The 56957-nt window shown below is 56.1% G+C and carries 53 protein-coding genes and 1 riboswitch (1 of these 54 running past the window's edge); of the genes, 26 read left to right on the top strand and 27 right to left on the bottom strand.

Annotated elements, in window-relative coordinates:
• The 3 genes in view from rfaC to rfaD are tightly spaced (at most 17 nt apart) and all read right to left on the bottom strand, a layout consistent with a single transcriptional unit that may run on beyond the window.
• Nucleotides 1-102, bottom strand: the beginning of a protein-coding gene (rfaC, locus tag SB719_RS15650) for a lipopolysaccharide heptosyltransferase RfaC (RefSeq protein ID WP_314686111.1). The gene continues 867 nt to the left of window position 1, outside the view; only the first 102 of its 969 coding nucleotides appear in the window; it begins with the start codon at nucleotides 100-102; its stop codon lies beyond the left edge, outside the window.
• Nucleotides 90-1148, bottom strand: coding sequence for an ADP-heptose--LPS heptosyltransferase RfaF (rfaF, locus tag SB719_RS15645; protein ID WP_304234576.1), 1059 nt, complete (start codon nucleotides 1146-1148; stop codon nucleotides 90-92). Before rfaF ends, rfaC begins: the two co-directional genes overlap by 13 nt.
• Nucleotides 1149-1165: 17 nt before the next feature.
• Nucleotides 1166-2098 (bottom strand): ADP-glyceromanno-heptose 6-epimerase, encoded by a 933-nt coding sequence (rfaD, locus tag SB719_RS15640; RefSeq protein WP_304234578.1) that lies wholly within the window; start codon nucleotides 2096-2098, stop codon nucleotides 1166-1168.
• 230 nt (nucleotides 2099-2328) lie between these two features.
• Between rfaD and SB719_RS15635 the strand changes: the two genes are divergently transcribed.
• Together SB719_RS15635 and tdh are read left to right on the top strand one after the other, a co-directional pair.
• Nucleotides 2329-3540, top strand: a complete 1212-nt coding sequence (locus tag SB719_RS15635) for a glycine C-acetyltransferase (RefSeq protein WP_412159395.1) — start codon at nucleotides 2329-2331, stop codon at nucleotides 3538-3540.
• The gene (gene tdh / locus SB719_RS15630; RefSeq protein ID WP_065648429.1) at nucleotides 3537-4565 is read left to right on the top strand and encodes an L-threonine 3-dehydrogenase; all 1029 of its coding nucleotides are present in this window, start codon (nucleotides 3537-3539) and stop codon (nucleotides 4563-4565) included. Before SB719_RS15635 ends, tdh begins: the two co-directional genes overlap by 4 nt.
• 30 nt (nucleotides 4566-4595) lie before the next feature.
• Here tdh and SB719_RS15625 read toward each other — a convergent pair whose 3' ends face one another.
• The 4 genes from SB719_RS15625 to envC all read right to left on the bottom strand — a co-directional run bounded on the left by SB719_RS15625 (nucleotide 4596) and on the right by envC (nucleotide 9036).
• Nucleotides 4596-5507: a glycosyltransferase family A protein gene (locus SB719_RS15625; RefSeq protein ID WP_304234583.1), complete on the bottom strand. Its 912-nt coding sequence runs from the start codon at nucleotides 5505-5507 to the stop codon at nucleotides 4596-4598.
• On the bottom strand, nucleotides 5500-6729 hold the full coding sequence (locus SB719_RS15620) for a glycosyltransferase (RefSeq protein ID WP_065648431.1): 1230 nt from the start codon (nucleotides 6727-6729) through the stop codon (nucleotides 5500-5502). Before SB719_RS15620 ends, SB719_RS15625 begins: the two co-directional genes overlap by 8 nt.
• A gap of 102 nt (nucleotides 6730-6831) precedes the next feature.
• Nucleotides 6832-7731: a divergent polysaccharide deacetylase family protein gene (locus tag SB719_RS15615; RefSeq protein WP_065650417.1), complete on the bottom strand. Its 900-nt coding sequence runs from the start codon at nucleotides 7729-7731 to the stop codon at nucleotides 6832-6834.
• A 3-nt stretch (nucleotides 7732-7734) separates the two neighbouring features.
• Complete coding sequence (gene envC, locus SB719_RS15610) at nucleotides 7735-9036, bottom strand: murein hydrolase activator EnvC (RefSeq protein WP_412159394.1); 1302 nt, start codon at nucleotides 9034-9036, stop codon at nucleotides 7735-7737.
• 249 nt (nucleotides 9037-9285) lie between these two features.
• Between envC and SB719_RS15605 the strand changes: the two genes are divergently transcribed.
• The 5 genes from SB719_RS15605 to cysE all read left to right on the top strand — a co-directional run bounded on the left by SB719_RS15605 (nucleotide 9286) and on the right by cysE (nucleotide 12396).
• The gene (locus SB719_RS15605) at nucleotides 9286-9717 is read left to right on the top strand and encodes a rhodanese-like domain-containing protein (protein WP_065648433.1); all 432 of its coding nucleotides are present in this window, start codon (nucleotides 9286-9288) and stop codon (nucleotides 9715-9717) included.
• 18 nt (nucleotides 9718-9735) lie between these two features.
• On the top strand, nucleotides 9736-9990 hold the full coding sequence (gene grxC / locus SB719_RS15600) for a glutaredoxin 3 (RefSeq protein ID WP_039381226.1): 255 nt from the start codon (nucleotides 9736-9738) through the stop codon (nucleotides 9988-9990).
• Between the two features lie 40 nt (nucleotides 9991-10030).
• The gene (gene secB, locus SB719_RS15595; protein WP_039381225.1) at nucleotides 10031-10495 is read left to right on the top strand and encodes a protein-export chaperone SecB; all 465 of its coding nucleotides are present in this window, start codon (nucleotides 10031-10033) and stop codon (nucleotides 10493-10495) included.
• Complete coding sequence (gene gpsA / locus SB719_RS15590) at nucleotides 10495-11514, top strand: NAD(P)H-dependent glycerol-3-phosphate dehydrogenase (protein ID WP_292974268.1); 1020 nt, start codon at nucleotides 10495-10497, stop codon at nucleotides 11512-11514. The genes secB and gpsA overlap by 1 nt, the downstream gene beginning before the upstream one ends.
• Nucleotides 11515-11580: 66 nt before the next feature.
• Nucleotides 11581-12396, top strand: a complete 816-nt coding sequence (gene cysE / locus SB719_RS15585) for a serine O-acetyltransferase (RefSeq protein WP_065648435.1) — start codon at nucleotides 11581-11583, stop codon at nucleotides 12394-12396.
• Here the strand turns inward: cysE and trmL are convergent.
• From trmL to cpxR, 3 genes are read right to left on the bottom strand one after another with little or no spacing between them, the layout of a single operon-like run.
• Nucleotides 12393-12866, bottom strand: a complete 474-nt coding sequence (trmL, locus tag SB719_RS15580; protein ID WP_304234588.1) for a tRNA (uridine(34)/cytosine(34)/5-carboxymethylaminomethyluridine(34)-2'-O)-methyltransferase TrmL — start codon at nucleotides 12864-12866, stop codon at nucleotides 12393-12395. The two genes, cysE and trmL, sit on opposite strands and share 4 nt — an antisense overlap.
• Nucleotides 12867-12901: 35 nt before the next feature.
• The gene (gene cpxA, locus SB719_RS15575) at nucleotides 12902-14278 is read right to left on the bottom strand and encodes an envelope stress sensor histidine kinase CpxA (protein WP_039381221.1); all 1377 of its coding nucleotides are present in this window, start codon (nucleotides 14276-14278) and stop codon (nucleotides 12902-12904) included.
• Entirely contained in the window at nucleotides 14275-14976 is a 702-nt protein-coding gene (gene cpxR, locus SB719_RS15570; protein WP_065648437.1) for an envelope stress response regulator transcription factor CpxR, read from the bottom strand. Before cpxR ends, cpxA begins: the two co-directional genes overlap by 4 nt.
• A gap of 150 nt (nucleotides 14977-15126) precedes the next feature.
• On the opposite strand from cpxR, the gene cpxP reads away from it, so the two are divergent.
• The 5 genes from cpxP to SB719_RS15545 all read left to right on the top strand — a co-directional run bounded on the left by cpxP (nucleotide 15127) and on the right by SB719_RS15545 (nucleotide 19915).
• A complete protein-coding gene (gene cpxP, locus SB719_RS15565; protein ID WP_065648438.1) occupies nucleotides 15127-15639 on the top strand; it encodes a cell-envelope stress modulator CpxP in 513 nt (170 codons plus the stop codon).
• A 186-nt stretch (nucleotides 15640-15825) separates the two neighbouring features.
• The gene (fieF, locus tag SB719_RS15560; RefSeq protein WP_304234590.1) at nucleotides 15826-16728 is read left to right on the top strand and encodes a CDF family cation-efflux transporter FieF; all 903 of its coding nucleotides are present in this window, start codon (nucleotides 15826-15828) and stop codon (nucleotides 16726-16728) included.
• A gap of 206 nt (nucleotides 16729-16934) precedes the next feature.
• Nucleotides 16935-17897: a 6-phosphofructokinase gene (gene pfkA / locus SB719_RS15555; protein WP_039381217.1), complete on the top strand. Its 963-nt coding sequence runs from the start codon at nucleotides 16935-16937 to the stop codon at nucleotides 17895-17897.
• Nucleotides 17898-18037: 140 nt separating this feature from the next.
• Nucleotides 18038-19027 carry a sulfate ABC transporter substrate-binding protein gene (locus tag SB719_RS15550; RefSeq protein ID WP_065648440.1) on the top strand — a complete coding sequence of 330 codons (990 nt, stop codon included), beginning with the start codon at nucleotides 18038-18040 and terminating at the stop codon, nucleotides 19025-19027.
• Between the two features lie 129 nt (nucleotides 19028-19156).
• Nucleotides 19157-19915 carry a CDP-diacylglycerol diphosphatase gene (locus tag SB719_RS15545; protein WP_304234612.1) on the top strand — a complete coding sequence of 253 codons (759 nt, stop codon included), beginning with the start codon at nucleotides 19157-19159 and terminating at the stop codon, nucleotides 19913-19915.
• Nucleotides 19916-19970: 55 nt separating this feature from the next.
• Here the strand turns inward: SB719_RS15545 and tpiA are convergent, their stop codons facing one another.
• The 3 genes from tpiA to fpr all read right to left on the bottom strand — a co-directional run bounded on the left by tpiA (nucleotide 19971) and on the right by fpr (nucleotide 22298).
• Complete coding sequence (gene tpiA, locus SB719_RS15540; protein WP_065648441.1) at nucleotides 19971-20738, bottom strand: triose-phosphate isomerase; 768 nt, start codon at nucleotides 20736-20738, stop codon at nucleotides 19971-19973.
• Between the two features lie 121 nt (nucleotides 20739-20859).
• Entirely contained in the window at nucleotides 20860-21447 is a 588-nt protein-coding gene (locus SB719_RS15535; RefSeq protein ID WP_304234593.1) for a YiiQ family protein, read from the bottom strand.
• Nucleotides 21448-21551: 104 nt separating this feature from the next.
• On the bottom strand, nucleotides 21552-22298 hold the full coding sequence (gene fpr / locus SB719_RS15530; RefSeq protein ID WP_293006355.1) for a ferredoxin--NADP(+) reductase: 747 nt from the start codon (nucleotides 22296-22298) through the stop codon (nucleotides 21552-21554).
• Between the two features lie 285 nt (nucleotides 22299-22583).
• Between fpr and emrD the strand changes: the two genes are divergently transcribed.
• Nucleotides 22584-23780 (top strand): multidrug efflux MFS transporter EmrD, encoded by a 1197-nt coding sequence (gene emrD, locus SB719_RS15525; RefSeq protein WP_065648444.1) that lies wholly within the window; start codon nucleotides 22584-22586, stop codon nucleotides 23778-23780.
• Here the strand turns inward: emrD and glpX are convergent.
• The 3 genes from glpX to SB719_RS15510 all read right to left on the bottom strand — a co-directional run bounded on the left by glpX (nucleotide 23770) and on the right by SB719_RS15510 (nucleotide 27267).
• Nucleotides 23770-24780, bottom strand: a complete 1011-nt coding sequence (gene glpX / locus SB719_RS15520) for a class II fructose-bisphosphatase (RefSeq protein ID WP_412159393.1) — start codon at nucleotides 24778-24780, stop codon at nucleotides 23770-23772. The two genes, emrD and glpX, sit on opposite strands and share 11 nt — an antisense overlap.
• Nucleotides 24781-24877: 97 nt before the next feature.
• Nucleotides 24878-26389: a glycerol kinase GlpK gene (glpK, locus tag SB719_RS15515; RefSeq protein ID WP_065648446.1), complete on the bottom strand. Its 1512-nt coding sequence runs from the start codon at nucleotides 26387-26389 to the stop codon at nucleotides 24878-24880.
• A 29-nt stretch (nucleotides 26390-26418) separates the two neighbouring features.
• A complete protein-coding gene (locus SB719_RS15510; RefSeq protein ID WP_039381201.1) occupies nucleotides 26419-27267 on the bottom strand; it encodes an MIP/aquaporin family protein in 849 nt (282 codons plus the stop codon).
• 401 nt (nucleotides 27268-27668) lie between these two features.
• On the opposite strand from SB719_RS15510, the gene zapB reads away from it, so the two are divergent.
• Nucleotides 27669-27908, top strand: a complete 240-nt coding sequence (gene zapB / locus SB719_RS15505) for a cell division protein ZapB (RefSeq protein WP_065648447.1) — start codon at nucleotides 27669-27671, stop codon at nucleotides 27906-27908.
• A 51-nt stretch (nucleotides 27909-27959) separates the two neighbouring features.
• On the opposite strand, the gene rraA is transcribed toward zapB, so the two are convergent.
• From rraA to priA, 6 genes are all read right to left on the bottom strand, one after another.
• A complete protein-coding gene (gene rraA / locus SB719_RS15500) occupies nucleotides 27960-28445 on the bottom strand; it encodes a ribonuclease E activity regulator RraA (RefSeq protein ID WP_065648448.1) in 486 nt (161 codons plus the stop codon).
• 156 nt (nucleotides 28446-28601) lie between these two features.
• Nucleotides 28602-29936 (bottom strand): HslU--HslV peptidase ATPase subunit, encoded by a 1335-nt coding sequence (hslU, locus tag SB719_RS15495; RefSeq protein ID WP_065648449.1) that lies wholly within the window; start codon nucleotides 29934-29936, stop codon nucleotides 28602-28604.
• A gap of 11 nt (nucleotides 29937-29947) precedes the next feature.
• A complete protein-coding gene (hslV, locus tag SB719_RS15490; protein WP_071668633.1) occupies nucleotides 29948-30478 on the bottom strand; it encodes an ATP-dependent protease subunit HslV in 531 nt (176 codons plus the stop codon).
• A 175-nt stretch (nucleotides 30479-30653) separates the two neighbouring features.
• On the bottom strand, nucleotides 30654-31577 hold the full coding sequence (ftsN, locus tag SB719_RS15485) for a cell division protein FtsN (RefSeq protein WP_304234595.1): 924 nt from the start codon (nucleotides 31575-31577) through the stop codon (nucleotides 30654-30656).
• Between the two features lie 210 nt (nucleotides 31578-31787).
• Nucleotides 31788-32819 (bottom strand): DNA-binding transcriptional regulator CytR, encoded by a 1032-nt coding sequence (gene cytR, locus SB719_RS15480; RefSeq protein WP_065648451.1) that lies wholly within the window; start codon nucleotides 32817-32819, stop codon nucleotides 31788-31790.
• Between the two features lie 164 nt (nucleotides 32820-32983).
• Complete coding sequence (gene priA, locus SB719_RS15475; RefSeq protein WP_065648452.1) at nucleotides 32984-35182, bottom strand: primosomal protein N'; 2199 nt, start codon at nucleotides 35180-35182, stop codon at nucleotides 32984-32986.
• Between the two features lie 221 nt (nucleotides 35183-35403).
• On the opposite strand from priA, the gene rpmE reads away from it, so the two are divergent.
• Nucleotides 35404-35619, top strand: a complete 216-nt coding sequence (gene rpmE, locus SB719_RS15470) for a 50S ribosomal protein L31 (RefSeq protein ID WP_039381182.1) — start codon at nucleotides 35404-35406, stop codon at nucleotides 35617-35619.
• Between the two features lie 73 nt (nucleotides 35620-35692).
• Here the strand turns inward: rpmE and metJ are convergent, their stop codons facing one another.
• Complete coding sequence (gene metJ, locus SB719_RS15465; protein WP_065648453.1) at nucleotides 35693-36010, bottom strand: met regulon transcriptional regulator MetJ; 318 nt, start codon at nucleotides 36008-36010, stop codon at nucleotides 35693-35695.
• A gap of 275 nt (nucleotides 36011-36285) precedes the next feature.
• On the opposite strand from metJ, the gene metB reads away from it, so the two are divergent.
• Nucleotides 36286-37446, top strand: coding sequence for a cystathionine gamma-synthase (gene metB / locus SB719_RS15460; RefSeq protein WP_039381178.1), 1161 nt, complete (start codon nucleotides 36286-36288; stop codon nucleotides 37444-37446).
• A gap of 2 nt (nucleotides 37447-37448) precedes the next feature.
• The gene (locus SB719_RS15455; RefSeq protein WP_412159392.1) at nucleotides 37449-39881 is read left to right on the top strand and encodes a bifunctional aspartate kinase/homoserine dehydrogenase II; all 2433 of its coding nucleotides are present in this window, start codon (nucleotides 37449-37451) and stop codon (nucleotides 39879-39881) included.
• A 57-nt stretch (nucleotides 39882-39938) separates the two neighbouring features.
• Here SB719_RS15455 and ppc read toward each other — a convergent pair whose 3' ends face one another.
• Both ppc and argE read right to left on the bottom strand, forming a co-directional pair.
• Entirely contained in the window at nucleotides 39939-42590 is a 2652-nt protein-coding gene (ppc, locus tag SB719_RS15450; protein ID WP_065648455.1) for a phosphoenolpyruvate carboxylase, read from the bottom strand.
• Between the two features lie 249 nt (nucleotides 42591-42839).
• Entirely contained in the window at nucleotides 42840-43988 is a 1149-nt protein-coding gene (gene argE, locus SB719_RS15445) for an acetylornithine deacetylase (protein WP_065648456.1), read from the bottom strand.
• Nucleotides 43989-44152: 164 nt separating this feature from the next.
• Here argE and argC point away from each other — a divergent pair, with 164 nt between their 5' ends.
• The 5 genes from argC to oxyR all read left to right on the top strand — a co-directional run bounded on the left by argC (nucleotide 44153) and on the right by oxyR (nucleotide 49895).
• The gene (gene argC, locus SB719_RS15440) at nucleotides 44153-45157 is read left to right on the top strand and encodes an N-acetyl-gamma-glutamyl-phosphate reductase (RefSeq protein WP_039381168.1); all 1005 of its coding nucleotides are present in this window, start codon (nucleotides 44153-44155) and stop codon (nucleotides 45155-45157) included.
• 18 nt (nucleotides 45158-45175) lie between these two features.
• Complete coding sequence (argB, locus tag SB719_RS15435; RefSeq protein WP_292974291.1) at nucleotides 45176-45952, top strand: acetylglutamate kinase; 777 nt, start codon at nucleotides 45176-45178, stop codon at nucleotides 45950-45952.
• A 14-nt stretch (nucleotides 45953-45966) separates the two neighbouring features.
• Nucleotides 45967-47184, top strand: coding sequence for an argininosuccinate synthase (locus SB719_RS15430; RefSeq protein ID WP_292974293.1), 1218 nt, complete (start codon nucleotides 45967-45969; stop codon nucleotides 47182-47184).
• Between the two features lie 68 nt (nucleotides 47185-47252).
• The gene (gene argH, locus SB719_RS15425) at nucleotides 47253-48626 is read left to right on the top strand and encodes an argininosuccinate lyase (RefSeq protein WP_292974295.1); all 1374 of its coding nucleotides are present in this window, start codon (nucleotides 47253-47255) and stop codon (nucleotides 48624-48626) included.
• A 351-nt stretch (nucleotides 48627-48977) separates the two neighbouring features.
• On the top strand, nucleotides 48978-49895 hold the full coding sequence (gene oxyR, locus SB719_RS15420) for a DNA-binding transcriptional regulator OxyR (RefSeq protein WP_412159391.1): 918 nt from the start codon (nucleotides 48978-48980) through the stop codon (nucleotides 49893-49895).
• Here the strand turns inward: oxyR and sthA are convergent.
• Complete coding sequence (sthA, locus tag SB719_RS15415; protein ID WP_039381156.1) at nucleotides 49878-51278, bottom strand: Si-specific NAD(P)(+) transhydrogenase; 1401 nt, start codon at nucleotides 51276-51278, stop codon at nucleotides 49878-49880. The two genes, oxyR and sthA, sit on opposite strands and share 18 nt — an antisense overlap.
• A 193-nt stretch (nucleotides 51279-51471) precedes the next feature.
• On the opposite strand from sthA, the gene fabR reads away from it, so the two are divergent.
• Together fabR and SB719_RS15405 are read left to right on the top strand one after the other, a co-directional pair.
• Complete coding sequence (gene fabR, locus SB719_RS15410) at nucleotides 51472-52116, top strand: HTH-type transcriptional repressor FabR (RefSeq protein WP_039381154.1); 645 nt, start codon at nucleotides 51472-51474, stop codon at nucleotides 52114-52116.
• An 18-nt stretch (nucleotides 52117-52134) separates the two neighbouring features.
• Nucleotides 52135-52491, top strand: a complete 357-nt coding sequence (locus tag SB719_RS15405) for a YijD family membrane protein (protein WP_065648460.1) — start codon at nucleotides 52135-52137, stop codon at nucleotides 52489-52491.
• A 29-nt stretch (nucleotides 52492-52520) separates the two neighbouring features.
• Here the strand turns inward: SB719_RS15405 and trmA are convergent, their stop codons facing one another.
• Nucleotides 52521-53624 (bottom strand): tRNA (uridine(54)-C5)-methyltransferase TrmA, encoded by a 1104-nt coding sequence (trmA, locus tag SB719_RS15400; RefSeq protein WP_304234604.1) that lies wholly within the window; start codon nucleotides 53622-53624, stop codon nucleotides 52521-52523.
• Nucleotides 53625-53736: 112 nt separating this feature from the next.
• A riboswitch (cobalamin riboswitch) is annotated at nucleotides 53737-53918 on the top strand.
• Between the two features lie 68 nt (nucleotides 53919-53986).
• Here trmA and btuB point away from each other — a divergent pair.
• Entirely contained in the window at nucleotides 53987-55852 is a 1866-nt protein-coding gene (gene btuB / locus SB719_RS15395; protein ID WP_412159390.1) for a TonB-dependent vitamin B12 receptor BtuB, read from the top strand.
• Nucleotides 55797-56648: a glutamate racemase gene (gene murI, locus SB719_RS15390; RefSeq protein WP_065648463.1), complete on the top strand. Its 852-nt coding sequence runs from the start codon at nucleotides 55797-55799 to the stop codon at nucleotides 56646-56648. Before btuB ends, murI begins: the two co-directional genes overlap by 56 nt.
• The last annotated feature ends 309 nt before the right edge of the window (nucleotides 56649-56957 follow it).

Here is a 56957-nt window from a genome sequence, read left to right as displayed (position 1 = left end):
GTCAAAGCGTATGCCTGGCAGTGCCTGCATCGCATCGGTAAGCGCGGGCAGCGTATGAAGGACATCCCCCATCGAAGAGGTTTTAACGATTAAAACGTGCATGTCTGCTCCTGCGCCGGCTGCAGCAGCGCGCTCAGGGTCTGATGCACGCGCGCAGGCGTGATGTCGATCAGACTCTGATGATACCCTTCAGCGGCATCGCCTTTACGCACCTTGTGATAGCCGCTGATCAACCGGATAACGCGTGCCTGGCGGGAAAGTGGCGGCGTGAAGTCCGGGCTGCTCGGGCCATACAGCGCGACCAGCGGCCGGTTGAGCGCAGCTGCAATGTGCATCAGACCGGAATCGTTGCTGACCACGGCACGACAATGGGCGAGCAGGATCACCGCCTGCTCCAGCTGCGTCTCGCCCGCCAGATTTTTACCGTGTGCGCGTAACGGATCAGGCAGCGCCTGCAGAATGGACTCACCGGTATCGCGATCTTTGGCTGAGCCAAACAGCACGACCTGGTAGCCCTCTGCGATCAGCTGTTCTGCCAGGGCGGCATAGTGATAATGCGGCCAGCGTTTCGCCGGCCCGAACTCTGCGCCCGGACAAAAGCCGATAACCGGACGATCGGCGGAGAGGCCAAACTGCGCGGCTGTCATGCGCTTTTCATCGTCCTCTACGCGCAGCTGCGGCCAGAGCAGAGGCTGCGGCAGTTGCTCAGCCGAGGTAACCGGCGTGTCATACGCCAGAGCAACATAGCGCTCTACCATCAGCGGAAACGCCGCTTTGTCCAGTACCCGCACATCATTGAGCACGCCGTAGCGCATTTCACCGCGCCAGCCGGTGCGTCGCGGAATGCCAGCGAAAAACGGCACCAGCGCCGACTTAAATGAATTCGGCAAGACGTAAGCGCGGTCGTAACCGCTGGCTTGCAGGGTTTTGCCAAGACGACGGCGCTCGCCCAGCGCCAGCGCGCCGTGTCCCAGCGGCATCGCCAGCGCCTGATTCACTTCCGGCATGCGTGACAGCAGCGGGCGGCACCAGGCGGGTGCCATAACATCAATGACCGCATCAGGATGCGCCACCTTGAGAGTGCGATAGAGACTTTGCGACATCATCATATCGCCGACCCAGGAAGGGCCAATAACCAGAATTTTCATCGCTGATGCGGGTGTCCTTATGCGTTGCGATTCAGCCAGGCCATATACTCGCCTACGCCCTGTGCGACGGTTTTGAAGGGCTTGTCATAGCCCGCTTTACGCAGTTTTGTAAGATCGGCCTGGGTAAATGCCTGATAACGCCCTTTGAGCTTATCCGGGAAAGGAATGTACTCAATCTGGCCTTTCTGATGGAATTTAAGCACGGCATCAGCCACTTCCTGGAACGACTCTGCGCGTCCGGTGCCGCAGTTATAGATACCGGATACGCCGTTCTCCCAGCACCACAGGTTCACCGCAACAACATCATCTACATGAATAAAATCACGACGGAAGCTGTCGCTGCCTTCAAACAGCTTAGGGTTTTCGCCGTTGCTGATTTGCGTATTCAGATGAAATGCCACGCTGGCCATACTGCCTTTGTGCCCTTCGCGCGGACCATACACATTGAAATAGCGGAAACCACATACCGGCGAATCTGCTTCAGGCAGAATCTGACGCACGTAGTGATCGAACAGCATTTTTGAATAGCCATAGACGTTCAGCGGCTCTTCATACTGGCGCTCTTCGATAAAGTTCTCATTGCGGCCGCCATACGTCGCGGCAGAAGAGGCGTAGAGAAACGGGATCTCACGCTCAAGGCAGAAATGCAGCAGATCTTTGGAGTACTGGTAGTTGTTATCCATCATGTACTTGCCATCCCACTCGGTGGTGGCTGAACAGGCGCCTTCATGGAAGACCGCTTCAATGGGTCCCAGATCTTCGCCTGACATGATGTAAGAGAGAAACTCTTCTTTATCCATATAATCGGCGATATTCAGATCCGCCAGATTCACAAATTTGGTGCCATCTTTCAGGTTATCCACGACCAGAATGTCGCTATGACCGCGATCGTTAAGCGCTTTAACGATGTTGCTGCCAATCATGCCAGCGCCGCCGGTAACGATAATCATATGCTTAGCCTTTAATCAGTTAGGGTGAAACAGAAGGTTTCACGCACGAATACCTATCATCATAACATTTCAGCCCTGTCCGGACAGCCAGATGCGTGAGGCGTATCGCACAAACGCTGGTCGTGGCGTGAACTATGCTGCAAAACGAACATTTAGCTGGCTGAAATATCGTCTGCACACCATTTGCTCAGTAAGATGCCCCGGTAATTGGCGATCTAAGGAGCAGAATCATGTCCGGTCAGTTTTATTCGCAAATCCGTCAGCAGCTTGAGACAACGCGTCAGGACGGATTGTTCAAACAGGAACGCCGCATTACGTCGGCCCAGCAGGCAGAGATCAGCGTCGACCACGGCGCCTCGGTCATTAACTTTTGTGCTAACAACTATCTCGGTCTGGCTAACCATCCGGCGCTGATTCAGGCGGCCAAAGAGGGTATGGATTCTCACGGCTTTGGTATGGCATCGGTGCGCTTTATCTGTGGTACGCAGGATACGCATCAGCAGCTGGAGCGTAAGCTGGCTGACTTTCTTGGTATGGAAGAGGCGATTCTGTTCTCCTCCTGTTTTGACGCTAACGGCGGCCTGTTTGAGGCGCTGCTGGGGCCGGAGGATGCCATTGTTTCCGATGCGCTGAATCACGCGTCCATCATCGATGGCATACGCCTGTGCAAGGCACAGCGTTATCGCTATGCCAATAACGATATGCAGGCGCTGCGTGTCTGTCTGCAGGAGGCGCGTGATAAGGGTGCCCGTCATATAATGATTGCCACCGATGGCGTGTTCTCCATGGATGGCGTGATTGCTAACCTGCAGGGAATTTGCGACCTGGCGGAGGAGTTTGATGCGCTGGTCATGGTGGATGATTCTCACGCGGTGGGCGTCGTCGGCGCAGCCGGACGCGGTACGCATGAATACTGCGGCGTGATGGATCGCGTCGATATTCTCACCGGGACATTAGGTAAAGCGCTGGGCGGCGCATCCGGCGGCTACGTGGCTGCGAAAAAAGAGGTGGTGGAGTGGCTGCGTCAGCGTGCACGCCCCTATCTGTTTTCTAACTCGCTGGCGCCGGCCATTGTCTCTGCCTCACTGCGGGTGCTGGATTTGCTGAGTGAGGGCGACGGCCTGCGCCAGCGGCTCTGGGATAATGCACGCTTTTTCCGCGAAAAAATGCGCGCTGCCGGCTTTACGCTGGCCGGGGCTGACCACGCCATTATTCCGGTGATGCTGGGTGAAGCAAACGTGGCGCAGCAGTTTGCCACGCTGCTGCAGCAGGAAGGCATTTACGTCACCGGCTTTTTCTATCCGGTGGTGCCGCAGGGTGAAGCGCGCATCCGCACGCAGATGTCTGCTGCTCATACGCAGGCGCAGCTGGAACAGGCCATCGCCGCGTTTATCCGCGTGGGCCAGCAGCTGGGCGTGATTGCTGCAGGGGCAGAACAATGAAAGCACTCGCCAAACTGAAAGCTGAAGAGGGGATCTGGATGGTGCGGGATGCGCCGGTGCCGGAACCCGGGCATAACGATTTGCTGATTAAGATCCGCAAAACCGCTATTTGCGGCACGGATATTCACATCTACAACTGGGATGAGTGGTCACGCAAAACCATTCCGGTACCGATGATCACCGGACATGAGTATGTCGGTGAAGTGGTTGGCATGGGGCAGGAGGTCAAAGGTTTTGCCATCGGCGATCGCGTTTCCGGAGAGGGCCATATTACCTGCGGTCACTGCCGTAACTGCCGGGCCGGGCGAACGCACCTGTGCCGCAATACGGTGGGCGTGGGGGTAAACCGGCAGGGCTGCTTCGCGGAGTATCTGGTTATCCCGGCGTACAATGCGTTTAAAATCCCCGATAACATTTCTGACGAGCTGGCCGCCATCTTTGATCCGTTCGGCAACGCCGTACATACTGCGCTGTCATTTGATCTGCCAGGTGAAGATGTCCTGATCTGCGGCGCCGGGCCGATTGGTATTATGGCCGCCGCCGTCTGCAGGCATGTGGGTGCCCGTCACGTGGTGATCACCGACGTGAATGACTACCGTCTGAGTCTGGCGCGCGGGATGGGTGTGACCCGGGCCGTTAACGTGGCGCAGGAGAATCTGCGCGACGTGATGCAGGAGCTCGGTATGACCGAAGGGTTTGATGTCGGACTGGAGATGTCAGGCGCACCGGCAGCTTTCCGCACGATGCTGGAAACCATGAATCACGGCGGGCGCATTGCGCTGCTGGGCATTCCACCCGGTGATATGGCGATCGACTGGAATCTGGTCATCTTCAAAGGCCTGTTTATCAAAGGCATTTATGGCCGTGAGATGTTTGAGACCTGGTACAAAATGGCGGCACTGATCCAGTCCGGGCTGGATCTCACGCCAGTGATTACCCATCGCTATCATATCGACGAATTTCAGCAGGGTTTCGATGAAATGCGCTCCGGGCGCTCAGGGAAAGTCGTGCTGAGCTGGGATTGACCGGACTCCGGCCCGCGGGCCGGAGTCATATCAGCTGCGTTTTTTCTCTTCATCAGTCAGGTAGCGTACTTTGCGCGTGTAGTCCTGACCTTTAAACTGCAGCGGCTGTGCCGGGTCCTGCAGGTACTTCTGCCATTCACTTAACGGAAAACCGCCGTGGGCGCCAATGACCTCAGGCGGGATCACCGCTGCGGTCCCGCCGATGCGCTTGGAGACCGGCCAGTTTGCCCATTCGCCCAGGTTGACCGTGACCAGATCGAGCATATCCAGCAGCGCAGAGAGCGGCAGCTGATCGGTGGGTGGCTGATTGTCATTCATCAGCTCCCAGGTATCCTGAAACAGCGTCAGCCACAGCGGACAGATACGCTTCCAGGTCTGACGCGTAGCGGCCAGATAAGCGCCATTGACATGGTCAACCAGATAGGGCCGGATGGCGGGTTTATAGTAAGCCGGGATCTGCTCTTCAGCTGCATTCTCCAGTTTGGCAATCATTCTGCCTTCTCTGAAGCTGGAGTAAAGATGACCTTCCCGCAGGCTGAGGGCAGGGTCTTTAAGCAGGTTAAGGTCAGAGTCGATCATCAGAACGGCGTCACCGCTGGCCTGTAAAGGCGCCTGCAGTTTGATCAGCCGGCTGCGGTAAATCTGTTTATAACGGTAGCTCTCTTCGCGATGCGGGATGGTCAGCGTCGCAACACGGGTCTTTGCCGGCAGTTCACCAAATTTTGTTGCGGGCTGGTCGCTGACGATAACAATTTCCGTGATGCTGGTGGCAAAACGGCTGGCAAAGCAGGCGCTGAGCAGCGCTTCTTCAATATAGTCCTCACCGGCACACGGGATCACCACGGAGGTAACCGGAATTGTGCCCTGCACGCGACTCTCGCTGTATGGAATATTGTGACGCGCGCGAATATGGCGGAAACGTTTATTAAAAAAATTAAGCATGACTCTTTTCCTGAATAACATTAGCCAGAACCGTTTCTACGCCCTGAATATAGTTATCAATAGCGTAATGTTCGCGTACCTTTCCGGCAGCAGTGTCAGTTAATTTCTGACGTAATTCTTTGTTTTCCCACAGGGCAATCAGCTGCTGTGTCAGCTGCGCAATATCACCATATTCAAACAGCAGGCCGGTCTGGTTGTGTTCAATCAGTTCAGCTGTGCCGGTCACCCGCGATCCGATAACAGCGGTATTAACCAGCATTGCTTCAAGCACTACGCGGGGTAAACCTTCACTTTGCGAGGCCAGTATAAACGCGTCAAACGCTGCCAGAAAATCGAGCGCATTGTTTTTAAAACCGGTAAAAACGATGCGGTCAGCAATCTGCTCTTTTTCTGCCAGTTGTGCGAGATTAGCCTGTTCCGGACCGGCACCTACAATCAGCATTTTCCAGTCAGCGTGAGGGTAGAGGCGATGAAACCGGCCCAGCGCGCTCAGCGTGTGGTGGTTGGCTTTACGCGCTATCAGTGAACCAATCGAGCCAAATACAAACGTTTCAGGTGCTATCTGCAGGGCCTGCCGAACAGCAGTGCGATCGGGCAACGGCTGGTGAATATCGATGGCGTTACTGACGGTATGGCAGAGGTGATGATGAACGCCATGACGCTGCAGGGTATGACTGACGCCGTGCGAAACGCAGATAATTGCCTTACAGTCCCGGTTCAGCATCGTGACCAGCTGACGATTCAGCATCGGGTCGATACGGCAGTGCTGCACCACCGGGATCTCAAGCGGGCGGGCTGCCAGATAGCCTTCAGTATTGGTACTGGGCTGATTATTCATATAAAGCAGGTCAAACTGGCCTGCCTGCAGAAGCTCGCCAATCTTGTGTGCATTCGGAATAATGCGCCACCGGCGATCCACGACATGAACCGCTTTTTTTCTGCGCTCTTTGCTGAAAAAAAGCAGCGTGCGGACTATTTCTTTGCTGATTTTTGCCCAGAGAGGCTGTCTGCGCTGCGGAATAAACGTCACCGGGATGGCTAACGATCCAAGAGTCTGTTCAATGGTTTCGTCATTGCCGCGCGAATAATTATGATAAAAGCAGCAGGTGATATCGAACTGGTTACGATCGATCCGCTTTAGCAATTCCAGCATGCTATTGGTGCCGCCGCCCCACTCGCGACCATTATCAAGCAGTAGAATTTTTTGTTTATGCGGCGTCATTCCTGCTGATGTCCTTGTTCTGTGCAGTGCGTTTTCGGGCAAGAGTATAAACTTTCTGGCTGCAATGTGAATGTCAGCGGTGCGGTCGCCCGCACCACTGATTTAAAACAGCGCTTTCAGTTTGAGCATGAATGGATTCTGCATGAGACCTTCGCCGATGATTTCCACTGCCCGCTGCTGCGGTACCGGCGTGGCGCTGACTTTACAGAGGGCAGGCGCACGGAAATGCGCGCTTGCGGGTTTAGCCGGAGCGGCTGCGGCAGGTTTTGTGGTGTGACGCAGCGGCTCATTCAGCAGCTGTCCTGGCGTAACCAGCGTGACATCAGCCGGAAGCGAAGGCAGCATCTGCTGCAGGACGCGTACGGTTGTCGGATGCGGATGGCCGATAGCGATAGCAGACCCGTCCCGCTGTGCCAGCTTAACCGCCCGGGTAAACTGCTGCCGTACCATCGCTTCATTTTGATTATCATCAAGAAACACGCGACGTTTTACGACTTTGACCTGCGTCCCCTGTGCTGCCGCAACGGCCTGACTATTGCCGATGGTCATGCTGTCGAGAAAATAGTAGTTATAGTGATTCAGCACCTGCATCACTTTCTGCATTCCGGCCAGGCTGGAAGTCATTTTACTGCCCATGTGATTATTCAGGCCAACCGCGTAGGGAACTTTACCGCTGGCTTCACGGATAATGCGGGCAATTTCGTCGCTGCTCATCTCCGGGGTCAGGGTATCTTTTTCCAGCGGCTGTTTGCTGAGCGGGGCCATTGGCAGGTGAATCAACACTTCATGGCCGCGCTGATGGGCTTTAGTGGCCATCTCGCGCGCATGCGGGGCATTGGGCAGTACGGCAACGGAAATGGCCGCTGGCATCGCCAGCACTTTGTTCTCTTCAGCAGGACGGTAGCCAAAATCATCAATGACAATCGCTAATTTTGCCGCGTGTGCGCTGAAGCTCAGAAGAGAGCCGCACAGCAGAGCGGGTAACGTTCGGGATAAAAACAGCACTTATCTTCCTAACCACGGTAGTGGGTTAACAGCTTTGCCCTGACGGCGGATCTCAAAATAGAGCGACGGCGTACCGCGGCCACCGCTGGTGCCTACCAGCGCCACCGGCTGACCGGCTTTCACCTGTGCACCAACGCTTACCAGGGCGCTCTGGTTATAGCCGTACAGGCTCATGTCGCCTTTACCGTGCTCCAGCACCACAACCAGCCCGTATCCCTGCAGCCAGTCGGCCATCAGTACCCGTCCATCCGCAATCGCTTTTACTTCGGTTCCTTCCGGTGCGTCAATCACCAGTCCTTTCCAGCGGAGTTCACCCTGCATCGATTCACCGAAGCGGTGTTCAATTCTGCCGCGGACTGGCCAGAAAGCCTGACCGCTCGCGCGCCCCAGCCCGCCGGTACGCGCCATCAGCTCACGCTCGCTCTGCGTTGGGGCGTAGCTGGAACCTTTCGCTTTGGCCTGCGCCTGACGCTGACGAACCTTCTCTGCTTCACGCGCCTCACGCTCAGCCCGCTGACGCGCTTCGCGCTCTGCTCTGGCAATTTTATCCTGCAGACGGCTTTCGTTCTGGCGCATTTCAACCAGATCTGCCTGATCTTTTTCCAGCGCGTTTTCCAGCGCGGAGAGGGTTTTTTTGCGGGCAGCGCTGGCGTTTTCCAGCTTGCTTTGCTGCGCCTGCTGCTGAACGAGAAGATTTTTTTGCTGCTGCTGTTTGCTCTGCATGGTCAGGCGCTGTTCAGCCAGCTGCTGCCGGGTCTGGCGCAGTTCATCAATATTTTTTTGGCGCGCGGCGTTGAGGTAACCAAAATAGGCCAGGATACGTTCGCTGCGCTGCGCTTCTGCGCCGCCCAGCAACAGCTGTACACCATTATGCTGTCCCTGACGGAAAGCGGCGTCGAGCTGTTGTGACAGCAGACTTTCCTGCTGCGTCTGCTGCTGTTCAAGGCGGGAGATAGAGGCAGTAAGCTGAGCCACTTCTTTGTCGAGCGTGCTTAAGCTATTGCGCGTCTCACGCAGCTGACGGCTCGCCTGCGCGATGATTTTCTCCTGACTCCGGAGCTGATCGAGCAGTTTACTGCGCTCAGTTTTCTGCGCTTTAACGCGCTTCTCTTTTTCCGCGATACTTTGCTGAATGGTTTTTAACTGCGCTTTGTTGTCGTCAGCGCTGTAACCCGTAACGGGCAGCAAAAACATACCCGCACACAGCAGGCTGAGGGAGAGGGCGGACCAGCGGAATACCAGCTGAGAAGCCGGGCCGTTGTGAGGGGTCCTTGTGGGTGTAATGCGCGCTTTTCCCTTCATAGTTAATAATTATTCCACGATGAACAGCCGCTTACCAGTTATCCCGGCCAGCTTTTAGATTACGAAACATGTCGCTTTAAAGCTTAGCGCGATAAACATTGTCTGAATTTTGCGATTAGAACATTTTTTTTGGAAAATGACGCACAAATCGTATCTCTGCCCGCATCGCGACTGTACATGCGAAGTGGCGCAGGTATACTCAGAACCCTTGTTTTAGCTTATAAGCCCGGTCTGGAGTCGTTACCTCTCATGCAAGAAATCATGCAGTTTGCAAGCAATCACCCCATCCTTAGTCTGGCATGGGTCGTTTTACTTATTCTGGTGATTGTGACCACCGTTAAAGGGATGTTCTCTAAGGTAAAAACCATCAGCCGTGGTGAAGCAACCCACCTGATTAATAAAGAGAACGCGGTGGTAGTAGACGTGCGTTCACGCGACGATTATCGCAAGGGGCATATTTCCGGAGCGGTTAACGTGGCAGCAGCAGATATTAAAAAAGGCAGCTTCGGCGAGCTGGAAAAGCACAAGTCGCAGCCCATAATTGTGGTATGTGCCACCGGTCAAAGCGCGGGTGATTCAGCAGCAACGCTGAGCGCCGCAGGCTTTGAACATGTCGCTGTCCTGAAAGATGGCATCAGCGGCTGGAGTGGCGAAAACCTGCCGCTGGTTCGCGGTAAATAATCATCTGAGGTATCCCGCATGGCGAATGTTGAGATTTACACCAAAGTAACCTGCCCGTATTGCCATCGTGCAAAGGCGCTACTGGATCAGAAAGGCGTTTCTTATCAGGAGATCCCTATTGATGGGGACGCAATGAAACGTGAAGAGATGATCAGACGCAGCGGTCGCACCACGGTGCCGCAGGTTTTCATCGACGCTCAGCACATCGGTGGCTGTGACGATCTCTATGCGCTGGACGGGCGTCAGGGACTCGATCCTCTGCTTCAGGCTTAACTCTTCTGCACTGATAATCATCACTTAAGGACTTAGTAACATGTCAGAACAAAGCACCAACGAAATGCAGTTCCAGATCCAGCGCGTTTATACCAAAGATGTCTCTTTTGAAGCGCCAAACGCGCCTCAGGTTTTTCAGAAAGAGTGGGAGCCGGAAGTTAAACTGGATCTGGATACCGCCTCTTCTCAGCTGGCTGATGAAGTGTATGAAGTGGTGCTGCGCGTGACGGTAACCGCAACCGTAGGCGAAGAGACCGCTTTCCTGTGCGAAGTCCAGCAGGCGGGTATCTTCACCATCAGCGGTATTGATGGCACGCAGATGGCACACTGCCTTGGCGCATACTGCCCGAACATTCTGTTCCCTTACGCACGTGAGTGTGTGACCAGTCTGGTTTCGCGCGGTACGTTCCCGCAGCTGAATCTGGCACCGGTTAACTTTGATGCGCTGTTCATGAACTATCTGCAGCAGCAAGGTGAAGGCGAAGCGCCACGTCAGGATGCCTGATGACAACACATAACGCGTCTATCAGCGTACTCGGTGCCGGCTCGTACGGCACCGCTCTCGCTATCACGTTAGCTCGCAACGGGCATCCGGTTCTGCTCTGGGGCCATAATCCGCAAAGCGTTGCCCGCTTACAGGCTGACCGCTGTAATACCGCTTTCCTGCCCGATGTTCCTTTTCCTGATAATCTGATTGCTGAAGCCGATCTTGCACAGGTCGTTCGCGCGAGCCGCGATCTGCTGGTGGTGGTGCCGAGCCATGTTTTTGGCGACGTGCTGCAGCAGATTAAACCTTACCTGCGTACAGATTCCCGCCTTGTCTGGGCCACCAAAGGCCTGGAAAAAGAGACCGGCCGTCTGCTGCAGGAGGTTGCGCGGGAGATCCTGGGCGATGCTATTCCGCTGGCGGTGATTTCCGGCCCGACCTTTGCTAAAGAGCTGGCTGCCGGTTTACCCACCGCTATCGCACTGGCGGCCACCAATGCAGAGTTTGCCGACGATCTGCAGCAGAAGCTGCACTGCGGCAAAAGCTTCCGCGTGTATAACAATCCTGATTTTACCGGTGTTCAGCTGGGCGGGGCCGTTAAAAACGTTATCGCTATCGGCGCCGGCATCTCAGACGGTATTGGCTTTGGTGCTAACGCGCGTACCGCACTGATTACCCGCGGCCTGGCCGAGATGAGCCGTCTGGGCGCGGCACTGGGTGCCGATCCGGTAACGTTTATGGGCATGGCAGGACTGGGCGATCTGGTACTGACCTGCACAGATAACCAGTCGCGCAACCGTCGTTTTGGCATGATGCTGGGTCAGGGCGAGAGCGTTGAAGAGGCGCAACGCATTATCGGACAAGTTGTAGAAGGCTACAGAAATACCAAAGAAGTCAAAGCGTTGGCGGCAAGAATGGGCGTCGAAATGCCGATAACCGAGCAGATTTATCAGGTACTGTATTGCGAAAAAACGGCGCGAGAGGCAGCATTGAGCTTACTGGGTCGTACAAGGAAGGACGAAAACAGCCCAGGCTAGAGCAGGATGCTCAGCACATCAACCTGTAGCGCCTCTGCGGCGCTTTTTTATCGGGAGTAAACAGCAATGTCGTCTGAAGAGTTAGAACTGGTCTGGAACCATATCAAAGCAGAAGCCAGAGCGCTGGCGGATTGCGAACCGATGCTGGCCAGCTTTTATCACGCGACGTTGCTGAAGCATGAAAATCTCGGCAGTGCGCTCAGCTACATGCTGGCAAATAAGCTGGCGAACCCTATTATGCCCGCCATCGCCGTGCGTGAAATTGTCGAAGAAGCCTATCGTCAGGATCCGGAAATGATTGTTTCAGCGGCCTATGACATTCAGGCTGTACGCCAGCGCGATCCGGCAGTAGACAAATACTCCACGCCGCTGCTCTACCTGAAAGGTTTCCATGCGCTACAGGCCTATCGCATTGGCCACTGGCTGTGGAAAGAGGGCCGCCGTGCGCTGGCCGTCTATCTGCAAAACGAAATCTCCGTATCATTCGCCGTTGATATTCACCCGGCGGCCCATATCGGACGCGGGATCATGCTGGATCACGCCACGGGTATTGTGATCGGCGAAACCGCGGTAGTGGAAAATGACGTCTCTATCCTGCAATCCGTGACGCTGGGCGGGACCGGCAAAACCAGTGGCGATCGTCATCCTAAAATTCGCGAAGGCGTCATGATTGGTGCCGGCGCCAAAATTCTCGGCAACATAGACGTAGGCCGCGGCGCAAAAATCGGCGCCGGCTCTGTTGTACTGCAGCCTGTTCCTCCGCACACCACCGCTGCCGGCGTACCGGCGCGGATTGTGGGCAAGCCCGCCAGCGACAAACCCTCAATGGATATGGATCAGCACTTCACCGGCGCCGGTTTTGAATATGGCGACGGGATTTAATCTTTGATCAGCGCGCCGGCGAAATCGAGCTGGCGCCACGCTTCATACACCACTACCGATACGGCATTCGACAGATTCATGCTGCGGCTTTCGGCGCGCATCGGGATACGTATTTTCTGTCCGGCGGGCAGGGCGTCCAGGATCTCAGCGGGCAGACCCCGGCTTTCCGGGCCAAACAGCAGGTAGTCTCCGGCCTGATAGCTGACCGCACTGTGTGCCGGTGTACCTTTCGTGGTCAGCGCAAACAGGCGTTGCGGCGTTTCAGATGCGAGGAAAGCGCTGTAGCTGGCGTGTTTTTTCAGCGCGGTATATTCGTGGTAATCAAGCCCGGCGCGGCGCAGTCGTTTATCATCCCACGCAAAGCCAAGCGGCTCGATCAGATGCAGCTGAAAGCCGGTGTTGGCGCACAGGCGGATAATGTTACCGGTGTTGGGTGGTATTTCAGGTTCGAATAAAACAATGTTCAGCATAAGGCCCCCGCAATCAGGGGCCGAAGCATAACAAATTACTGCCGGGCAGAGTATAGCGGGAGCCAGAGCGTCAGACGCAGGCCGCCCAGAGGGCTGTTATCTGCTTTGACCCAGCCGCGATGCTGCTGTACGGCCGTCTCCACAATCGCCAGCCCAAGCCCGGTGCCGCCAGACTCGCGATCGCGCGCTTCATCCGTACGATAGAACGGGCGGAAAATCTGCTCGCGATCTTCTTCGCTCACGCCCGGACCGTCATCATCCACGTGAACGGTAATGCCCTGAATATCCACCGAGAAGCTTACGCTGATGTGCGAATCAGAATAGCGCAGCGCATTGCGTACGATATTTTCCAGGGCGCTCTCCAGCGCATGCGGGTTGCCGTACAGCGGCCACGGGCCAGGCGGATAGGGCACTTCCATGGTTTTACCCATCTGTTCTGCTTCAAAGCGCGCATCCTCCAGCACGCCGTTCCACAGCTGATTTGCTTTCATCGCCTCGCTGACCAGGGCATTTTTATGCTGGGTGCGTGACAGCACCAGCAGATCGTTGATCATGCCATCCAGCCGCTGCGCTTCTGTCTCAATGCGCTGCAGCTCTTTGCCTTCACCATGGCGACGACGCAGCAGAGCGGTAGCCAGCTGCAGTCGCGTCAGTGGGGTGCGCAGTTCATGGCTGATGTCAGATAGCAGGCGCTGCTGCGCGGTCATCATGCGTTCTAGCGCGCTGACCATCTGGTTAAAACTGGAACCGGCCGCCAGAAACTCCTGCGGACCCGACTCCAGTTCAGGATGCTGGCGCAGATTGCCGCTGGCCACTTCATCCGCCGCGTATTTCAGCTTGCGCGCCGGTCGTGCCAGGCTCCATGCCAGCCAGAGCAGCAGCGGAGAGCTAATCAGCATCGTGACAATCAGCAGCAGTAGCGGCCGGTCAAATAACAGGTTGATAAAATCGAGCTGGGAGCTGGTGGCCGGTCGGATCAGATAGAGCTGATAGTTATCTTCACCGTCGCGCACGGCAAAGGGGCCCACCATCTCAACGCGGCCATATTTTTTCTTCTGCGGGTGATCGGCGTTATCTGACTGGCCGATAAAGTTACGGATCACCTGCATTTCGTTGTGCTGTGCGCCAATCACCCGGCCCTCACTGGTTACCAGCAGCAGGCGCTGGCCCGGTGGTGCCCATTTGTCGATAGCGCGAAACAGCCGGCGCCACCACATCAGGTCATTAGGGGGATCCTGAGAGAGTTCCGCTTCAACATGCTGTTCAATCATGGTGCCCTGCCGTTGTTCGCTTTCCATCAGGGCGGTCATCTGACGCGAATCGAGCTTGGGCACCATCAGGACCAGCATCAACACCAGCGCCAGCGTAAGCCAGAAGATGGCGAAGATGCGGGTCGTCAGACTGCCTATCATGATGCAGAAACCATCAGATAGCCGCGTCCGCGCAGCGTTTTGAACCATGGATGGCCATCACGACGCTCAGGAAGTTTGCGGCGCAGGTTGGAGATATGCATATCGATGGCACGGTCAAAGGGCGTCAGGCGTTTACCAAGCACCTCCTGACTGAGATGTTCCCGCGATACCACCTGGCCGAGATGCTGCGCCAGCAGGTAAAGCAACGTGAACTCAGTGCCGGTGAGATCGAGCGTTTCGTTATCAAAGCTCGCCTCCTGGCGGCCTGGGTTCAGGCGCAGGCAGTCAACTTCAAGCGTCGGCGAACTGGTATCGTGCTGCTGTTGCTGCTGCTCGCTCCAGTTTGAACGACGCAGGATCGCACGAATACGCGCCACCAGCTCGCGGTCATTGAAAGGTTTAGGCAGGTAATCATCCGCCCCCAATTCCAGTCCCAGAACGCGATCCAGTTCGCTGCCACGAGCCGTCAGCATGATGACCGGCGTCTGATGCTGCTGACGCAGCTCTTTTAACGTATCGATACCGTTTTTCTTCGGCATCATGACATCCAGCAGCAACAGGTCAACGGAGCTGTCCAGCAGGGTAAGAGCCTGCTCTCCATCGCTGGCTACAATGACGTCAAACCCTTCCATTTCGAGTAATTCTTTAAGCAGCGAAGTTAATTCGCGGTCGTCATCTACCAACAGGATTTTATTCATTTTTTATTGCCCTCCGCAGGCAAAATACCGTGTTCCCACACTGGCAATCCAACGCTTTACGTAGTTTTACACCCCCTGACGGTTGTTTGCAGCTGCCGCCGTAAACTGGGTCTCGTTGAATCGCAAAACAGAGCAAACCGGGAGTAAACGATGCGCAACTTAACCGTCATCGTCATTGCTTCAGCGATGGTTCTTAGTCACGCCAGCGCAGTTGCAGCAGAGACGACAGCGATTGAAGAGATGCATCAAAACGGCGGCTTGACGACAGGCAGTATGACGCAAAATCCGCAAAGTCACATGTTCGATGGAATTGAGCTTACCGAACAGCAACGGCAGCAAATGCGGGACCTGATGCAGCAAGCACGCCATGAGCGCCCGGTGTTAAGCGTTCAGGATATTGAAACTATGCATGACCTTGTCACTGCAGACAAATTTAATGAATCGGCGATCCGCCAGCTGGCTGAAAAACAGGCCCGCGCGCAGGTTGACCTGCAGGTTGAGATGGCCCGGGTTCGTAATCAGATGTATCACCTGCTGACGCCTGTGCAGCAGGCGGCATTAAAAAAGAATCATGAACGGCGGCTGAATGATGTTCGTCGGTTCTCAGGATTGCAGCCATCGTCATCGCTGCAAGCAGTGAGCAGCACCCGTAGTAACCAGTAACATAGTATCCCTGTTTTCCTTGCCATAGACACCATCCCTGTCTTCCCCCGCCATGATGGCGGGGTTTTTTTTGCCCGCGGTATGGCGTGCCGGGAAATGCCGCATCGCAGACGCAGCCTGGCCGGACTGATGATAAACTTGTTTTCAGTTACGACTGGAACACGCATCTGTCTGATAGGGCGAAACATGGATTCTGAGTACGCAACACTGGTCCGGCGTGCTGCGCTGGCCGCGACCTCACTGGCGCTCCTGCTGCTGCTGGTCAAGATTTTCGCCTGGTGGTACACCGGCTCAGTCAGCGTGCTGGCGGCGCTGGTGGATTCGCTGGTAGACATTGCCGCCTCGCTGACTAATCTGCTGGTGGTGCGTTATGCACTGCAGCCTGCTGACGATGATCATACATTCGGGCATGGCAAAGCGGAGTCACTGGCGGCGCTGGCGCAGAGCATGTTTATCTCCGGCTCCGCACTCTTTCTGTTTCTGACCGGTATCCAGCATCTGGCAAAGCCGGAAACGCTGCGCGCGCCGCTGGTCGGCGGCGTCGTAACCCTTGTTGCCCTTTTTTCCACGCTGGCGCTGGTGGCGTTTCAGCGCTGGGTTGTCCGGCGCACCCGCAGTCAGGCGATTCGCGCCGATATGCTGCACTATCAGTCCGATATCGTTATGAACGGCGCAATCCTGATCGCGCTCGGTCTGAGCAGCTACGGTTTTGCGCGTGCTGATGCGTTATTTGCGCTGGGGATCGGCGTCTATATCCTCTATAACGCGCTGCGTATGGGATATGAAGCCGTGCAGTCGTTGCTGGATCGCGCGCTGCCCGAGCAGGAAAAGCAGCAAATTATTGCGCTGGTGACAGAGTGGCCTGGCGTGCACGGTGCGCATGCATTGCGTACAAGGCAGTCAGGGCCGACGCGGTTTATTCAGCTGCATCTGGAAATGGAAGATGCGCTGCCGCTGGTTCAGGCGCATCACGTTGCTGATGAGATTGAACAGGCGCTGCGCCGGAAATTTCCGGGTTCCGACATCATTATTCACCAGGATCCCTGCTCGGTCGTCCCGGAACATCAGCAGGGCTTCTTCCGATTTTAGTTTTTTAGTTCAGGCGCTTATATGTTAAAAATGACAAAGCGCTAACAACTCTTTAAAAAATTAGCGAAAACTTGTCTGACCTGAATCAATTCAGCATTGAGCCTTTGATATACTATCTGCAACTATTAAGCCCCACGTTCGGGAGCAGGCATGACCCGGTCGATCGGCGGGAATAATCCTTAGTTTTGAACAATCCAGAGGTTGTCATGATCAAAAAAATCGGAGTACTGACCAGCGGCGGCGACGCCCCGGGCATGAACGCAGCCATTCGCGGAGTTGTCCGTTCCGCCCTGAGTGAAGGCCTGGAAGTTTTTGGTATCTATGACGGCTATCTGGGTCTGTATGAAGATCGCATGATTAATCTCGACCGCTACAGTGTTTCTGACATGATTAACCGCGGCGGCACTTTTCTCGGCTCTGCGCGTTTTCCGGAGTTCCGCAATGAAGAGGTGCGCCAGGCAGCGATCGAAAACATGAAAAAGCGGGGTATCGATGCGCTGGTGGTCATTGGCGGTGATGGCTCCTATATGGGTGCCAAACGACTGACTGAGATGGGTTTCCCCTGCATCGGTCTGCCAGGGACCATCGACAACGACGTCGCCGGCACTGACTACACCATCGGCTATTTCACCGCGCTGGAAACCGTTGTGGAAGCGATTGACCGTCTGCGCGACACCTCCTCGTCGCATCAGCGTATCTCAATTGTGGAAGTGATGGGCCGCTACTGTGGCGATCTGACGCTGGCAGCGGCCATTGCCGGCGGCTGTGAGTTTATTGTGCTGCCGGAAATTCCCTATACCCGTGAAGAGCTGGTTGAAGAGATCAAAGCGGGCATTGCAAAAGGGAAAAAACACGCCATCGTGGCGATTACCGAGCACATCTGCGATATCGACGATCTGGCCCGTTTCATTGAAGAAGAGACAAAGCGTGAAACCCGCGCCACCGTTCTGGGACATATTCAGCGTGGCGGCGCGCCCTGCGCCTACGACCGCATTCTGGCGTCACGCATGGGGGCTTACTCAATTGAGCTGCTGCTGCAGGGCTATGGCGGCCGCTGCGTCGGTATTCAGAATGAGAAGATGGTGCACCACGATATTATCGATGCCATTGAGAACATGAAGCGTCCGTTCAAGCGTGACTGGCTCGATACAGCGAAAAAGCTCTACTAACCTGTGCACAGGCGCGACCCCGTTCGCGCCTTTTCGCTGCTTCTATATTCTCGCAAGTTATAACTGCTTATTTTTAATTCTTTAATCCACTGTTCGCTTTGTGTCACTCTTGCGGCATAACCTACGCGGGAGAGCAGGCAATGAATAAGTGGAGTATTGGCATCACCTTGTTACTGGCATCGTCTGGTGCGCTGGCAAAGGATTATCAGCTGTTAAACGTCTCATACGATCCTACCCGCGAACTGTACGAACAATATAACAAAGCCTTCAGCGCCCACTATAAGCAGGAGACCGGCGACAACGTGGTGATCCGTCAGTCGCACGGCGGCTCAGGCAAGCAGGCGACATCCGTCATCAACGGTATTCGTGCCGATGTGGTTACGCTGGCGCTGCAGTCTGATGTGGATGCGATTGCTGAGCGCGGCCGTATCGACAAAAACTGGATCAAACGCCTGCCGGAAAACTCTGCGCCCTATACCTCCACCATTGTGTTTCTGGTACGCAAAGGCAATCCCAAAAATATTCACGACTGGTCAGATCTGACTAAGCCTGGCGTATCGGTGATCACGCCAAACCCGAAAACTTCCGGTGGCGCGCGCTGGAACTATCTGGCGGCATGGGGCTGGGCGCTGGATCAGAATCAGGGCGATCAGGCTAAAGCACTCGCCTATGTAAAAGCGTTGTTTAAAAACGTTGAGGTGCAGGATTCCGGCGCGCGTGGCGCAACCAATACGTTCGTTGAACGCGGAATTGGTGACGTGCTGATTGCCTGGGAAAACGAAGCGTATCTGGCAGTCGAAAAACTGGGTAAAGATAAGTTTGAAATCGTGACGCCAGCCGAATCCATTCTCGCAGAGCCTACGGTTTCCGTAGTGGATAAAGTGGTCGACGCGCAGGGTACACGCAGCGTGGCAGAAGCCTATCTGAAATATCTCTACTCTCCGGAAGGCCAGACTATCGCGGCGCAGAACTTCTATCGTCCGCGTGATGCAGAGGTCGCGAAGAAATTTGCCAGCACCTTTGCACCGGTAAAACTCTTCACCGTGGATGAGAAGTTTGGCGGCTGGAGTAAAGCGCAGAAAGATCACTTTGCCGACGGTGGCAGCTACGATCAGGTCATGAAACCGTAAACGCAGTATTATTGCGCCAACACGGTCAGCCATGTGCTGGCCGTTTTACATTATGGTGTCGGGAAAAGCCGTGACAACGCACATTGTTCACGGCAGGATGCGCGGAAATGCATGGCTGAGACAATAATGATGCGGGGACGAAACCGGCTACTGAAGTGGCTTACGCTATGCCTGATGCTGTTGATTGCCGGATTGCTGGTAACAGCATACCGGCTGCATAAAAACGCCGATGCGCTCTGGCAGATTGTCAGTGAACAGTGCGTGCCGGGTATGCGTCACCAGGGCAATCCGGCACCCTGTCAGCAGGTTAATCTGACCCAGGGCTATGTCACGCTCAAAGATATTCACGGTCCGCTGCAATATCTGCTGATCCCGACAGCCAAGATTGCCGGTATGGAAAGCCCCGCTCTTCTGCAGCCCGCCACGCCCGATTTTTTTGCTGCCGCCTGGCAGCAGCGCAGCCTGCTGGCGCAGCGATGGGGCAGACCTGTAAACGATCGGGCACTGTCGCTGGCGGTCAATGCACAGTATGGCCGTACGCAGAATCAGCTGCATATTCATATTTCGTGCCTGCGACCCGACGTGCGTCAGCAGCTTGACGATGAGGCTCTGCGCCTCAGTGAGCGCTGGCAGCACATCACGCTGCGCCAGCATCACTATCTGGTCCGTACGCTCTCTGCCGCACAGCTGGCGCAGCAGAGCACGTTTATGCGTCTGGCCAGCGAGGTGCCGGGGGCGCGCGGCGAAATGGGTCGCTACGGTATGGCGCTGGCTGCGCTGCCGGACGGAAGGCTGGTGCTGCTGGCGCTGCAGCGTAACTGGCTGCGTCTGAATCCGGGGGCGGCAGAGATGCTGCAGGATCACACCTGCCGGCTGCTCTCTCCCTGAGTCAGCGGCGATAAAAAAGGCGACCCGCGGGTCGCCTTATACAAAACAGACAGACTTATGCCTGTTTTGCCTGTGCCGCCGCTTTCACGATTACGGCGAAGGCGTCTGCTTTCAGCGACGCGCCGCCAACCAGCGCTCCGTCAATATCGGGCTGGGTAAAGAGTTCAGCAGCATTTTTGTCGTTTACTGAGCCGCCATACTGAATAATGACCTGCTCTGCGACAGCGGCATCTTTCTTCGCAATATGGTCACGAATAAATTTGTGCACCGCCTGTGCCTGCGCTGGTGTGGCAGACTTGCCGGTACCGATAGCCCAGACCGGCTCATAGGCGATGACTGCGCCTTCAAACGCCGCTGCGCCCTGAGTTTCCAGCACGGCATCCAGCTGACGTGCGCACACTTCTTCTGTTTTGCCTGCTTCATTTTCCGCTTCGGTTTCACCAATGCAGAGTACCGGCACCAGGCCTGCCTCTTTCAGCACCGCAAACTTCTTCGCAATAAATTCGTCGCTCTCTTTGTGGTAAGTGCGACGTTCAGAGTGACCGATAATGATGTACTTCGCGCCAATATCTTTCAGCATCTCTGCGGAGGTTTCACCGGTGAATGCACCTGAAAGGTTAACATCGACGTTCTGCGCACCCAGCGCAATGTGGCTACCGGAGATCGCATGTTTTGCCTGATCCAGATAAATTGCCGGTGGGGCAATCGCTACACCACAGCCATCCACGCCCGAGAGCGCGGTACGCAGACCTTCAATCAGCTCGCCAGTCATCTGCTTGCTGCCATTCAGTTTCCAGTTACCCATAACCAGTGGATGTCGCATTCGTTCCTCCGCATTACGCGATTCATGAAATAGCGCTGCCGTCATGGCAGCGATGTCTGCCAGACAGTATAGAGATCAAAAAGGGCGCTGGCTTTGCTTTTCGTCATTTCCGCCTGTGATATCAGGGAGCAGGCAGCGTGAGCTTAATCGGCTCCACGGCAAACGTCAGGCCTTTGTCGCCATTGTCAGCCACCACAAAGCGCAGCGCGCCCTCCGTGCGGCTAAAATAGCGTGCGCCTTTACCGGCGCTCAGTAATGCGTCCAGCTTCTGGCGTCCCTCTTCGGGTGAGAGGCCCGGCACGAAATAGCGCAGCAGTGCGCGCATATAATTCATCGCCTGCTGCTGAGCCAGCTTCATTTCCGGACCCGGCACCGGCAGCCAGGTGATCTGCAGCGTTTTAATCTTTCCGGTACCCTGTTCCAGCGCGGTGGAAGAGTAGAGGGTTTCGCTGATTTTGCTGGCTGCGCGCGTCAGGTGACTTTTATCGTCGCGATTATCTATTGCACGGTATTCCGGCAGCGGCAGTGCGGGATTAGCCACGTTATAGCTTTCACGAAACTGCGCGATCGTCATATCAAACGCAGGCGCGCCTGTCAGCAGATAAGGTGCCACCGGCAGATGCGCACTGCGATCGGGTGGCGTCTCGTCTGCCCAGGCAGGAGATGACAGCGCGCAGCTAAGCAGCAGCGCGGCTGGCAGTGTCTTCATTGCATCGGCCCTGAATCATTCACTTAGGGCACGATTAAAACGGTTTTTACCGCTGAAAGTCAAAACCCGCGCGGTGAAAAGCGTGGCGGGATGTTACGGAAACCTTACCAGTAGTGTTCGCTGGTCATGTGGCCCGGTTTGCGTTTGAAATGTTTGCGCATGCCGCGACTCTCTTTCAGCAGCTGCTGGGTATCGCGTACCATCTGCGGATTACCACACAGCATAACGTGGCTGCTCTCTGCGTCGAGCGGCAGCCCCACGGCACGCTCCAGCTCACCGCTTTCAATCAGCTGCGGCACCCGGCCCTGTAGTGAGCCCGGGCTGCTTTCACGGCTGACCACGGTCTGAATATGCAGCTTATCTGCATAACGCTGCTGCAGCGACTGCATCAGCGGCAAAAAGCTGAGATCGCTGGCATAGCGCGCAGCGTGAACCAGTACAATATGGTCAAAACGCGCCAGGTCTTCACCCTGCTGTAAAATCGACAGGTAAGGCCCGATGGCGGTGCCGGTCGCCAGCATCCACAGGGTACGACAGTCAGGGATCTCATCCAGGGTAAAAAAGCCGGACGCCTCTTTGGTCAGCATCACTTGCTCGCCCGGCTGCAGCGCCTGCAGACGCGGGCTGAGTTTACCTTCCGGTACAGTGACCAGATAAAACTCCAGCAGCGGATCGTCGGGGGCGTTGACGTAGGAGTAAGCGCGCTGCACGCGCTCGCCCTCAATTTCCAGCGCCAGTTTGGCAAACTGCCCGGCGGTAAACCGATCGATAGGGGCAGTAACGCGCAGGCTGAACAGCGCGTCGGTCCAGTTTTTTACCTCTTTTACTTCTGCATTAATCCACTCGGCCATAGGTGCTCCTGTTGAATTCTCCCGGTTATCGCTATCTTTACCAGCCTGCTCCGTGCTTGTCAGCCCGGCTGCGGCGAAAGCGCTCTTTGCGACAAAACCGCCGCACAGATCACTACCTGTAGCAGCCTGTTTACAGTCTGGTACAGGAGGTTGACGGCTGGCAACCCGCCTTCCTGCGGCTCTGCTCTCGATTTGCCCGGTAATCCTGATATTTTTGCCGCCATTACTGCCGGCAAACCCTGTGTGCTGCCGGCGCACTCTTTTTTCAGGCTGATACCGTGTTCCATGCAGATCGATAAAACTCAAAACCGTTTTCTGTTATTCATGCTGATTGTGCTGGTGGCCGTAGGTCAGATGGCACAAACCATTTATGTGCCTGCTATGGCCGTGATGGCGGAAGCGCTGAACGTGCGCAGCGGCGCAATGCAGCAGGTCATGGCTGCTTATCTGATTACCTATGGCGGATCGCAGCTGATCTATGGCCCGCTCTCTGACAGCGTAGGACGTCGCCCGGTGATCCTCACCGGTATGACGATCTTTGCCTGCGGCGCGCTGATCGCGCTGTTTGCCTCATCGCTGCAGATGCTGGTGCTGGGCAGCGCTATCCAGGGACTCGGCACCGGCGTTGCCGGCGTTATGGCGCGCACGATGCCGCGCGATCTGTATGCCGGAACCGCGCTGCGGCGGGCTAACAGCCTGCTGAACATGGGCATTCTGGTGAGTCCGCTGCTGGCACCGGTGATAGGAGCGCTGCTGACCCGGCTGATTGGCTGGCACGCCTGCTTCGCCTTTTTGCTGCTGCTGTGCCTGGGCGTCACGGCATCCATGGCCCGCTGGCTGCCGGAAACCCGGCCGAATGATGCCCCGGCTACGCCTTTTCTGCGCCGCTACGCCACGCTGCTCAGCGACGGCAATTTTATCCGCTATTTGCTGCTGCTGGTGGGTGCACTGGCGGGCATTGCCGTCTTTGAAGCGAGCTGCGGTGTGCTGATGGGGGGCGTACTGGGACTGGATGGCCTGACCGTCAGCATTCTGTTTATTCTGCCCATTCCGGCCGCCTTTTTTGGTGCCTGGTTTGCCGGCCGGGAAGAGACATCCTGGCATACGCTGATGTGGTATGGCGTCAACAGCTGCCTGCTGGCTGGCCTGCTGATGTGGATCCCGTCGTGGTTTGGTGTAATGAATATCTGGACGCTGCTGGTGCCCGCAGCGCTGTTTTTCTTCGGGGCTGGCATGCTGTTCCCGCTGGCGACATCGGGTGCCATGGAGCCTTACGCGTGGCTGGCGGGCAGTGCAGGGGCGCTGATTGGCGGCCTGCAGAACCTGGGCTCGGGCGTGGTTGCGTGGCTCTCTGCGCTGCTGCCACAGCACGATCAGTCCAGTCTGGGCCTGCTGATGTTTGTCACGTCGCTGGTGATGCTGCTGTGCTGGTGGCCGCTCTCACGTCATCCCGAGAGCGGCAAGCAGACGGTTACAGGATAAACGGGTGCAGCGCCGTATCCTTGCGGTCCAGATAGTGGATCGACTGGATGCGGCGAATGGTACGCGACTTGCCGCGTACCAGCAGCGTCTCGCTGGTGGCGATATTGCCGTTACAGGTAATGCCCTTCAGCAGATCGCCGCTGGTGATGCCGGTGGCGGCGAAAATCACGTTGTCGTTTCGTGCCATCTCATTCAGCGTTAACACACAGCCTGCAGCAATCCCCATTTCTGCGCAGCGCCGCAGCTCCTGTTCACCCAGCCGGCGATTCTCTTCGCTCTCGCCTTTAACCTCATGACGCGCCAGCAGACGTGCCTGCATGTCACCATCCATTGCGCGGATCACGGCTGCTGAGACCACGCCTTCAGGCGCACCGCCGATGCCATACAGCACATCCACTTCACTGTCAGGCATACAGGTCAGGATCGACGCCGCTACATCGCCATCGGGAAAAGCAAACACGCGCACGCCCAGCGTCTGCAGCTGCGCAATAACGGTGTCATGCCGCGGCTTCGCCAGGATCGATACCGTTAGCTGAGTAAGCGGCTTACCGAGCGCAATAGCGATGTTTTTAAGGTTGGTCTCCAGCGGCAGGTTAAGGTCGATAGCGCCACGCGCCCCTGGCCCGACAATCAGTTTTTCCATGTACATATCAGGTGCGTGCAGAAAGCTGCCTTTGTCGCCAACTGCCAGCACCGCCAGCGCGTTGGCCTGACCCAGAGCGGTCATGCGTGTGCCTTCAATCGGATCAACCGCGATGTCCACGGCATCGCCCTGGCTGGTGCCGACCTGTTCACCGATATAGAGCATAGGCGCTTCATCAATTTCGCCTTCACCAATGACGATGCGGCCATCGATGTTGATGGTATTGAGCATAATGCGCATGGCATTAACGGCTGCGCCGTCGGCCGCATTTTTATCACCACGTCCTAACCAGCGATAGCCAGCCAGCGCTGCCGCCTCAGTGACGCGGGAAAATTCAATTGCGAGTTCTCGTTTCATGGTCTGCACCTGACAGAAAAACAGGCGGGCAGTGTAGCACAGCGGGAAAAGCGGGAGAGGGAGAAACCCGCGGCATGAACCGCGGGCAGGGGGCTATTTATGCTTCATCTTCCCAGGCTTTGGCACGCGCGACCGCTTTCTGCCAGCCCGCGTAACGCAGGTTGCGTTCAGTGGTTTCGATGCCAGGACGGAATTCGCGTTCCACAACGGCTTTGGCACGCACCTCGTCCAGATCGTTCCAGAAGCCGACCGCCAGGCCTGCCAGATAGGCCGCACCCAGCGCCGTGACTTCACGCACTTCCGGGCGTTCAACGCGCGTGCCGAGGATGTCGGACTGGAACTGCATCAGGAAGTTGTTCGCGACAGCGCCGCCATCCACGCGCAGCGACTGCAGGCGGGTACCGGCGTCGTTCTGCATCGCTTCCAGCACGTCACGCGTCTGATAGGCGATCGACTCCAGCGTAGCGCGGATAATGTGGTTGGCATTGGCACCGCGCGTCAGGCCGAAGATGGCACCACGGGCATACGGATCCCAGTATGGGGCGCCCAGCCCGGTAAACGCCGGCACCATATAGACACCGTTCGTGTCTTTAACTTTCAGCGCAAAATATTCTGAATCGGTAGAGTCGTTGATCAGCTTCATTTCGTCGCGCAGCCACTGAATCGAGGCGCCGCCGATAAATACGGCACCTTCCAGCGCATAGTTCACTTCGCCGCGCGGGCCACAGGCGATAGTGGTCAGCAGGCCGTGGGTAGAGGTGACCGCTTCAGTACCGGTATTCATCAGCATAAAGCAGCCGGTACCGTAGGTATTTTTCGCCATGCCCGGCTGTACGCAGAGCTGACCATAGAGGGCCGCCTGCTGGTCACCGGCAATGCCGGCAATCGGAATACGCGTGCCGCCTTTACCGCCGATATTGGTCTGACCGTAAATCTCAGAGGAGCCCTTAACTTCCGGCAGCATTTCGCGCGGAATGTCGAGGATCTCCAGCATGCGTGCATCCCACTCCAGCTTGTGGATGTTATACATCATGGTACGCGAGGCGTTGGTATGGTCAGTGACATGCACACGGCCCTGCGTCATCTTCCAGATAAGCCAGGTATCCACAGTGCCGAACAGCAGCTCGCCGCGTTTTGCACGCTCGCGTGCGCCTTCCACGTGATCGAGGATCCATTTTACTTTGGTGCCGGAGAAGTAAGGGTTAATGACCAGACCTGTGGTGTGCTGGATATACTCTTCCAGCCCCTCTTTCTTCAGCTTGTTACAGTAGTCAGCGGTACGTGGATCCTGCCAGACAATGGCATTGTAGATAGGTTTGCCGGTCTCTTTATCCCAGACAATAGCGGTTTCACGCTGGTTAGTGATACCGATAGCGGCGATCTGATCGGAGTTAATGTCAGCGTGTGCCAGCACTTCCACCAGCGTTGAGCTCTGTGAAGCCCAGATATCCATCGGGTCATGCTCAACCCAGCCCGCTTTCGGGTAGATCTGCGTAAACTCACGCTGTGAAACAGCAACGATGTTGGCGTCATGGTCGAGTACGACGGCACGGGAGCTGGTGGTACCCTGATCGAGCGCGACGATATATTTTTTATCTGGCGTAGTCATAATAATGTCCTGATGATTAAGAGTGAAACTTACGCTTTACGCTGTTCAGCGCGCGCTACAGGTTTTTCTGTTTTGCTGGTTTCTGCGATGTTTACCGGCAGGTGGCGACCAATCAGCGCACGATAGCTAAAGGCACCCAGACATGCACCCACCAGCGGACCAAACACAGGCACCAGGAAGTAAGGAATATCTTTGCCGCCGGTGAAGGCTACGTCACCCCAGCCAGCGATAAAGGCAAACAGTTTCGGTCCAAAGTCACGTGCCGGGTTGAGCGCAAAGCCGGTCAGGGGACCCATTGAACCACCGATAATAGCAACCAGCAGGCCAATCAGCAGCGGCGCCAGCGGGCCACGCGGTACGCCATTGCCATCGTCAGTCAGCGCCATGATAACCGCCATCAGTACGGCTGTGATCACCATCTCTACCAGAAACGCCTGACCGACCGTGATGTGCGGATTAGGATAAGTAGAGAAGATACCCGCCAGGTCGAGGCTCTGCACGCTGCCACGCACCATTTGATGGCTCGCTTCATAATCGAAAAACAGATTGTAATAAAGGCCGTATACCAGTGCAGCGGCACAGAAGGCGCCGGCAACCTGCGCCAGAATGTAAGGTAAAACTTTACGCCCTTCAAAATTAGCAAACAGGCAGAGCGCCACGGTGACCGCCGGATTGAGATGCGCGCCGGAAACGCCCGCACTCAGATACACCGCCATCGAAACGGCCAGACCCCAGATGATACAGATTTCCCACTGACCGAATGCCGCACCAGCAAGCTTGAGCGCAGCCACACAGCCTGCGCCAAAAAAGATAATCAAACCGGTGCCGAGAAACTCGGCGATACATTGACCTTTGAGTGTGTTCGTTGTCTGACTCATAATGGAATTCCTGAAGCGAGGTTAAATGTTATCAGTTTTTGTTCTCAATCCCTGAGTCGCCCAGCGCTAATGTAGGGTTGATGTGAATTTATCGTTAACGAACATAAACGAGAAATAGCGAAATTGAATTCTGTGTACTGCGTCATAAAAATGCGCGTTTTCGCGTCTTTTACCTTTCTTTAAGGCTAATTAACCCGTCAGTTAACGCGCTTAACCCAGCCAGGCAGACCGCGGGTCTATTTTTTAAGCATTACCTGAAAAGTGTTACAGACTGACCGCCAGGATCCCGTGCCGCTGGACTTGCCGGGTTTGGCTACATACAATCGGGTCAACATGGCTGCGTGCGTCTTTATTCAGGCAGCTTCATCAACGCCTTGCGAGTTTTAGGAGAGGTCAGAACGATGTCATTTGAAGTATTTGAGAAACTGGAAGCGAAAGTACAGCAGGCGATTGATACCATCACGCTGCTGCAAATGGAAATTGAAGAGCTGAAAGAGCAGAACAGTACGCTGAAAAACGAAGTAAGCCAGGCTTCCGGCAACCAGGACGCGCTGGCGCGTGAAAATCAGCATCTGAAAGAAGAGCAGCATGTCTGGCAGGAACGTCTGCGGGCACTGCTGGGAAAAATGGAAGAGGTTTAAGCACCTGCGCTTAAACCTGCGGGTGCTCAGGCACCCGTTTTTGTTTGCGGTTTACTCAATATCCAGCGCATCTTCTGACAGAATAATGCCCGTATTGTCCGCGTAGAGATGATCGCCGGAGAAAAAGGTTACGCCGCCGAAGTTGACGCGTACGTCACTTTCACCAATGCCTTCACCTGCAGCACCCGCGGGGATGGCGGCAATTGCCTGAATGCCAATTTCCAGCTCCTCCAGTTCATCAACCTGCCGTACCGAGCCGTAAATCACCAGGCCTTCCCACTCGTTTTGCGCCGCGAGCCGGGCCAGCTGAGCATCCACCAGTGCACGACGTACCGAACCGCCGCCATCGACCAGTAGCACCCGTCCGCGCCCGTTCTCTTCCAGCAGATCGTAAAGCAGGCCATTGTCTTCAAAACATTTGACTGTGGTTATCTGCCCACCAAATGAGGTGCGTCCACCGAAGTTGGAAAAAAGTGGTTCAACCACATTCACTTCTTCATGGTAGATGTCACAGAGTTCAGATGTATCGTATTTCATAAGGATGCCGTCTGTTTGCCACAGGAAAGGTAAGTATATCGCTATCTGAAGATTGTTGGCAAAATCATCACCGGGAAAAAGCAGCGCCGCATCAATATCCTGCGCAAAAAAATGCCCGGCGCAATGGCCGGGCAGCGGGGGATGGTCAGAATGGTGTTACAGGATGAAGCGGCTGAGATCTTCGTCTGCGACCAGCACATCCAGATGCTTGCCAACATACTCTGCGTCGATGGTAATCGATTCACCGTGGCGATCGCTGGCGTCATAGGAGATATCTTCCATCAGACGCTCCAGCACGGTATGCAGACGGCGTGCACCGATATTTTCAGTGGTTTCGTTAACCTGCCAGGCTGCTTCAGCAATCCGGCGGATACCGTCTTCGGTAAAGTCCACGTTAACGCCTTCGGTACCCATCAGCGCTTTATACTGCACGGTGACGGACGCGTTAGGTTCAGTAAGGATACGCTCGAAGTCGTTCACGGTCAGCGCCTGCAGTTCAACGCGAATCGGCAGACGACCCTGCAGCTCCGGGATCAGATCGGAAGGACTGGCCACCTGGAATGCGCCGGAAGCGATAAACAGGATATGGTCGGTTTTAACCATGCCGTGCTTGGTAGAGACGGTGCAGCCCTCTACCAGCGGCAGCAGATCGCGCTGTACACCTTCACGTGATACGTCCGGGCCAGAAGACTGACCGCCGCGCTTACAGATTTTATCGATCTCATCGATAAACACGATACCGTGCTGCTCTACCGCATCGATCGCATCCTGCTTCAGCTCTTCCGGATTAACCAGCTTTGCCGCTTCTTCTTCAATCAGCAGCTTCATGGCATCTTTGATTTTCAGCTTGCGCGGCTTCTGCTTCTGACCGCCCAGGTTCTGGAACATGGACTGCAGCTGGCTGGTCATCTCTTCCATGCCCGGCGGTGCCATGATCTCTACGCCAGCCGGTGCAGCAGCCAGATCGATCTCAATCTCTTTATCGTCCAGCTGGCCTTCACGCAGTTTTTTGCGGAAAGACTGGCGCGCGGCTGATGGCTCAGCATTCTGCTCTGGCTGACCCCAGTTGTTTTTAGCTGGCGGGATCAGTGCGTCAAGAATGCGCTCCTCTGCCATCTCTTCAGCGCGATACTTATTTTTTTCAATCGCCTGACTGCGCACCATTTTAATGGCGGAATCAGTCAGATCGCGGATGATGGAGTCCACTTCTTTACCGACATAGCCGACTTCAGTAAATTTTGTCGCTTCAACCTTGATAAACGGCGCGTTGGCCAGCTTCGCCAGGCGACGCGCAATTTCGGTTTTACCGACGCCGGTCGGGCCGATCATCAGAATATTTTTCGGGGTGACTTCATGACGCAGCTCTTCGTCAAGCTGCATGCGGCGCCAGCGATTACGCAGCGCAATGGCAACCGCTTTTTTAGCGCCGTCCTGGCCGATGATAAAGCGATTAAGCTCGCTGACAATCTCGCGTGGAGTCATCTCAGACATGGTTTTGGTCCTTACGCCTTAGACGGTAATTCTTCGTAGTTGATATTATGGTTGGTGTAGATACAGATATCGCCGGCGATGTTCAGCGCTTTCTCAACAATATCGTGTGCACCAATGTCGGTATTTTCCAGCAGCGCACGGGCCGCTGCCTGGGCGTAGGGGCCGCCGGAGCCAATAGCGATTAAATCGTTTTCCGGCTGAATAACATCGCCGTTACCGCTGATGATCAGCGAAGAGTTCTCATCCGCTACCGCCAGCAACGCTTCAAGACGGCGCAGCATGCGATCGGTGCGCCAGTCTTTTGCCAGCTCAACTGCGGCTTTAACCAGATGGCCCTGATGCATTTCCAGCTTACGCTCAAACAGTTCAAACAGGGTAAAGGCGTCGGCAGTGCCGCCCGCAAAGCCCGCAATCACTTTATCGTTGTAAAGACGACGCACTTTTTTGACGTTGCCTTTCATTACGGTGTTGCCGAGCGTTGCCTGGCCATCACCACCAATAACGACCCGGCCGTTGCGTCGTACACTTACTATTGTTGTCACGGGCAGACCCCTTGTTGCAGTTGAAAAAAGACACCACGCACCCGGCGCGGCGTATCATGCAAACAGATATGGGGTGGGTTAAGAAGGTTTCAACCCCTGAGGAAGATGGGGTTTATCTTAATTCGGCTGCGCCTGCTCCCGGTGACATCAGACGCCGGGAGCAGGGCTGGTACTATCAGGGCAGGGCTAGCGGAATGCAGCTGCCGTGACCGGCGCTGTGCAGCCGCTTCACGGTACTGTCAGCTTTACTGCGATCTTTAAACGGACCAATCACCACACGATTCCAGCCGCCGCCGGTGGTGATACGGCTTTCAAAACCTTCGAAAGCGAGACCGGCGCGCACCGACTCCGCCTGATCGCTGCCTTTAAAGGAGCCACACTGCACCATCCAGCGTTGTGAAGAGGCTTTCTCTTCCGGCTTCACTTTGGTGGCTTCTGGTTTTGCCTGCTGTACCGGTGCCGGTCGATCAGCCTGCTGCTGTTGCTGACGCTGCTGAGCCTGCAACTGCTGCTGACGCTGCTGCTGTAACTGTTGCTGACGTTGCTGTTGTTGCTGCTGCCGCTGCTGCTGTACCTGCTGCTGCTGTGCCTGCATCTGCTGCTGACGTTGCTGCTGCTGCACCTGCTGACGCTGTAATGTCTGCTGCCGCTGGGCTGGCGTCTGCTCGTTCCACGGCACCTCGTTCAGCTGAGTAGGCTGCTGACGCATATCCGCCTGCATCTGCTCCAGCAGCTGACGCTGTTCATCAGTCAGCTGCGTCTGCGACTGCACTTCACCGCCAGCAGAAGGCTCAGTCGGTGAGGGAACCGTGATCTGCCGGTTTTCCAGCTCCTTGATGTATTTCCAGCGCTCTTCCGGCTTGGGCGGCAGGCCGTTACCATTGACTTTGTGATTCGGAATAACCGGCGTCTCTTCTTTTTTATGGTGCGCGATGAACCATAAGCCACCAGCAAAAGCGACCAGTACTGCCGCAGCGAGTACCACCATCACTTTCGATATACCCGAGCCGCCTTTGCTTTTTTTGCTGCTGCGGCCGGCGGGTTTTTTGCGACGCGTCCCTGTTGAACGCCCGCGGCCTACATAATCTCTTTGTGCCACTTTCGTCCTGATACCTTCAAAATGCCTGCGGGCGTAGGCCCTGAACAGTGTGAGTTGCAACCAGCCTGGCTGCAGCTTGAAAAATGACGGGTGTAAATGAGGTGTAAACCGCCCGGCAATGAATGCGCCATGTTACTCAAGGGTGCGAACTTTGACCAGCAGACTCTGTCTTCAGAATCTGCTGAAAATGCGCAGTGCGGCACGCATCACCTAACGCTTTTTAGCCGGTGCCGTACTGCCGCGCACGCGCAGTTCTGCATCCAGCAGGCGCGAACCATTATTTACCCGCTTGCCCTGCAGCTCATCCAGCAGCAGCAGCATTGCTTCACGGCCAATGTCAAAGCGGGGCTGCGCCACGGTAGTCAGAGGGGGTTCGTAATAGCGCGCCAGCTCAATATCATCAAAGCCGACGACGGAGAGATCCTGCGGAATGCGCATACCCAGTTTGCGCGCCTGATTCATGGCGCCCAGCGCCATCAGATCGCTGTGGCAGAATATCGCTTCCGGTGGCTGCGGCAGACTCATCAGCTGCTTCAGGGCGCGTGCACCGGCTTCGAAAGAGAAATCGCCACGCACGATAAACGTGGGTTCAACGGGGAGGCTGCTGCGGCGCAGCGCCTGAATATAACCCTGCAGGCGATACTGGCTGAGCGGAACTGCTTCCGGCCCGGTAACACAGGCGATACGACGATGTCCGAGCTGAAGCAAATGGTTGACCGCTTCAAACGCAGCGGTCAGGTTGTCAATGTGCACGGTAGGCAGCGCCATCTCCGGCGCAAACTCATTGCCCATGACCATGGGTGGCAGGCTGCGCAGTGCCTCGGGATCGGCGTCAAACGGCAGCTGTGAGCCCAGCAGCACCATGCCATCAATCTGTCGCGTCAGCATCAGATTAAGAAAGGTTTTTTCCTGATGATCCTGATGCGCGCAGTCGCCAATCAGCACCAGATACCCCTGCTGCGCGGCAGTGACCTCTATGCCCCGGATAATTTCACTGAAAAAGGGATCGCAGATATCGGGCACAATCACCAGGATAGTCCGGGTTTCATTGCGTCTGGCATTGCGCGCCAGGCCATGCGCTGCGTAGCCTGTCGCAACGACTGCCTGCTCCACTTTTTGCCGGGTGGCAGCAGACACTTTCTCCGGATTCATCAGCGCCCGGGAAACGGTCGCCGTCGAGACGCCTGCGTGCTCAGCCACATCTTTCATCGTGGCAGCAGATGAAGTTTGCTTCGGGTCCAACGTATTACTCCTGGCATGATACAGCGTACAGTTTGCCTGCAAGGGCCGGTCCTGGCCGGATTGCTCTATTGATAACGCATTGGCGGACAGGGTTGTTACTTAATTTGCATAAAAACTGTGACTTGTTCGACTTTTTTCGATCTGGCTCGCAGATGCAGGCGCTGTCAACTCTCAACAGGATCGATATCCAGCGTCCATTTCACTTTGCGTGCAGCGGGTAATGTGCTCAGCAGCGGCAGCGAGCTGCCCAATAATTGCTGCAGCCGTTTGCGTGACGGATGCTGCAGCAGCAGCTGCCAGCGCCAGCGGCCGCTGCGCTTGGGTGCCAGCGCCGGTACCGGGCCCATCAGCCAGGTCGCTTCATCTTTCAGCGGGCTCGCTTCCAGCAGATTACGCAGCTGCACGAGAAAAGCGGCAGCCTGCTGATTATCCATATCTTCGGCACGAAACAGCGCGTGGCTGGTCCAGGGCGGCAGCTGCACTGACTGGCGTTCCAGCAGCGTCTGGTCAGCAAACGCAAAGTAGCCGCGATGCAGCAGCGTCTGCAGCAGCGGATGTTCCGGATGGTGCGTCTGCAGCAGCACTTCGCCCTGTTTACCGGCGCGTCCGGCACGACCCGCAACCTGGGTATAGAGCTGCGCGAAACGCTCTGCGGCACGAAAATCAGCAGAGAAGAGCGCGCCGTCAACGTCCAGCAGCGACACCAGGGTAACATCAGGGAAGTGATGGCCTTTTGCCAGCATCTGTGTGCCCACCAGTATTCGCGCACCGCCGCGATGCACATCCGCCAGATGCTGCTCCAGCGCACCTTTCCGGCTGGTGGTATCGCGATCGATGCGCGAGATCGGCACATCCGGAAACAGCGTGCCCAGCTGCTGCTCCAGCTGCTCTGTTCCTACGCCAACCGGCATCAGATGGGTTGATCCGCAGCCGGGGCACTGCAGCGGCAGCGGGCGCTGACTGTCGCAATGATGGCAGCGCAGCTGACGGTGATGCTGATGCAGCGTGTAGTAACTGTCACACCGCTGGCACTCCGCCAGCCAGCCGCAGTCGTGGCACATCAGCGCCGGTGAAAAGCCGCGCCGGTTGAGAAACAGCAGCACCTGATTGTCTGCCTGCAGATGCTGACGCATTTTACTGAGCAGCGCCGGTGCCAGACCGCCTTTAAGCGGTTGTCCTTTAAGATCGATCAACTGCTGCAACGCCGGTTTTGCATTACCGGCGCGTTGGGTGAGGTTGAGCTGCCGGTATTTGCCGACGCGCACGTTATGCAGCGTCTCCAGCGCGGGAGTGGCCGAACCCATCACAATCGGGATGTTCTCTTCATGCGCGCGAAACACCGCCAGATCGCGTGCCTGATAACGCCAGCCCTCCTGCTGTTTATAGGAGCTGTCGTGCTCTTCATCGATAATGATTACGCCGGGCCGCGCCAGCGGGGTGAACAGCGCGGAGCGTGTACCAATGATAATCGCACTTTCGCCGCGCCGGGCGCGCAGCCAGACCGCCAGCCTTTCGCTGTCATTCAGCGCAGAGTGCAGGACATCAATCGGGGCATCAAAGCGTTCACGGAAGCGTGCGATGGTTTGCGGCGTCAGGCCAATCTCCGGCACCAGCACCAGCGCCTGCATACCGCGCGACAGAATGTTTTCCAGAATAGTGAGATAAACCTCGGTCTTACCGGAGCCGGTGATCCCGGCCAGCAGCCACGGAACGTAGCGATCGTCTTCTGCACGGATCGCACCAACGGCCATGGCCTGATCGGTATTAAGCCGCAGACGCTCGCCTTTAATGGCAAAATGCGTCCGCCAGTCTGCAGTCGGTGGCGCATGTTCGCGCAGCTCGCATAGCCCTTTGGCTCTGAGCGCCTGCAGTGCGGCGTCATTAAAACTCTGTTCGCTCACCTGATGGCGATAGAGTGGTCGCTGACGCAGGGCGGCCAGCGCCTGCTGCTGCTTTGGCGCGCGCTTCAGACTTTCAGCAGCCACTTCACGCCCGGCCTCCGTTATCACCCACTGCCACAGCGGCGCTTCCTGCGCCGGTTTACCCTGGCGGAGCAGAACCGGCAGCGCATGACTCAGCACTTCCCCGACGGGTGAATGGTAGTAACCTGCCGCCCAGTTCAGAATGCGCCATAGCGCGGGCGAAAACAGGCTGCTGTCATCCAGCACCGCGTCTATCGGTTTCAGCTGCTTCAGCGGCAAATCGCTGCTTTCGGCCACGCCGGTCACAATGCCAGTCAGCTTACGATTGCCAAAGGGCACGCTGACGCGACTGCCGGTTGCCGGCTGCGAAGCGTCAGCAGGAAGCAGATAATCAAACAGGCGCGGTAGCGGGACGGGCAGGGCAACCTTTACGACGGACATCGCGATCTCTATCCAGTTCTGTAATCAGGGACGGTAGTGTACACGCTGGGGCCGCAGGCGTGTATGGCTGAGCAATGTTTGCCTTGGGCGGTTAAATTCTGTATACTATGCCGCCTTTGGTGAGATGGCTCGCCAGAGATACATATAATGTTCAACCGCGTGTGGTGCTGTGCAGGTTCGCCTGGCATGGAGAGCGACACGGCCTTTTATGAGGTTTTCCCATGAAACAAGGTATTCACCCGAAGTACGAAGCAGTGACCATCACTTGCTCTTGCGGTAACGTGATCAACACCCGTTCTACCATGAACCACGACCTGAACCTGGACGTGTGCGGCAAATGCCACCCGTTCTACACTGGTAAGCAGCGTGTTGTTGACACCGGCGGCCGCGTTGATCGCTTCAACAAGCGTTTCAGCATTCCGGGCAGCAAAAAATAAGATTTATTTGCCGCCGGGTTATCCCGGATGCAAAAGAAAACCCAGCTTCGGCTGGGTTTTTTTATATCAGCGTTTAATATTCCCAGCTATCCGGGTCGATGCCCATCTCACGCATAATCTGCTTCGCTTCTTCCGGGATCTCATCGCTGCGCTCTTTGCGCAGGTCAACGTCATCGGGCAGAGGCTGGCCGGTAAACGCGTGCAAAAAAGCTTCGCACAGCAGCTCACTGTTTGTGGCGTGACGCAGATTGTTAACCTGGCGACGTGTACGCTCGTCGGTTAAAATTTTAAGCACTTTCAGCGGGATAGAAACCGTTATTTTTTTAACCTGCTCGCTTTTTTTACCGTGCTCAGCGTACGGGCTGATATATTCGCCGTTCCATTCAGCCATGAGTTACCTTAATTAATAAAAGTGTTATAGGGGATAATCCGTGGATTATGCCCGATTTTTGTATGCCTGACCGCCTGCGCCGTGGATTTTGTGCTTCAGCGCGGCGTTAATAAAGCGCATGCGCTGCTCAGCAGGCAATAACGTATAATTTTAGCGGTTATTCGCGTTACGCTCAATCTATACGCAAAGACATTTAGATGTCCAGATGTATTGACGTCTGTTAGCGGAATGTTATCCTGTGGGCACTTTACCCCTCTTCAGGAACAGCAGAGCCCATGACGCGCAAACAGGCAACCATCGCAGTACGCAGCGGTTTGAATGATGACGAGCAGTATGGCTGCGTAGTCCCGCCCATTCACCTCTCCAGCACCTATAATTTTCTCGATTTTAATGAGCCGCGTGCCCATGACTATTCGCGTCGTGGTAATCCGACGCGTGATGTGGTGCAGCGCGCGCTGGCCGAGCTGGAGGGCGGCGCGGGTGCCGTACTGACGAATACCGGCATGTCTGCGATTCATCTGGTTACCACTGTGTTCCTGAAACCTGGCGATCTGCTGATTGCTCCTCACGACTGCTATGGTGGCAGTTATCGCCTGTTTGACAGTCTGAGCAAGCGCGGCGCTTATCGTGTGAAATTTGTCGACCAGGGCGACAGCGCGGCGCTGGCCGCAGCGCTGGCGGAAAAACCAAAGCTGGTACTGGTGGAAAGTCCGAGCAATCCTCTGCTGCGCGTGGTGGATATTGCGGCAATCTGTCAGGCCGCGCGCGCGGCGGGCGCCGTCAGCGTGGTGGATAACACCTTCCTGAGCCCGGCACTGCAAAATCCGCTCGCTCTGGGGGCTGACCTGGTGATCCACTCCTGCACCAAATACCTCAACGGCCACTCTGATGTGGTAGCCGGTACGGTGATTGCAAAAGATCCGGCCGTTGCCACTGAACTCGCCTGGTGGGCCAATAACATCGGCGTGACCGGCGCGGCGTTTGACAGCTATCTGCTGCTGCGCGGCCTGCGGACGCTGGCGCCCCGCATGGCGGCCGCCCAGCGTAACGCGCTGGCGATAGTGGACTACCTGAAGCAGCAGCCGCTGGTGAAAAAGCTGTATCATCCTTCTCTGCCGGAAAATGCCGGTCATGAATATGCGCGGCGTCAGCAGCGCGGCTTTGGTGCAATGTTAAGCTTTGAGCTGGATGCAGATGAAGCGCGTCTGCGCCGTTTTCTGAAAGCGTTACAGCTGTTTACGCTGGCGGAATCGCTGGGCGGGGTAGAGAGCCTGATTTCACATACGGCCACCATGACACATGCCGGCATGTCCGCGGAAGCGCGTGCGGCCGCCGGGATCTCTGAAACGCTGCTGCGGGTCTCCGTCGGCATTGAAGATCACGAAGATTTAATTGCCGATTTGGATAATGCCTTCCGAATCGCAGCCGGGGAGTAATCATGACCAGTACAGCTGGCGCGGGAACGCCGACGAAGCAGTTGCATAAATTTGGTGGCAGCAGCCTGGCGGATGCCAGCTGCTACCAGCGTGTAGCGGCCATTATGGCTGATTACAGTCAGCCAGGCGATCTGATGGTGGTCTCTGCCGCAGGCAGCACCACGAATCAGCTGATCAGCTGGCTGAAGCTGAGTCAGAGCGATCGCCTCTCTGCGCATCAGGTGCAACAGACGCTTCGCCGCTACCATAGCGATCTGATTGCTGCCCTGCTGCCGGCTGAAGCGGCCGACCGCCTGACCAGCCTCTTTATCCGCGATCTGGAGCGGCTGGCGGCGCTGCTGGATGGCGCGATAACCGAAGCGGTATATGCGGAAGTCGTCGGGCATGGCGAAATCTGGTCAGCGCGCCTGATGGCTGCAGTACTGAGTCAGCGCGATATTGACGCCACCTGGCTGGACGCGCGTGATTTCCTGCGGGCTGAACGCGCCGCTCAGCCACAGGTGGATGAGGGTAAATCCTGGCCGCTGCTGCAGGCGCTGCTGACACAGCATCCGCATAAACGTCTGGTGGTGACCGGGTTTATCAGTCGTAACGAGGCGGGTGAAACCGTGCTGCTGGGCCGCAATGGGTCTGACTATTCTGCCACCCAGATTGGTGCGCTCGCCGGGGCGGGACGCGTCACGATCTGGAGCGATGTGGCCGGCGTCTATAGCGCCGATCCGCGCAAAGTTTCTGATGCCTGCCTGCTGCCGCTGCTGCGACTGGATGAAGCCAGTGAGCTGGCGCGCCTGGCGGCACCGGTACTGCATACGCGTACGCTGCAGCCCGTCTCCAGCAGCGATATCGATTTACAGCTGCGCTGCAGCTATCAGCCTGAGCAGGGATCAACGCGTATTGAGCGTGTGCTTGCTTCCGGCACCGGCGCGCGGATTGTCACCAGTCACGACGATGTCTGTCTGGTGGAGATCCAGCTTTCTGAAGGTCACGACTTTGCCACGCAGCAAAAAGAGATCGATCAGCTGCTGAAGCGTGCCCAGCTGCGTCCGCTGGCAAGCGGCCTGCATCCCGATCGTCGTCTGCTGCAGCTCTGCTATACCGCTGAAGTGGTGAACAGCGCCTTTACGCTGTTACAGGATGCGGCCCTGCCGGGCCATCTGCAGCTGCGCGATGGCATGGCGCTGGTGGCACTGGTAGGCGCCGGCGTAACGCGTAACCCGCTGCACAGCCACCGTTTCTGGCAGCAGATCAAAGATCAGCCGGTTGAGTTTGTCTGGCAGTCAGAAGAGCATATCAGCCTGGTCGCGGTGCTGCGCACAGGGCCGAGCGCACATCTGATTCAGGGATTACATCAGTCGCTGTTTCGCGCAGAAAAGCGCATTGGCCTGATGCTGTTTGGAAAGGGCAATATCGGCGCGCGCTGGCTGGAGCTGTTTGCCCGCGAGCAGGAGACCCTCTCCGCCCGCACCGGCTTCGAGTTTGTGCTGGCCGGCGTGGCTGACAGCCGCCGCAGCCTGCTGAGTTACGAAGGGCTGGATGCCAGCCGCACGCTGGCCTTTTTCGATGATGAAGCGCAGACGCTGGATGAGGAGTCGCTGTTCCTGTGGATGTGCGCGCATCCGTTTGATGACCTGGTGGTGCTTGACGTGACCGCCAGTGCACCGCTGGCGCAGCAGTATCTCGATTTTGCCAGCCACGGTTTTCACGTGATCAGTGCGAATAAAGTGGCCGGCGCATCAGACAGCCAGAGCTGGCGTCAGATCCGCGATGCATTCGCCAAAACCGGGCGTCACTGGCTTTATAACGCAACGGTAGGTGCCGGTCTGCCGGTTAACCATACGGTACGCGATCTGCGTGAAAGCGGTGACACGATACTCTCTATTAGCGGCATATTCTCCGGCACGCTGTCATGGCTGTTTTTGCAGTTTGACGGCAGCGTTCCCTTTAGCGAGCTGGTGGATCAGGCGTGGCAGCAGGGGCTGACGGAACCCGATCCGCGCGTTGATCTCTCCGGACAGGATGTGAAGCGCAAGCTGGTGATCCTGGCGCGTGAGGCGGGCTATGATATCGAACCGGATCAGGTGCGGGTAGAGTCGCTGGTACCAGCCGACTGCGAAGCAGAATCGGTTGATCACTTTTTTGAAAACGCTGACGAGCTGAATAATCAGATGCTGCAGCGCTATGAAGCGGCGCAGGAGCTGGGCCTCGTGCTGCGCTATGTGGCGCGCTTCGATGCCAGCGGCAAAGCCCGCGTTGGCGTAGAAGCAGTGCGGGCGGAACATCCGCTGGCGGCGCTGCTGCCGTGCGATAACGTTTTTGCTATTGAAAGCCGCTGGTATCGTGATAATCCGCTGGTGATCCGTGGTCCCGGTGCAGGACGCGACGTGACCGCTGGCGCGCTGCAGTCGGATCTGAATCGCCTGGCCCAGCTGCTTTGATTCATCCCGCAGCAACGAGGATTAAAAAAGGAGCCTGAGGCTCCTTTTTTGTCCCGGCTAACCGGTGTTGCGCATACCGGCGGCCACGCCGGCGATGGTTACCATCAGCGCCTGCTCAACCCGTGCATCCGGTTCGTCACCGCGCGCTTCCTGTGCGCGGGCGCGCTGCAGCAGCTCTGCCTGCAACACGTTCAGGGGATCGGTATACACGTTGCGCAGCGCGATTGATTCGGCAATCCACGGCTGATCCGCCATCAGATGCGCATCATTTGCGATGGTCAGCACCGCTTTAATGTCAGCTTCCAGCTGATCGCGCAGCTGTTTACCCAGCGGCCAGAGTGCTTTGTCGACCAGGCGCTGATCGTAATATTCTGCCAGCCACAGGTCAGCTTTGGAGAAAACCATCTCCAGCATCCCCAGGCGGGTAGAGAAGAATGGCCAGTCGCGGCACATCGTTTCCAGCTGATCCTGGTGCCCTTCATCCATCGCTTTCTGCAGCGCTGCACCGGCACCGAGCCAGGCTGGCAGCATCAGACGATTTTGCGTCCAGGCGAAGATCCACGGAATGGCGCGCAGGGATTCAACGCCCCCGGTCGGACGACGTTTAGCCGGGCGCGAACCCAGCGGCAGTTTGCCCAGCTCCTGCTCCGGCGTGGCAGAACGGAAGTAGGGGACAAAGTCAGGATTTTCCCGTACATAGCCACGATACATGGCGCAGGAGTGTGCAGAAAGCCCGTTCATGATCTCCTGCCATTCCTGTGCAGGCTCCGGCGGCGGCATCAGGTTCGCTTCCAGAATGGCCCCGGTATAGAGCGACAGGCTGGCGATGGTGACTTCCGGTAAACCATATTTGAAGCGGATCATCTCGCCCTGTTCGGTCACGCGCAGGCCACCTTTAAGGCTACCCGGCGGCTGAGAAAGCAGGGCCGCGTGCGCAGGCGCGCCGCCGCGACCGATGGAGCCGCCGCGACCGTGGAACAGCGTCAGAGTAATACCCGCTTTTTCACAGGTCTTGATCAGCGCGTCCTGCGCCTGATATTGCGCCCAGCTGGCGGCCATTACGCCGGCGTCTTTTGCCGAGTCGGAATAGCCAATCATCACCATCTGTTTGCCGTTGATAAAGCCGCGATACCAGTCGATGTTCAGCAGCTGTGTCATCACATCGTTAGCGTTGTTCAGGTCATCCAGCGTTTCAAACAGCGGTGCGACCGGCATGGCATAGGGGATACCCGCCTCTTTCAGCAGCAGATGCACTGCCAGCACATCAGAAGGGGTCTTAGCCATAGAGATCACGTAGGCCGCGATTGAACCCTGCGGCGCCTCGGCGGCAACTTTACAGGTTTCCAGCACTTCACGCGTGTTGTCGCCGGGCTCCCACTGGCGCGGCAGCAGCGGGCGTTTGGAATTCAGTTCGCGGATCAGAAACGCCTGTTTGTCCGCTTCTGACCAGCTTTCATAATCGCCAAGACCCAGATAGCGCGTGACTTCAGCCAGCGCTTCGGTATGACGGGTACTCTCCTGGCGGAGATCAATACGCACCAGCGGCACGCCAAAGCACTTCACCCGGCGCAGCGTGTCCAGCAGCTGACCATTGGCGATAATGCTCATGCCGCACTGCTGCAGCGACTGATAAATAGCAAACAGCGGCTGCCAGAGCTGCTCATTGGAGACCAGCAGATCGGCAGGCCGCGGCAGGCGTTCGCCTTTCAGACGCTGCTCCAGATACGCCTGCGTGTTCATCAGCTGGCTGCGCATGCGTTTCAGGATCATACGGTAAGGTTCAATTGCCTCCGGATCGCCGCACAGCACGCGTACCTCGTCGCTGCACTCCGACATCGACAGCTCAGAGATCAGCACACCCACGTCGCGCAGGAAGAGATCGGCTGCTTTCCAGCGGCTCAGCTGCATAACGTGGCGGGTGATGGGGGCCGTCACGTTGGGGTTGCCGTCGCGATCGCCACCCATCCAGGAGGTGAATTTAATCGGCACAAAATCTACCGGCAGCTGAATGCCAAACGTCTCTTCGACCTGTTCATTCAGTTCACGCAGAAACGCGGGGACCCCTTCCCACAGGCTGTTTTCTACGACGGCGAAGCCCCATTTCGCTTCATCAACCGGGGTCGGACGGTATTTGCGGATCTCATCCGTATGCCATGCCTGCGCCACCAGCTGTCGCAGGCGACGCATCACCTGATTACGCTCATAGTCGGTGATATCGGCATGATCGAGCTGCTCAAGGCAGCTGTTGACTTCACCGAGCTTGTGGATCAGGGTGCGGCGGGTAATTTCAGTGGGATGGGCGGTCAGCACCAGCTCCAGCGACAGCTCTTCAATCGCCTGACGAATAGCCATTTCGCTGAGATCGCCCTGCTGCTTCAGACGTTCAAACGTTTTTTTCAGCAGCTCCGGATGGTTAGCGCCATCGCCGCTGCGTGAAATGGTCTGATACTGTTCAGCCACGTTGGTAAGGTTAAGAAACTGACTAAAGGCGCGGGCCACCGGCAATAGCTCATCATTAGAAAGGTTCTGCAGCGTTGACAGCAGCTCCCTGCGATGAGAGTCATTTCCTGCACGGGATGACTTAGAGAGTTTGCGGATGGTTTCCACCCGATCGAGAATGTTCTCTCCCAGTGCATCCTTTATCGTATCCCCGAGCAGTTTGCCGAGCATACTGACATTACTTCGCATTGCGGAATATTGTTCGTTCATTTGACCCTGACACCCTTATCGTCTTTTAACCCCCCTGGACCCAACCAGCGGGTATAACATCATCTTTTATCTAGCCACGATTTGTGAACTCCGTCAATTAGCCTGAACTGGCGAAAACAGGCGGCTAACGTGCGGAAAGTGATAAGTTTTATCGGGTAAGAAGAGAGATAAGTTATTCTTATCAGCAAACGCCAGATAATGACGGGGCATTTTGCTGATTAAACAGTGAAATGCCCCGCAGATTATCTATCAGTGACAAAAATGCTGCACAACCTGCGTGATCAGCGCATGAGTGGGCTTAATAAATGCGGTATCGATAAATTCATCTGGCTGATGCGCCTGTTCAATTGAACCCGGCCCCAGCACCAGCGTCGGACAGAGCTGCTGAATAAACGGCGCTTCGGTACAGTAGTTAACCACTTCCGTCGGCACACCCAGCAGTTTTTCCACCACCGTGACCAGCTCATGGTCAGCCGGACATTCATAGCCCGGGATAGGCGGATGCAGTTCGCTTACGGTCAGACGGCCGGGCCAGCGGGCGCTCACCGGGGCCAGCGCTTCATTCAGTAAGCCATCCAGATCGTTCAGGCTCAGACCCGGCAGCGGCCGGATATCCATATGCAGTTCGCAGCAGGCGCAGATGCGGTTAGCCGCGTCACCGCCATGAATATGACCAAAGTTCATGGTCGGATAAGGAATGGCAAAGCCATCGTGGTGATAGCGCTCTTTCAGGGTATGACGCAGCTTCATCAATTCTGTAATGGATGCATGCATCAGCTCAATCGCATTCACGCCGCGCGCCGGATCGCTGGAGTGGCCTGACTGACCCTCAATGCGGATAGCGTGTGATAGATGGCCTTTGTGGGCGCGCACGGGTTTGAGCGAGGTCGGCTCACCGATAATGGCGCAGTCGGGGCGCAGCTGTGCAGACTCAGCGAAATATTTTGCACCCGCCATGGTGGTCTCTTCATCGGCGGTCGCCAGCACATAGAGCGGTTTTTTGAGCGTAGTGACGTCAACATCGCGCAGCGCATCGAGAATAAAGGCGAAGAAGCCTTTCATGTCTGCCGTGCCCAGTCCGTAAAGTTTATTGTCATGTTCAGTCAGCACAAAGGGGTCGCGCGTCCAGCGCCCGTCATCAAAGGGCACGGTGTCAGTATGGCCCGCCAGCAGCAGTCCGCCTGCGCCTTCACCGCTGCGTGCCAGCAGGTTGAACTTATGGCGCGTACCCGGTACCGGCTGAACTTCAACGCTGAAGCCCAGATCGCGGAACCAGCCCGCCAGCAAATTGATTAAACTTTCGTTGCTCTGGTCAAGCGCGCTGTCGGTTGCGCTGATTGATGGTGAGGCGATCAACTGGCGGTAGAGTTCGATAAAAGGTGGAATTTTTGACTTCACTGTTGACGGTCCTTAGGTTAGGATGTATCAATATTCATGCACTAATAGTGAATAAAAATACATTAACGTCGTCTGCATGTGAACTGAAAAAGTGCAAACGGCATCGTGGGCAACGGGGCACGGCCGCGACCCGATACGTTGACTGTAAAAAGGTATACAGCCTGATGTTGAATACGCTGATCGTTGGTGCCAGTGGTTATGCTGGCGTAGAGCTTGCCACTTACCTGAATCGCCATCCGCATATGAACATAACCGCTTTAGCGGTTTCAGCGCAAAGCCCGGATGCCGGAAAATTGCTCTCCGATCTTCATCCGCAGCTGAAAGGCATCGTTGATTTGCCGCTGCAGCCGCTGAGCGATCCGGCGGCGTGGGCAGAGAAAGTCGATGTGGTGTTCCTTGCGACGGCGCATGAAGTCAGCCACGATCTGGCGCCTGAATTTCTGAAAGCAGGCTGTGTGGTCTTCGATCTGTCAGGCGCATTCCGGGTCAATGATGAGGCGTTTTACACCCGTTACTACGGCTTCAGTCATCAGCATCAGGCGTGGCTGGATAACGCAGTATATGGTCTGGCTGAGTGGAATCACGAGCGCATTAAAGAAGCGCAGCTGGTGGCAGTGCCTGGATGTTATCCCACGGCGGCACAGCTGGCGCTGAAACCGCTGCTTAAAGCGGATCTGCTGAATGACGCACAGTGGCCGGTTATCAACGCCACCAGCGGCGTCAGCGGAGCCGGGCGTAAAGCCAGCGTCGCGACCAGCTTTTGCGAAGTGAGCCTGCAGCCCTATGGCCTGTTTAACCATCGTCATCATCCGGAAATTGTTGCCCATCTTGGCGCGCCGGTTATTTTTACGCCGCATCTGGGTAATTTTCCCCGCGGTATTCTGGCAACCATTACCTGCCGTCTGAAAGCGGGCATTACGCAGCAGGATGTGACCGACGCCTTTTATGCGGCCTATCACGACAAGCCGCTGGTGCGTCTCTATGACAACGGTGTCCCGGCGCTGAAAGCGGTAGTGGGTCTGCCATTCTGCGATATCGGTTTTGCCGTGCAGGACGAACATCTGATTGTGGTCGCGGCAGAAGATAACCTGTTAAAAGGCGCGTCATCACAGGCGATTCAGTGTCTCAATATTCGTTTCGGTTTCCCTGAAACGCTCTCTCTGATTTAACGGACGGATAACGTAACCATGAGCAATCCACTGATCATTAAACTGGGTGGCGTACTGCTGGATAGCGAAGAAGCACTGGCCCGGCTGTTTGATGCGTTGCTGGCGTACCGTAATGAACATCAGCGTCCGCTGGTGATTGTGCACGGCGGCGGCTGTCTGGTTGACGAGCTGATGAAAAAGCTCGCGCTGCCGGTGCAAAAGAAAGATGGCCTGCGCGTGACGCCTGCCGATCAGATTGACATCATTACCGGCGCGCTGGCGGGTACAGCGAACAAAACGCTGCTGGCGTGGGCGACCCGTTACGGTATTAACGCCGTCGGGCTGTGCCTGGGCGATGCCGGACTGGTCAACGTCGCGCAGTTTGACGAAGCGCTGGGGCATGTCGGACAGGCCACGCCGGGCAACCCTGCGCTGCTGAACACGCTGCTGAATGCAGGCTATATGCCGGTTATCAGTTCGATTGGCATCACCGCCGGCGGGGCGCTGATGAATGTGAATGCCGATCAGGCAGCCACCGCGCTGGCAGCGACCATCGGCGCCGATCTGGTGCTGCTCTCCGATGTCAGCGGCATTCTCGACGGTAAAGGCCAGCGCATTGCTGAAATGACCGCAGCAAAAGCGGAACAGCTGATTGCGCAGGGCATTATTACCGACGGCATGATTGTTAAAGTCAACGCCGCACTGGATGCCGCACGCACGCTGGGCCGTCCGGTCGATATCGCCAGCTGGCGTCATGCTGAGCAGCTGCCAACCCTTTTCAACGGCGTGTCGATTGGCACCCGGATTCTCGCATAATCAAGGATTAAGACATGAGCACGCAAAACATTAAAAAAATCGTTCTGGCCTACTCAGGCGGCCTCGATACGTCAGCCATCATTCCATGGCTGAAAGAGAACTACGGCGGCTGTGAAGTGGTGGCGTTTGTTGCCAATATTGGTCAGGATCCGGCCGATCTGGAAGGCGTTGAGAAAAAAGCGCTGCAGTCGGGCGCATCTGAATGTCACGTAGTGGATCTGCGTGAAGAGTTCATCAGCGATTACGTCTATCCGGTGCTGCAGACCGGTGCTCTGTATGAAGGCACCTACCTGCTGGGCACGTCCATGGCGCGTCCTATCATTGCTAAAGCGCAGGTTGAACTGGCGCTGAAAGTGGGTGCTGACGCGCTGTGCCACGGCGCAACCGGCAAAGGCAACGACCAGGTGCGTTTCGAAACTACCTATACCGCGCTGGCACCGCAGCTTAAAGTTGTTGCGCCATGGCGCGAGTGGGATCTGCGTTCGCGTGAGGCGCTGCTCGACTATCTGAAAGAGCGCAATATCCCGACGACCGCGTCGCTGGAGAAGATCTACAGCCGTGATGAGAACGCATGGCACATCTCCACCGAAGGTGGCGTGCTGGAAAGCCCGTGGAACGCACCCAATAAAGATTGCTGGGTATGGACCGTGGATCCGCTTGATGCGCCAGACCAGCCGGAAAATGTCACCGTGACCGTTGAAAAAGGCTGTGTGGTTGCCGTGAACGGCGAGCAGCTGAGCCCGTTCCAGTGCCTGGAAAAACTGAATGTACTGGGTGCAAAACATGGCGTTGGCCGGATCGATATCGTGGAAAACCGTCTGGTCGGCATTAAATCACGCGGCTGCTATGAAACCCCCGGCGGTACTATCATGGTGAACGCACTGCGTGCGGTTGAGCAGCTGGTGCTGGATCGCGACAGCTTCAAATGGCGTGAGCAGCTGGGTCAGGAGATGTCTTACGTGGTTTATGATGGTCGCTGGTTCGCACCGCTGCGCCAGTCTATTCAGGCAGCGGCAGCCTCGCTGGCGGAAGAGGTTAACGGCGAAGTGGTTCTGCAGCTCTACAAAGGTCAGGCAACGGCGATTCAGAAAAAATCTGCTAACAGCCTCTACTCAGAAGAGTTCGCTACCTTTGGTGAAGATGAAGTGTATGACCATCGTCACGCGGGCGGCTTTATTCGCCTGTTCTCCCTCTCTTCACGCATTCGTGCGCTGAACGAGCAGAAGAAGTAAGCACGCAGCAGCAGTTATGCAAGGGCGGCTCAGGCCGCCTTTTTCAACACGATTTCAGGAGCAAGCAGATGGCACTTTGGGGCGGACGGTTTTCGCAGGCAGCAGATCAGCGGTTTAAACAGTTTAATGATTCACTGCGTTTTGATTATCGCCTGGCGGAGCAGGACATCACCGGCTCTGTGGCGTGGTCAAAAGCGCTGGTAACCGTAAACGTTTTAACCCAGGCGGAACAGCAGCAGCTTGAAGCAGCGCTGAACGAACTGCTGGCGGACGTACGTGCTAATCCGTCGCAGATCCTTGAAAGCGATGCAGAAGATATTCACAGCTGGGTCGAGGGCAAACTGATCGATAAGGTCGGCGCGCTGGGTAAAAAGCTGCATACCGGACGCAGCCGTAACGACCAGGTTGCCACCGATCTGAAGCTCTGGTGTAAAGAGCAGGTTGCACTGCTGCTGGATGCCACGCGTCAGCTGCAGCGTGCGCTGGTGACAACGGCAGAAGCGAATCAGGATGCCGTCATGCCGGGCTATACGCATCTGCAGCGCGCGCAGCCGGTGACGTTTGCCCACTGGTGTCTGGCGTATACCGAAATGCTGGCGCGTGACGAGAGCCGCCTGCAGGATACGCTGAAGCGGCTGGATGTCAGCCCGCTGGGCTGCGGAGCGCTGGCTGGTACCGCTTATGAGATTGACCGCGAACAGCTGGCGGGCTGGCTCGGTTTTGCGTCGGCAACGCGTAATAGCCTGGATACCGTATCCGATCGCGATCACGTGCTGGAACTGCTCTCTGACGCGTCAATCGGCATGGTGCACCTGTCGCGCTTTGCGGAAGACCTGATTTTCTTTAATACGGGCGAGGCGGGTTTCGTCGAGCTGTCCGATAAAGTGACGTCAGGCTCCTCGCTGATGCCGCAAAAGAAAAACCCTGATGCGCTGGAGCTGATCCGCGGTAAATGCGGCCGTGTACAGGGCGCACTGACCGGCATGATGATGACGCTAAAAGGCCTGCCGCTGGCCTACAACAAAGATATGCAGGAAGATAAAGAGGGGCTGTTTGACGCGCTGGATACCTGGCTCGACTGTCTGCATATGTCAGTGCTGGTTCTGGACGGCATTCAGGTTAAACGTCCGCGTTGTCAGGAAGCCGCTGAGCAGGGCTACGCCAATGCCACCGAGCTGGCAGACTATCTGGTTGCGAAAGGCGTGCCGTTCCGCGAGGCGCACCATATTGTGGGAGAGGCGGTGGTCGCGGCTATCCAGCATGGCGTGGCGCTGGAGGCACTGAGCCTGGCACAGCTAAAACAGTTCAGTGACGTCATTGAAGAGGATGTTTATCCGGTGCTTTCGCTGCAGTCCTGCCTCGACAAGCGTAACGCGCGCGGCGGTGTTGCACCGCAGCAGGTCGCCCTGGCAATCCGTGAAGCACAGGCGCGCCTGCAATAGCTAATTCCGGCCGCTGCCGCTGGTTTGATGCGCCATAAAAAAAGCGGGCTTTATAAAAAAGCCCGCCAACCTCTGGCTTCGGAATTGCATATTTTTATAGGCACATCATCAGCGTACCGGCACTCCCCGCCAGCACAGTGATTGGGTTCAGCAAAACAGATTTGCTGCATAAAAAGCGTTTTTTATAAAAGCGTTCAGGCCCGGTACACGTTCAGCAAATAAATAAATTTCTCTACAAATGCATGGGCTTAAATCAGAGAGCGCTATTATTCCCGTGCATGTCTTGATAGGGCCAATCGTTCGTTGCTATTCTATCTATCGCCACGGGCTATCGTGGTTTGGAGGATATTAATGAACATTCGCGATCTCGAGTATCTGGTTTCACTTGCGGAACACCGCCATTTTCGCCGCGCCGCTGATGCCTGTCATGTCAGTCAGCCGACCCTGAGCGGGCAGATCCGTAAGCTGGAAGATGAACTGGGCGTCATGCTGCTGGAACGTACCAGCCGTAAAGTATTGTTCACCCAGGCAGGATTGCTGCTGGTTGATCAGGCGCGAACCGTACTGCGTGAGGTTAAGGTCCTGAAAGAGATGGCCAGCCAGCAGGGTGAAGCGATGTCCGGACCGCTGCATATCGGGCTGATCCCCACGACCGGCCCCTATCTGCTGCCCAATATTATTCCTATGCTGCATCAGACTTTCCCGAAGCTGGAGATGTATCTGCATGAGGCACAGACTCAGCAACTGCTGGCACAGCTCGACAGCGGGAAACTCGACTGCGCTATTCTGGCGCTGGTTAAAGAGAGTGAAGCCTTTATTGAAGTGCCGCTGTTTGATGAGTCCATGAAGCTGGCAGTCTACCAGGATCACCCGTGGCACGATCGCGATCGCGTCCCGATGTCCGATCTGGCGGGTGAAAAACTGCTGATGCTGGAAGATGGTCACTGCCTGCGCGATCAGGCGATGGGCTTCTGCTTTGAGGCGGGCGCTGATGAAGATACCCATTTCCGCGCCACCAGTCTGGAAACGCTGCGTAATATGGTGGCGGCCGGCAGCGGCATTACGCTACTGCCTTCGCTGGCGGTGCCTAAAGAGCGCGTGCGCGACGGCGTCTGCTATCTGCCCTGTTATAAACCGGTACCGCAGCGCACTATCGCACTGGTTTACCGGCCGGGTTCGCCTCTGCGCAGCCGCTATGAGCAGCTGGCAGAAGCAATCAAAACCCATATGCAGGGCCATTTTGACGCCGCGTTAAAACAGGCGGTTTAATCCGTTCAGCGCGGCTACACGATAGGCTTCAGCCATGGTGGGGTAGTTAAAGGTGGTATTCACGAAGTACTCAATCGTGTTACCGCCGTTTTTCTGCTCCATAATGGCCTGGCCGATGTGAATAATCTCCGCCGCGCGCTCACCAAAGCAGTGGATCCCCAGAATCTCTTTTGTCTCGCGGTGAAACAGGATTTTCAGGCTGCCGACGTGCATGCCAACAATCTGCGCGCGTGCCAGATGCTTAAACTGCGCACGGCCTACTTCATAAGGCACTTTCATCGCGGTCAGCTGCTGCTCTGTTTTTCCGACTGAACTGATTTCAGGGATGGTATAGATACCGGTCGGGATATCTTCGATCAGATGCGCACTCGCTTCACCTTTGATGATCGCCTGAGCGGCAATGCGTCCCTGATCGTAAGCGGCGGAAGCCAGACTCGGATAGCCAATCACATCGCCCACGGCATAAATGTGCGGCTGCGCGGTCTGATACATGCTGTTAACTTTCAGCAGGCCGCGTCCATCCGCTTCCAGACCCACGTTCTCCAGCGAAAGCGAGTCGGTATTCCCGGTCCGGCCATTGGCATACAGCAGACAATCCGCTTTCACTTTTTTGCCTGACTTCAGATGCATAATCACGCCATCACTGACGCCTTCGATCTTCTCAAATTCCTCGTTGTGACGGATCACCACGCCGCTGTTCCAGAAGTGGTAAGAGAGAGAGTCGGACATCTCCTGATCGAGAAACGCCAGCAGACGATCGCGGGTGTTAATGAGATCGACCTTGACGTTAAGACCCCGGAAGATAGAGGCGTATTCACAACCAATGACGCCGGCACCATAGATAATCACATGACCCGGTTCATGATGCAGGTTCAGAATGGAGTCGGAATCGTAAATGCGCGGATGCGTAAAGTCGACGTCGGCCGGATGGTAGGGACGTGAGCCGCAGGCAATGACAAATTTTTCTGCCGTCAGCTGCTCGCGGGTGCCATCAGGCTGCTCCACCTCTATCGTGTTGGCATCCACAAAGTGCGCGTCGCCCTGATAGAGTTCGCAGCGGTTGCGCTCATAAAAACCCTGACGCATGGCAGTCTGCTGGCTGATAACGTTCTCGGTGTGATTGAGTATGTCAGCGAACGAAGAGCGGAGAAGACGGGTGTGATCGCTGTAGAGCGGGTTCTGATTAAATTCAATGATGCGGCTGACAGCATGACGCAGCGCTTTGGAGGGAATGGTTCCCCAGTGTGTACAACCGCCGCCAATGTTGTGGTAGCGTTCGATCACTGCGATGCGCGCTCCCTGCTTGACCAGCCCCATCGCCGCACCTTCGCCGCCCGGACCGGAGCCAATCACAATGGCATCGTAATCGTAAGACTTTTGCATACCAGTACGTCCTATTCTTCTATACATTTTTACAACGAGATTCTAACATCTCGCCGCGCACATCTGAATTCTAACAGTGAAAAATGCAGAAGTTTGACAATCAGTGAGGTTAACAGGCGGTGACAAAGTTTGCCCGGCTGTACGCTGAAAAGTTTGTTATAGTGAGCGCCTGATTACTCACAAGGCCGCAAAAATGGGCGTTCGGGCGCAACAAAAAGAACGTACAAGACGTTCGCTGATTGAAGCTGCATTCAGTCAGCTTAGTGCAGAAAGGAGTTTTGCCAGCCTGAGTTTACGCGAAGTGGCACGTGAAGCCGGCATTGCCCCTACCTCATTCTATCGTCACTTCCGTGATGTGGATGAGCTTGGACTGACCATGGTTGATGAGAGCGGGCTGATGCTGCGCCAGCTGATGCGCCAGGCGCGTCAGCGTATCGCGAAAGGTGGCAGCATCATTAAAACGTCGGTGGCAACCTTTATGGAGTTCATCGGCAACAACCCGAATGCGTTTCGGCTTCTGCTGCGTGAACGCTCCGGCACGTCTGCCGCCTTCCGCGCCGCTGTTGCCCGTGAGATTCAGCATTTTATCGCAGAACTGGCTGACTATCTGGAGCTGGAAAGCCGCATGCCGCGCAGCTTTACCGAAGCGCAGGCTGAAGCAATGGTGACCATTGTTTTTAGCGCCGGTGCTGAAGCGCTGGATGTCGACTCTGACCAGCGGCGTAAGCTGGAAGAGCGGCTGGTACTGCAGCTGCGTATGATCGCCAAAGGCGCCTACTACTGGTATCGCCGGGAACAAGAACGGCTGGCGGTAACCCTGGAAATCCCTGAAAAGTAACGTGATAAGGATAATGAAATGATTGAGCAGCATCCTCGTGATAAAGGAACGTTATTACTGGCTTTTATCACTGGTTTAGCAATCAATGGCTCCTTTTCGGCGCTGTTCAGTACCTTTGTGCCGTTTTCCATTTTTCCGCTGATAGCGCTTGGGCTGTCAGCATGGTGCCTGCATCAGCGTTATCTTAATCGCAATATGCCGGACGGCATGCCGTCACTGGCCGCGGCATTTTTCCTGCTGGGCATCCTGGTTTACAGCGCCATGGTGCGTGCAGAATATCCGGATATCGGCTCAAACTTCATTCCTGTCATTCTGATGGTGGCGCTGGTGTTCTGGATTGGCACGCGTTTCCGTCGCGCCAGAAGCCGGCAGTAATAAAAAGGGAACCCGCGGGTTCCCTTTTTTTATGCTTTACGCGTCAGCACCACGCCGCATTCCATATGGTGGGTATAGGGGAACTGATCGAACAGCGCCAGCCGCTCAATCTGATGCGTGCCTGACAGTACAGCCAGATTGTCGCACAGCGTCTGCGGATTACAGGAGATGTACAGAATGCGCGGATACGCCTGCACCATTTTTACCGTTTCATCATCCAGCCCGCTGCGTGGCGGATCGACAAAAATGGTCTCGCACTGATAGCTGCTGAGATCGATGCCTTCCAGCCGGTTAAAGGTGCGCACGCCGTTCATGGCTTGTGTAAATTCCTCTGCCGCCATACGAATAATCTGCACGTTATCGATCTGGTTCACGGCGATATTGTACTGGGCCGACGCCACCGAAGGTTTGGCAATCTCCGTTGCCAGCACGCGACGGAAATTACGCGCCAGCGCCAGCGAAAAGTTGCCGTTGCCGCAGTAAAGCTCCAGCAGATCGCCCCGCGACTGCTGCGTAACATCCAGCGCCCACTCCAGCATCTGAATGTTCATGGCGGCATTAGGCTGGGTAAAGCTGTTTTCCACCTGGCGGTAAATCATCTCTTTGCCCGCCACCGGCAGACGCTCATCCACGTAGTCGCGATCCAGACAAATTTTGGTTTTGGTGGCGCGTCCAATCAGCTGCACGTCAAATCCTTTGGCGCGCAGCTGGTCACGCAGTGTGCTGGCGGCGGCATGCCACTCTTCTCCTAGCTTGCGATGATAGAGCAGCGAGATCACTATCTGGTTGCTCATCGTGGAGAGATAATCGATCTGGAATAGCTTGAAACGCAGCACCTGATTATCGCGTATCGCTGCCATCATTTCAGGCATCATCTGGTTAATCAACTGGCTGGCGGCCGGGAAGCTGTCCACGCGAATGCGCTGTTTGGTCCCCTGGTCGAAGATGATGTGATAGAGGTCGTCACCGTCGTGCCAGATGCGAAACTCGGCGCGCATACGGTAGTGACTGACCGGCGATCGGAACACCTCCACGTCAGGCGCGGTGAAAGGGGTCATCATCGCCTCTAAACGGCTGACTTTTTCAGCGAGTTGCGCGTCATACTGGTCAATCGGGAGCTGTTCGGGTGTCATCTTCAATCCTGGTAATAAGCCTGCTTGCCGGGCGATTGTAGGCATTCAACTGCTGATGTCCAGCCCAACCGAATGTCAGAAAGCGGGAGGGGTGGATCGGCAGCGGGCTTAACCGTAGACTGCGGCCGCCGGCCTCATTGAGTTAAAAGGGAATCCAGTGCAAATCTGGAGCTGACGCGCAGCGGTAAAAGAATGTCATGGTGATCGCCCAGGCAGACACTGTCCTGACGGACGGGAAGTCTTCACCATTTATGATTCTCAGCCCGAAGACCTGCCGGTGTATCGTCGCAAACGCTGAGATCATCGCGTGCTATCGATCTCAGGCCTGCGGCATCCGGCCCGATCTTTTGGATGCTACAACAATGAAAATAACGTCTGCATCGCTGTGCGCCCTGAGTGCAACAGCGCTGTCGCTCTGGGCGCCCTCTGGCTATGCCCGGCAAAATGATAACACGCAGCTTGTCACCGCTAACCGCTTTCAGCAGCCGGTCAGCAGCGTGCTGGCACCGGGTGAGGTGATCACGCGGGAAGATATCGATCGCTGGCAGGCTAAATCGCTGACGGATGTCATGCGGCGCCTGCCGGGTGTGGATATTGCGCAAAACGGCGGGCCGGGCCAGACCAGTTACATCTATATCCGCGGTGCGGAAGCGCGCCATACGCTGGTGTTAATCGATGGTATTCCGCTGGCGAAGTCGGGGATCACCGGGATCGCTGACTTTAGCCAGATTCCGCTGGCGTTGATTCAGCGTATTGAGCTGATCCGCGGACCACGCTCCGCCGTTTACGGCGCCGATGCCATTGGTGGTGTGATTAACATAATCACTGAGAACAGCGAGCCAGGCGGACAGATAACGGCGGGCCTCGGTTCAAATCGCTATCAGCAGTATGACGCTGCACTGCGACAAAAGGTGGGTGAAGATACGCTGGTAACCGCAGCGGGAGCCTTTCAGTCGACGCGCGGCTACAACATCCAGCCACAGTCGGCGTACGCGGTTGATGGCGATCGCGATGGCTTTCGCAGTAAAACGTTCTGGGCCGGTGTGAATCACCGTTTCAGCGACAGTTTATCCGCCTTCTTTCGCGGCTATGGCTACGGTAATAATAGTGCGTATGATGCAGGCTATCAGGACGGCAGTGATAAACGGCAGGTTTATAATCACACCTATGAAGGTGGCATGAAGTTCAGTGAGGAGCGCTACTCTTCAGAATTGACCTACAGCCACCAGCGTTATAAAGACTATAACTATGCCAGCACGCTTGGCCTTTATGGTCCCGGCACGTCGCTGGATGATATGAGCCAGCGCAATCTGCAGTGGGGTAATAGTGTCGCCATGGCAAATGGCACACTCAGCGCCGGCATCGACTGGCAGCAGCAAAAACTGGTGTCCCGCGATCGGTTCAATGCCGACAGCTATAGGCGTAATAACACCGGTTACTACCTGACCACGCAGCAGCAGTTCGATACGATTACGCTGGAAGGCGCCCTGCGCGGTGACGACAACAATCAGTTTGGCTGGAACGGCACGTGGCAGGCGGCAGCGGGATGGGCGTTTATGCCTGATTATCGCCTGATTGTCTCCTACGGCACCGCATTTCAGGCGCCTACGCTGGGGCAGATGTATGGACAGAGTCGTCTGTTTATCGCGTCCAACCCTGCTCTCCGGGCTGAGAAGTCACATCAAATTGAAACCGGTATTGAAGGACTTAGCGGGCCGGTGGAGTGGCACCTCTACGTTTATCAAAATAAGATCAATAACCTGATTGACTACAGAGCCGATGAAAACTTTGTTGGTACGTATTACAACGTACAGTCAGCGACGATAAAAGGCGTTGAGTGGAGCGGCAGTGCGGATACCGGCATCTTTACTCACCGCATTACGCTGCAGTATATCGATCCGCGCCGCGATCAGGATAATGAGGTGCTGGCACACCGCTCCCGTCAGCAATATAAGTATCAGCTCGACTGGACGGCACTGGATGTCGATTTTGATCTCGCCTGGCAATATTTTGGTAAAAGCTACAACAACAATACCAACCAGTACGCAGCGACACAGCGGCGCATGCCAGGTTATACCCTGGTCGATTTCGCAGCTGCGTATCCGGTCACGTCTCATCTGACAGTTCGTGGTAAAATTGCCAATCTGTTGGATAAGGATTATGAGACGGTTTATGGCTATCGCACCCCTGGACGAGAATACTACCTTAGCGCCAGCTACAGCTTCTGATCTCCGTCCCACCGTGCTGGTTTTTGACTCCGGCGTAGGTGGGCTCTCCGTCTATGATGAAGTCCGGCAGTTGCTGCCGGACCTGCACTATCTCTATGCTTTCGATAACGAAGGGTTTCCCTATGGTGAAAAAACGGAAACGTATATCGTTGAACGCGTAGTGGCAGTGGTCACGGCCATCACACAGCGTTTTCCGCTCGCATTAGTCATTATTGCCTGCAACTCCGCCAGCACCGTCTCTTTACCGGCGCTGCGCGAACGGTTTGCATTTCCGGTCGTCGGCGTAGTGCCGGCAATCAAACCGGCAGCGCGTCTGACACGGAATGGAGTGGTTGGACTGCTGGCAACACGGGGAACGGTAAAGCGTCCTTATACTCATGAACTGGTCAAACAGTTCGCCCGGGAATGCACTATTGAGATGCTGGGCTCCGCTGAGCTGGTTGAACTGGCAGAAGCGAAGCTGCATGGGGAACCAGTATCACTGGATGATGTACGCCGGGCAGTGCAGCCCTGGCTGCGTATGAAAGAGCCGCCAGATACGGTTGTACTGGGCTGCACCCATTTTCCACTGCTTCGCGATGAACTGCAGCAGGTCCTGCCGGACGGCACCCGGCTGGTGGATTCCGGTGCCGCTATAGCGAGGCGTACCGTCTGGCTGCTTGAGCATGAGGCGCCTGATGCGGCCGCTGCTGGCAGCAACATTGCATTTTGTACATCTATGGATGAAGAGGCTGTGCAATTATCGGGCGTTTTACAGCGTTATGGCTTTCCGCTGCTCGAAAAACTGGCGGTTTAAGACGGTTTCGCTGAAAAAATCAGCACTCGGAAAATAATTCGAAATTAGCACTTGTCAGCCCGGAAGAACTCCCTATAATGCGCCTCCACTGACACGGCACAACGGCTTACGAAGCGTCGCGTTAAGCAGGTGGCTTTTACAGCAACCTTCAGAAAAGCAAAAATAAATGCTTGACTGAAAATGCGGAAAGCGTAATATACGCATCCCGCGCCGCTTGAGAAATCGCGGCACTGCTCTTTAACAATTTATCAGACAATCTGTGTGGGCACTCGCAGGATTGATATCACAAGCCTACGGGCTTTAAAAAAT

This window comes from Pantoea sp. SIMBA_079 (genome assembly GCF_046940275.1).
Classification (GTDB): Bacteria; Pseudomonadota; Gammaproteobacteria; order Enterobacterales; family Enterobacteriaceae; genus Pantoea; species Pantoea borealis.
The sequence above is the reverse complement of the archived record's forward strand: the minus strand, read 5'-3'. Positions and strand labels throughout refer to the sequence as shown.

What these genes read in the sequence shown, in the direction of transcription:
- rfaF (WP_304234576.1), bottom strand. Translation starts at nt 1,148, where the DNA reads ATGAAAATTCTGGTTATTGGCCCTTCCTGGGTCGGCGATATGATGATG.
- rfaD (WP_304234578.1), bottom strand. Translation starts at nt 2,098, where the DNA reads ATGATTATCGTTACCGGCGGCGCTGGCATGATTGGCAGCAACATCGTT.
- SB719_RS15635 (WP_412159395.1), top strand. Translation starts at nt 2,329, where the DNA reads ATGTCCGGTCAGTTTTATTCGCAAATCCGTCAGCAGCTTGAGACAACG.
- tdh (WP_065648429.1), top strand. Translation starts at nt 3,537, where the DNA reads ATGAAAGCACTCGCCAAACTGAAAGCTGAAGAGGGGATCTGGATGGTG.
- SB719_RS15625 (WP_304234583.1), bottom strand. Translation starts at nt 5,507, where the DNA reads ATGCTTAATTTTTTTAATAAACGTTTCCGCCATATTCGCGCGCGTCAC.
- SB719_RS15620 (WP_065648431.1), bottom strand. Translation starts at nt 6,729, where the DNA reads ATGACGCCGCATAAACAAAAAATTCTACTGCTTGATAATGGTCGCGAG.
- envC (WP_412159394.1), bottom strand. Translation starts at nt 9,036, where the DNA reads ATGAAGGGAAAAGCGCGCATTACACCCACAAGGACCCCTCACAACGGC.
- SB719_RS15605 (WP_065648433.1), top strand. Translation starts at nt 9,286, where the DNA reads ATGCAAGAAATCATGCAGTTTGCAAGCAATCACCCCATCCTTAGTCTG.
- grxC (WP_039381226.1), top strand. Translation starts at nt 9,736, where the DNA reads ATGGCGAATGTTGAGATTTACACCAAAGTAACCTGCCCGTATTGCCAT.
- secB (WP_039381225.1), top strand. Translation starts at nt 10,031, where the DNA reads ATGTCAGAACAAAGCACCAACGAAATGCAGTTCCAGATCCAGCGCGTT.
- gpsA (WP_292974268.1), top strand. Translation starts at nt 10,495, where the DNA reads ATGACAACACATAACGCGTCTATCAGCGTACTCGGTGCCGGCTCGTAC.
- cysE (WP_065648435.1), top strand. Translation starts at nt 11,581, where the DNA reads ATGTCGTCTGAAGAGTTAGAACTGGTCTGGAACCATATCAAAGCAGAA.
- trmL (WP_304234588.1), bottom strand. Translation starts at nt 12,866, where the DNA reads ATGCTGAACATTGTTTTATTCGAACCTGAAATACCACCCAACACCGGT.
- cpxA (WP_039381221.1), bottom strand. Translation starts at nt 14,278, where the DNA reads ATGATAGGCAGTCTGACGACCCGCATCTTCGCCATCTTCTGGCTTACG.
- cpxR (WP_065648437.1), bottom strand. Translation starts at nt 14,976, where the DNA reads ATGAATAAAATCCTGTTGGTAGATGACGACCGCGAATTAACTTCGCTG.
- cpxP (WP_065648438.1), top strand. Translation starts at nt 15,127, where the DNA reads ATGCGCAACTTAACCGTCATCGTCATTGCTTCAGCGATGGTTCTTAGT.
- fieF (WP_304234590.1), top strand. Translation starts at nt 15,826, where the DNA reads ATGGATTCTGAGTACGCAACACTGGTCCGGCGTGCTGCGCTGGCCGCG.
- pfkA (WP_039381217.1), top strand. Translation starts at nt 16,935, where the DNA reads ATGATCAAAAAAATCGGAGTACTGACCAGCGGCGGCGACGCCCCGGGC.
- SB719_RS15550 (WP_065648440.1), top strand. Translation starts at nt 18,038, where the DNA reads ATGAATAAGTGGAGTATTGGCATCACCTTGTTACTGGCATCGTCTGGT.
- SB719_RS15545 (WP_304234612.1), top strand. Translation starts at nt 19,157, where the DNA reads ATGCGGGGACGAAACCGGCTACTGAAGTGGCTTACGCTATGCCTGATG.
- tpiA (WP_065648441.1), bottom strand. Translation starts at nt 20,738, where the DNA reads ATGCGACATCCACTGGTTATGGGTAACTGGAAACTGAATGGCAGCAAG.
- SB719_RS15535 (WP_304234593.1), bottom strand. Translation starts at nt 21,447, where the DNA reads ATGAAGACACTGCCAGCCGCGCTGCTGCTTAGCTGCGCGCTGTCATCT.
- fpr (WP_293006355.1), bottom strand. Translation starts at nt 22,298, where the DNA reads ATGGCCGAGTGGATTAATGCAGAAGTAAAAGAGGTAAAAAACTGGACC.
- emrD (WP_065648444.1), top strand. Translation starts at nt 22,584, where the DNA reads ATGCAGATCGATAAAACTCAAAACCGTTTTCTGTTATTCATGCTGATT.
- glpX (WP_412159393.1), bottom strand. Translation starts at nt 24,780, where the DNA reads ATGAAACGAGAACTCGCAATTGAATTTTCCCGCGTCACTGAGGCGGCA.
- glpK (WP_065648446.1), bottom strand. Translation starts at nt 26,389, where the DNA reads ATGACTACGCCAGATAAAAAATATATCGTCGCGCTCGATCAGGGTACC.
- SB719_RS15510 (WP_039381201.1), bottom strand. Translation starts at nt 27,267, where the DNA reads ATGAGTCAGACAACGAACACACTCAAAGGTCAATGTATCGCCGAGTTT.
- zapB (WP_065648447.1), top strand. Translation starts at nt 27,669, where the DNA reads ATGTCATTTGAAGTATTTGAGAAACTGGAAGCGAAAGTACAGCAGGCG.
- rraA (WP_065648448.1), bottom strand. Translation starts at nt 28,445, where the DNA reads ATGAAATACGATACATCTGAACTCTGTGACATCTACCATGAAGAAGTG.
- hslU (WP_065648449.1), bottom strand. Translation starts at nt 29,936, where the DNA reads ATGTCTGAGATGACTCCACGCGAGATTGTCAGCGAGCTTAATCGCTTT.
- priA (WP_065648452.1), bottom strand. Translation starts at nt 35,182, where the DNA reads ATGTCCGTCGTAAAGGTTGCCCTGCCCGTCCCGCTACCGCGCCTGTTT.
- rpmE (WP_039381182.1), top strand. Translation starts at nt 35,404, where the DNA reads ATGAAACAAGGTATTCACCCGAAGTACGAAGCAGTGACCATCACTTGC.
- metJ (WP_065648453.1), bottom strand. Translation starts at nt 36,010, where the DNA reads ATGGCTGAATGGAACGGCGAATATATCAGCCCGTACGCTGAGCACGGT.
- metB (WP_039381178.1), top strand. Translation starts at nt 36,286, where the DNA reads ATGACGCGCAAACAGGCAACCATCGCAGTACGCAGCGGTTTGAATGAT.
- SB719_RS15455 (WP_412159392.1), top strand. Translation starts at nt 37,449, where the DNA reads ATGACCAGTACAGCTGGCGCGGGAACGCCGACGAAGCAGTTGCATAAA.
- ppc (WP_065648455.1), bottom strand. Translation starts at nt 42,590, where the DNA reads ATGAACGAACAATATTCCGCAATGCGAAGTAATGTCAGTATGCTCGGC.
- argC (WP_039381168.1), top strand. Translation starts at nt 44,153, where the DNA reads ATGTTGAATACGCTGATCGTTGGTGCCAGTGGTTATGCTGGCGTAGAG.
- argB (WP_292974291.1), top strand. Translation starts at nt 45,176, where the DNA reads ATGAGCAATCCACTGATCATTAAACTGGGTGGCGTACTGCTGGATAGC.
- SB719_RS15430 (WP_292974293.1), top strand. Translation starts at nt 45,967, where the DNA reads ATGAGCACGCAAAACATTAAAAAAATCGTTCTGGCCTACTCAGGCGGC.
- argH (WP_292974295.1), top strand. Translation starts at nt 47,253, where the DNA reads ATGGCACTTTGGGGCGGACGGTTTTCGCAGGCAGCAGATCAGCGGTTT.
- oxyR (WP_412159391.1), top strand. Translation starts at nt 48,978, where the DNA reads ATGAACATTCGCGATCTCGAGTATCTGGTTTCACTTGCGGAACACCGC.
- sthA (WP_039381156.1), bottom strand. Translation starts at nt 51,278, where the DNA reads ATGCAAAAGTCTTACGATTACGATGCCATTGTGATTGGCTCCGGTCCG.
- fabR (WP_039381154.1), top strand. Translation starts at nt 51,472, where the DNA reads ATGGGCGTTCGGGCGCAACAAAAAGAACGTACAAGACGTTCGCTGATT.
- SB719_RS15405 (WP_065648460.1), top strand. Translation starts at nt 52,135, where the DNA reads ATGATTGAGCAGCATCCTCGTGATAAAGGAACGTTATTACTGGCTTTT.
- trmA (WP_304234604.1), bottom strand. Translation starts at nt 53,624, where the DNA reads ATGACACCCGAACAGCTCCCGATTGACCAGTATGACGCGCAACTCGCT.
- btuB (WP_412159390.1), top strand. Translation starts at nt 53,987, where the DNA reads ATGAAAATAACGTCTGCATCGCTGTGCGCCCTGAGTGCAACAGCGCTG.
- murI (WP_065648463.1), top strand. Translation starts at nt 55,797, where the DNA reads ATGGCTATCGCACCCCTGGACGAGAATACTACCTTAGCGCCAGCTACA.